We start from the raw sequence: 57,671 nt of genomic DNA, 5'->3' as shown, positions 1-57,671 counted from the left end.
ACTCGCAGGGGCTGCCCTGCAGGTCGCCACCCTGCGTCAGGTGCATCATACTGGGCATATCGGTGAAGCCGGCGTGCTCGTAGAGCCGTCTGCCCGCGTCGGAGGCCTCAAGGTACACCTTGCCTGCGTCCCGCGCACGTGCCTGACGGACTAGCCAGCTGACGACCGCGGCCCCTACTCCGTGGCCTTGGAACGCCGGACGCGTGTACACGTTCATCAGGTAGGCGCACAGGCCGCTCGGGTTATCAGGCGAGGGCATCTCCCTGTGCAGGCAGAGACCGCCGCACCCGACCGGCTCGCCGTCCAGTCTGGCCAGGCAGGCGACGTGCCTTCCGGCTGCCAGCTCCTGCTCGTAATAGGCCCGGTTGGCGCGCTCAAGGGCGGAGACGTCTGCGTCGAAGGCGTTACCAAAGACCTCGCGAAGCACCTCGACACGCCATGCTATCAGCTCGTCAATGCGAGCGAGCCCGACCTGCTCCACCTCAATCCTCATACCTCATAGCGCCTGTTCGTAGTGGTGTCATGGTGCCTGTCTTACGGTATCTTCACGGCCTCCGCCCCGCCATCACCCTTCTTTCAGCACTACCGGCAGCGCGGCGTCGTCGGGTTTGCCGTTGCTGTTCAAGGGAATCTCGCTCATGACGACAAAGAACTCGGGAACCATGAACGAGGCGAGCCGACGCGCGAGGCGCTTGCGCAGCTGGGAGAGCACGATGCCCTGGTCCTGGTGCCTCGGCGTCAGGTAGGCGACCAGGTAGGAGAGCCTGTTCTCGTCGATGTGAGCACGTACTACCGCGCGGTTGACCGCCTCGTCGGCCGACAGCACGTTCTCCACCTCCTCGCACTCGACCCGCTGCCCCTTGATCATGACCTGCGAATCCTTGCGGTGCAGGAAGGCAATCTGGCCGTCCTTCAGTTCGACACCCAGGTCTCCGGTGCGGTATAGACGTGAGCCGTCTTCCTGCTCGACGAAGTTACCCGTCTCCGGGCGGTCCGTGAGGTATCCGCGAGCCACGCCTGCGCCCGTAATGCATATCTCGCCTGTCTGACCCGGGGGGACAGGTCGCAGGAGGTCGTCAAGGAGCTGCACACGGTAGCCCAGGACGGCCTTGCCGATCGGGTAGGTGTCGTCCTCACGTGGCTGCCCGGCGCTGGCGCAGTAGTACGTGGCGCAGCAGGTTGTCTCCGAGGGACCATAGGTGTTGTAGACCTCGGCGCTCCTGACAAGCTGGTCGCAGTAGCCCGCCCTGAGCACATCTCCGCCGCTGACGTAGAGCCGCACGCTCTTTGGCGTCCTCCCGGAGGCGTTGATGTCGGCGATAAGGTAGGGGAAACCGTCAACGATGGTCACGCCCATCTCGTCAACAAAGTCGAGCAACGCCTGGAGGTCGTCGTGCTCGGCGGAGGACGGGATGGCGAGCGTGGCACCGGTGAGTAGTGAGCAGAACACCTCCTCGACGAAGATGTCGAAGGAGCAGACCGAGTACTGCAGCATCACGTCACCCGGCCCGATCCTCATCTCGTTCTCAAACGCCTTGACGTAACCCAGTACGTTACGGTTCTCCACGCACACGCCCTTGGGCTCACCCGTGGTGCCCGAGGTGTACAGCACGTAGGCCAGGTCCTCCGCGGTGCCGCTGCTCGTGGTGTGCGCTGGAGCCGACGTGCCGGAGTAGGCCGGCTCGACGTAGACACGTTCTGCCTGGCGAAACAGGCTGTCGTACTCCTGCTGGGTCACCACGACATCCACATCCGCCTCGGTGAGCATGAAGTGGATGCGCTCTACAGGGAAGGAGGGCTCTGCTGGGACGTAGGCTGCTCCCGTCTTCAGCGCCGCGAGCATAGCCGCGATCATGGCCGGGCCGTGGTCCATGACAATGCCAACAAAGCGCGGGTCCTTCGGCAGCATGGCTGCGATCGAGGTCGCCATGCGGTCGAGCTCGGCGTAGGTTACGTTCCTCTTCCGGGTGATGATAGCCGACGCGTCTGGCTGTGAGGCAACCTGCCTGGCAAAGCGGTCGTATATTGTCTCGTGTATTGTCTGGCTGTCCATGTTAGTTCCCGTGAGCCGACTGCAGAAAGGCCTATAAGCCTCGCTACGTAGCGTATCATAAGGTGTTGCCGACATGTGATTGTTGGTGCCGGGTCCTGTCGGCCGACAGCGCCCCGCCGGGACCGGGGTGCCCCGCTCGGGTGGGTTTAGAGACACAGGGAACCGGTCCCGCCCGCTGGCTCAGCCAGCGGCCTCCAGGACTGCTCGGGAGCGCAGCTGCCCAGCCTTGAGCAGCTCCAGTGCCCGTGGCGCCTGGGACATGGCGAAGCGCTCGACGACGGTGCGTACCTTGCCCTGAGCCGCAAGGCTCAGCACGTTCTCCATCTGTGCCCGGTTGCCCAGCAGGGAGGTGCGCAGTGTCTGGGCGCGGTCGAACGGGTAGCCGCGCAGCGTGAGTGGGACCGCGCTGACGAGCGTGCCTCCCCACTTCAGGGTGCGCAGCGCCTGGGCAGTGACTGCCTCCGCAGGGGCAAAGAGAAGGACCGCGTCAGCGGTGTCCTCGACCTGGGCAAGAGCTTGCGGGTCGGTGGCCTCAACCGTGTGGGTGGCACCCAGCTCGCGGGCCACGGCCAGGTGCTCTGGGCTACGCCCGACAACCGTGACCTCGGCACCGGTGAGGACTGCGAACTGTACCGCCATGTGCCCCACACCGCCCGGGCCGAAGACGGCAACCCGGTCACCCGGGCCGAGGTCGAGCTTGTCCACCGCGCCGAAGGCAGTGATGCCGGGGCAGAACAAGGGTGCGGCCTCCACTATGTCCAGGGTGTCAGGTAGATGGTAGGTGTGCCGGGCGGTGGCGACCATGAGCTCGCCATAGCCTCCGTCAACGTGCTCTCCAGTAATTCTGCGCTCGTGGCACAGCTGCTCGCGGCCGGTGGTGCAGAACTCACACTCCTCGCAGGTGGACCACAGCGGCTGGACCCCCACCCTGTCCCCGAGCCTGAACCCCTCGACACCGGTACCGAGCTCGGCGACGTAGCCGGTGACCTCGTGCCCGGGGACGATAGGGCTGAGCGCGGGGACACCGTTACCCACCCAGTCACCCTCGATCATGTGGAGGTTGGAGCGGCACACGCCGCAGGCAGCCACCTTGATGAGGAGCTGGCCAGGCCCAGGCTGAGGGGTGGGCGCCTGGCGCCAGCGCAACGGTGCCTGTTCGATCGGTGCAGGGGCATCCAGCTGCTGGGCGTACATAACGGGGTTGGAGGCATGAGAGCTCATGGTTGCCAGGCTACGGACCGTAACTGCCGGGGAGCCAACAGCAGACTCTTCTGGGGCCAGGGAAGATTTCGTTGGCAGGGCTCGCAGGTGGCGGGGGCATTGGTATCCTCCAGCGGCGGTGAGACCTTGAGGGCTCTTGAGGGCTTCTGTGGGCTGCGGTGCCGCTGCCACCGGGCCGTTGACGCCCGCTGTGCCAGCGGCGTCGGCTGTGTCAGCAGCACCGACCAGGAACATCAACCGGGGACGTCAACCAGAAACATGGAGGCGAAGGCCCTTGCAGCGGTCCCAGCCTGGGGGCTGAGGGCGAGGGCCGTCTCCCAGCAGGGCCTGGTGCCAGTCAGCGGCAGCGCTACCAACGAGGCTGCCTCAGGCTTGGCGGAGAAGGACTGGGGCACGACGGCGACCCCGAACCCGTACTCCACGAGTGACAGCAGCATGTGGACGTCCGTCACCTCCACCGTCGCGCGCCGGGACACACCAGCCTCGCTCAGGGCCTGGTCCAGGATGCTGCGGGCCGGCCACGACGGGGCGAAGTCGACAAGGCGTTCGGGGCGCAGCGCCGCGAGCGCGACCGAGCTCTCGGAGGCGAGGGGGTGGCTTCGGGGGACCAGAAGCACAAACGGCTCCTGCCGCAGGACGGTCACCTCCAGGTCCTGGATGAGTCTGGCACCGGACTCACCAGGAGGCCCGGCGATCAGGGCGGCGTCAAGCCTGCCTGAGCGCAGGTCGCGCAGGAGACTGTCTGAGGGAGCCTGCTGGAAGAAGACCTCGATACCCTCCTGCTGCGGGGCGAAGGCAGTCAGGACGTCGGCCAGGTTGACCAGGTCTCCCAGGCACTGCTCAGAGCCCAGGCGCAGGGAGCGGGACGAGCCTAGGCCCATCAGCTCACGCTTGGCGGCAGTGGCATCAGCAAGCATCCTGCGAGCGCGGGGGAGGAAGGCCTCGCCCGCAGCGGTCAAGGTGGCACCGGAGGCGCTGCGGGCGAACAAGGTCGCGCCCAGCTCGCGCTCCAGCGCCCTGATGGAGGACGACAGACCGGACTGGCTGACAAAGCTCCTCCGCGCAGCCTGGGTGAAGGTCTGCTCCTCGACCACGGCCAGAAAGAGCTCCAGCTGGCGCACGTCCACGGCCTGTCTCCTCCACTTCCGACCGGCCCGCCCAGCGGCGGGCGCCTCCCTGCCTCAGGATCTTAGCCCTGTGGTCCTCGGCGGTGTGGCACGTCGTAGTCTTGAGCCATGGCCGACCCCTCGACGTACCGACCCGCCCCGGGCGAGGTCCCCACGTCTCCGGGCGTCTACCGGTTCCTCGACGGGCAGGGCCGGGTCATCTACGTGGGCAAGGCAAAGAACCTGCGTGCCCGCCTGTCCAGCTACTTCCAGGACATCGCCGCCCTCCACCCGCGCACCCAGACGATGGTCACCACCGCTTGCGCCGTGGAGTGGACGGTGGTGTCCACCGAGGTAGAGTCCCTGGCCCTGGAGTACTCCTGGATCAAGGAGTTCAACCCGCGTTTCAACGTCATGTACAAGGACGACAAGTCCTACCCCTACCTGGCCGTTACCATGCAGGAGACCTTCCCCCGGGTCCAGGTCATGCGCGGTGCCCGCAGGCGCGGGACTCGCTACTTCGGCCCCTTCGTGGCGGTGTGGTCCATCCGTGAGACCGTGGACCAGCTGCTGCGTGTCTTCCCGGTGCGTTCCTGTTCTGCGGGGGTGTTCCGCCGCGCCCAGGCCTCTGGGCGTCCGTGCCTGCTGGGCTACATCGACAAGTGCTCAGCTCCCTGCGTGGGGCGTGTCAGCGAGCAGGACCACCGCGCGCTTGCCGAGGACTTCTGCTCCTTCATGGCCGGACGCACCGGCCCCTACCTACGTGAGGTCGACTCCCAGATGAGGGCGGCTGCTGCGGCCCTGGACTTCGAGAAGGCAGCCCGCCTGCGGGACGACGCCGCCGCTCTGCGCAAGGTCATCGAGACCAACGCCGTCGTGCTGCCCGACGCCACCGACGCCGACGTCTTCGCCCTGGTGCGTGACGAGCTGGAGGCCGCTGTCCAGGTCTTTCACGTACGCGGGGGGCGGGTGCGCGGCCAGAGGGGCTGGGTCGTGGACCTGGCAGACAGTCCCGAGGACTCCGAGTTGGTGGAGCGTCTCCTCCAGCAGGTCTACTCCGCGCTCCCGGACCCCGCTGACGACCGCCTGGGGGAGCCCGGCAGCCCGGCAGCCCCTGAAGACGCTGAAGACACGAAAACCGTTGGTAGCGGTACCGGAGGCCCTGAGGCTCCACCCGCCTCGGGGCTCACAACCTCCGTGGGTCTCACGGGTGCCAGGTCGCAAGACTCGAGGCTGCGCGCGCCCCTCCAGTCGTCCGCCTCGCGCCGCCGTGAGGCTGCCGCCACCAGTGTCGATGACGTCGCCCACACCGCGACCACGGCTGTTCCCCGGGAGGTCTTGGTTCCGGTCATGCCGGGCAGCGCCAGCGCAGTGACCGCGTGGCTCTCTCAGCTGCGGGGAGGTCGGGTGGACCTGCGAGTCCCACGCCGTGGTGACAAGGCCTCCCTCCTGGAGACCGTGCGCAGGAACGCCGAGGAGGCCCTGCGCCTGCACAAGGCCAGGCGGGCGGGGGACCTCACCCAGCGCTCCCAGGCGCTGGAGGAGCTGGCTCAGGCCCTGGACCTGCCTGAGGCGCCCCTGCGCATCGAGTGCTACGACGTCTCCCACACCCAGGGCACCTACCAGGTGGGCTCCATGGTGGTCTTTGAGGACGGTGCCCCCCGCAAGTCCGACTACCGGCGCTTCACTGTGCGCGGTAGTAACGGTGAGGGGGCCGCGGACGACACGGCCGCCATGGGTGAGGTACTGACCAGGCGCTTCAGGCGGCTTCTTGCGGAGCGCGGTGCTGAGCCCGGGACCGGGCACGACGTGGCCGGAGGTAGAGGCTCAGAGAGGGAGCCAGGAGACAGTGTCGAGGGTGCCAGGGGTGAGGAGCCCATCCCGAGTGTCCTGGTCCCCGACGGTCAGGGCGGGCAGGTGGTTGCTCCTGTCGACGAGGAGGGGGTCCCCGTGGTCTCCGGTCCTGTCGACCCGGCCACGGGCCGGGCACGGCGGTTCAGCTACCTCCCTGGCCTGGTGGTGGTTGACGGAGGCCTCCCCCAGGTCAGCGCCGCCCGGGCGGTGCTCGACGAGCTCGGTGTGGACGTGCCCCTGGTCGGCCTGGCCAAGCGCCTGGAGGAGGTCTGGGTCCCGGGGGAGGAGTTTCCCCTGGTGCTGCCGCGCGGCTCGGCCGCCCTGTACCTCCTCCAGCACCTGCGCGATGAGTCCCACCGCTTCGCTATCACCCACCACCGCAGGAGGCGCTCGGCGGGGATGACCCGCTCGGTGCTGGATGATGTCCCGGGGCTGGGGCCGACGCGTCAGGCCGCTCTGCTGCGTGAGCTCGGCTCCGTGGCACAGATCCGCCAGGCCACACCCGAGCGCCTCGCCCAGGTCAAGGGGATCGGGCCGACCCTGGCCCAGGCTGTTCTTGCCCACCTCACGGCCAGCACCACCGCTGGGTCCCGGGACCAGGGGGAACAGGAGGACAGCAGTCCCGGGGGCTGAGAGGGCTTGTGCTGGGCCAGCCCCGTGGGCAGACTCTGCTCGTGAGGATCCTGCGGGTGTTCAACAACAACGTCGTGCTGGCACGTGACGAGCTGGGCCGTGAGACGGTGGTCACCGGACGGGGTGTCGGCTTCCAGGCCCGGCCCGGCCAGGAGGTCGATGCCAGCCGGGTGGCTCGTCGTTTCGTCCCGGCGCGCAACGCGGGCTCCGTGGGTGAGGTCATTGCCGACATCCCCCTGGAGCGGATCACGCTCATCGAGGAGGCCCTCTCCCGTGCCACGCGCGAGCTGGGGGCGCCGACCCCCTCCTCCACGGTCCTCGCCGTGGTGGACCACGTCAACCAGGCCATGGAGCGGGTGCGGCAGGGCCTGGTCATGGACTACCCCCTACGGGCCGAGGTCGCCCACCTCCACCCCGAGGAGCTGCGCCTAGCCGAGCGGATGATTGACGAGCTTAACGCGGTCCAGGAGGTCCAGCTGCCTGCTGGCGAGGCGACGGCCCTGGCCCTGCACCTCTTCAACGCCGTGGTGGGCAGCCCCTCCGCAGAACGGGCCTGGCAGCAGTCCCGCCTTATCGCCCAGATCTTCGACGTCCTCACACGTGCCTACGGCCAGGACTTCGACCCGGAGTCCATCGATGCCGCACGGCTGGCAGCCCACCTTCGCTACTTCCTGACCCGTGTACGCACCGGTGAGCAGGTGGCTGACGGCACTGCGCACGCAGTTGCCCGAGTGCTACGCGAGACCAGGCCGCGGGCCTACCAGATAGCCCTGCGCATACGCGAGCTGCTGGAGCTGCGCCTGGCCAACCCTGTCTCCGCTGATGAGACGGCCTACCTGACCATCCACGTGGCCCGCCTGGAGGGCGCGGCCTCCCAGGCGCGGCGCGCTGGCTCGCACACCTCGGAAGCAGTCCTGGACTGACGCCGCTCTGGCTCGACAGAACCACACAGAGTCCCAAGAGTCCGTAGCAGGACCAGAGAACTAGCATAGAACTGTGGTCTATACCAATATGAGGCGACTGTCGATGGCGGTCCCAATGTGGATAACATGGTCCTGGACCGAGGGACGGTCCGATGGATTGTGACCCGATACGGGGCAAGACCTGAGGAACCTGGGTGCTGTGTGCGCCGCGGGGACCTCGGGTCTTTTTTGTTCCCTGAGCGTGTCAACGTGATCAAGGAGGATCGTGATGGCCAAAACCGACTACGCGGCGCTTGCGCCGGACCTGCTTACCAAGGTGGGAGGTCAGGACAACGTCCGTAGCCTGGCCCACTGCGCTACCCGCCTGCGCTTTGTCCTCAAGGACGAGTCCAAGGCCGACACCGAGGCCGTCAAGGCCACCGGCGGCGTGGTCACCGTCGTCCAGGCCGGGGGCCAGTACCAGGTCGTCATCGGCAACGACGTCCCGCAGGCCTACGCCGAGCTCATGAAGATCCTGGGCCCCATGGGTGAGGAGGAGGACGCCCCCGCGGAGCGGAAGAACCCTCTGGACGCCTTCATCTCCCTGGTGTCAGGGATCATCTCGCCCATGCTGTGGACCCTGGCGGGTACAGGCCTGTTCAAGGCCTTCCTCACCATGTTCACCACCCTGGGGTGGCTGGCGGAGGACACCGACACCTACACGGTGCTCTACGCCGCCTCCGACGCCTTCATGAACTTCCTGCCCATGGTCCTGGCGGTGACGGCCGCCCGGCACTTCAAAGCCAACCAGTTCACCTCCATGGCGATCGCCGGGGCACTGGTCTACCCCAGCATCATCGCGCTCAACGAGGCGGGCGGCCCCCATGACTTCTTCGGCATCCCGCTGGTCATGATGAGCTACACCAGCTCGGTCATCCCCATCATCGTGGCCGTGTGGGTGCAGAGCCACCTGGAGAGGCTCTTCATGCGCTATATCCCCAGCGCCTTCCGCAACTTCATGACACCGTGGCTCACCGTCCTCATCATGGTGCCGCTGACCCTGCTCACCATCGGCCCGGCCACCACCTACCTGGCCGACGGCATCGCCGGGGGTGTGCAGTGGCTCTTTGCCACCGTGCCGCTCCTGGGAGGGGCCATCATGGGAGGCCTGTGGCAGGTCTTCGTCATCTTCGGCCTGCACTGGGGCTTCGTCCCCCTCATGACCCAGGAGATCACCACCAACGGCTACTCCGTCATGACCGGTCCGCTCGTGGCCCCCGTCCTGGCCCAGGCCGCCGCCGGCCTGGCAGTCATGCTGCGCTCCAGGGACGCCAAGACCCGCGAGCTCGCCGGCCCCGCCGCGGTCTCCGGCTTCCTCGCCGGAGTCACCGAGCCGGTCATCTACGGCATCAACCTGCCCCGCAGGCTGCCCCTCTACTTCGGCATCGCCGGCGGCGCCGTGGGCGGGGCCATTGGTGCGCTGGCCGGAGCCAGGACCACCTCCGCGGGCGTCTTCCCCTCCATCATCGGCCTGCCGGCCTGGATGGATGCGACTCCCAACGTCCCGCTGTTCCTCGTCGGCGTCGTCGTGGCTGTCGTCATGGCCTTCGTACTGACCTACTTCTTCGGGGTCCGTGACGACGCGGGGCAGGCCGGTACCGCGCCGGGTACCGGGGACGAGGCACCTGGCACCGCCGCGCCGCGCGCCCTGGACGTGGATGCCGCCGAGACCACCGGCGACGTCGACGTCATCGTCACCGCTCCCGTGCCCGGCCGGGTCATCGCCCTGGAGGACGTCCCCGACCCGGTCTTCTCCTCCGGCGTCATGGGCAAGGGCGCGGGGATCGTCCCCGCCGACGGCTCCGTCGTGGCACCTGTGGCCGGCGAGGTGGTAGCGACCACCGACACCGGGCATGCCGTGGGCATCAGGACCGATGACGGCGTCGAGGTCCTCGTCCACATCGGCATCGACACCGTCAACATGAAGGGTGAGGGTTTCACCACATCGGTCAGCAAGGGGCAGCGGGTGGTTGCGGGCCAGGAGCTGGTCCGTGTCGACCTCACTAAGGTCGAGGCTGCTGGCTACTCCACCGTCACAGCCCTGCTCGTGACCAACACGGCCGCGCACAAGGAGGTTACCGCCTCTGCCGTCGGGGAGGAGGTGAGTGCCGGGGACCCCGTCGTCATCGTGAGCCGGTGAGACCACTGCACAGTCATCAGTGCGGAGACAGCCACAGACAGCCAGAGACACTAGAGACTGCGTAAAAGCGCAGGCAGACAGAGAAGAAAGGCAACGGACACCATGACAGACACCGCGGTACACACAGTGACAGGCGCACGGGGCACTGCGTCCCGGTTCCCCGACGGCTTCCTGTGGGGTGGCGCTCTGGCGGCCAACCAGTATGAGGGCGCCTACGACGCTGACGGCAAGGGGCTCAGCGTCCAGGACGTCATGCCCCAGGGCATCGTCGGGCCCCGCACCGAGGGGCCCACCCCGGACAACCTCAAGCTGGAGGGCATCGACTTCTACCACCGCTACAAGGAGGACATTGCCCTCCTGGCGGAGATGGGCTTCAAGGTCTTCCGTTTCTCTGTCGCCTGGTCCAGGATCTTCCCCAGCGGGGACGAGACCGAGCCCAACGAGGAGGGGCTGGCCTTCTACGACCGGGTGCTCGACGAGCTGGAGAAGTACGGTATCGAGCCCCTGATCACCATCAGCCACTACGAGACGCCGCTGCACCTGGCCAGGGCCTACAACGGCTGGGCCGACCGGCGCGTGATCGGGTTCTTCGAGCGCTACGCCCGGACCCTCTTCGAGCGCTACGGCAGCCGGGTCAAGTACTGGCTGACCTTCAACGAGATCAACGCCATCCTCCACGAACCGTTTATGGCGGGGGGTATCAACACCCCCAAGGACCAGCTCAGCGAGCAGGACCTCTACCAGGCGATCCACCACGAGCTGGTGGCCTCCGCCTCAGTGACCCGCATCGCCCACGAGGTGAACCCCGACCTGAAGGTCGGCTGCATGATCCTGGCGATCCCCTTCTACCCGCTGACCCCCGATCCCCGCGACGTGTGGGCGGCCAAGCAGGCCGAGCGTGACAACTACGCCTTCGGCGACGTCCACGTGCGCGGGGCCTACCCGGGCTACTTCCTGCGCAAGTTGGCGGACAAGGGGATCGAGCTGGATATCACCGAGGAGGACCGGCGCACTCTGGCCGAGCACACGGTCGACTTCGTCTCCTTCTCCTACTACATGTCCTCCTGCGAGACGGTCACCCAGGACCGCCAGGCAGGCGGCGGCAACCTCATGGGCGGGGTCACCAACCCTACCCTGGAGGTCTCCCAGTGGGGCTGGGCCATCGACCCCCGGGGGCTGCGCACGATCCTCAACGACTACTGGGACCGCTGGGGCAAGCCTTTGTTCATCGTGGAGAACGGACTGGGGGCGCGTGACGAACTGGTCACCGGGGAGGACGGCCAGCCCACCGTCGAGGACGACTACCGCATCAACTACATGAACGACCACCTGGTGCAGGTTCGTGAGGCCCTCGCTGACGGGGTCGAGGTCATGGGCTACACCTCCTGGGGGTGCATCGACTGCGTGTCTGCCTCCACCGCCCAGCTGTCCAAGCGCTACGGGTTCATCTACGTGGACCGCGACGACGACGGCCAGGGCACCCTTGAGCGCTACCGCAAGAAGTCCTTCGGCTGGTACAAGGGGGTCATTGCCTCCAACGGGGCCGACCTGACGCCGCCGACCGACTGAGACCGACGGGCCAAGACCGACGGGCTGAGACTGACACGCTGACAGCGAGTGGCTGAGGACGTCGTCGGCCGCCACGACCGGTCGCACCGCAGCCTCCGACGAGGGGCGCGGACAGGAACCGTGCCTGCCCGCGCCCCTCGTCGGAGGCTGCGCGCGTGCGAGGCCACGTCTGCCCACGGTGGTGGTCTCGCCTCGGAACTGCGGGACACCCGTGTGCGCGGCCACGGCCCGGCCCTGTCCCGGGGCGCGGCCGGAGGGTTGTCCTCCAGCCGCCCTTCCGGCGTGCCATGCTTGAGCCATGCGTGAACAGGAGCACCCACAGCCTGCCGAGCCCGCTCGCGACCCGCTGAGGGACACGGTTCCTGTGGAGATCCCCGCTATCGACGACGCCGCGCCCCCGGTGCCTCCTGCGGAACGTCCCGAGATGATCATCGTCACCGGGATGTCAGGTGCCGGCCGCTCCCGGGCGGCCGACGCCCTGGAGGACCTGGACTGGTACGTGGTGGACAATCTCCCGCCCCAGCTGCTGCCCGCCCTGGCCGGGATGATGACCACCGTGGGCGCCGGGGTCCACCGGCTGGCTGCCGTGGTCGACGTGCGCAGCCGGGAGTTCTTCGCCCACTTCATGGAGTACCTGCGCCAGGTGCGTGGGGCGGGAACGGAGGTGCGGCTGATATTCCTGGACGCCTCGGACGCGGCGCTGGTCAGGCGCTTCGAGTCCTCGCGCCGCCCCCATCCCCTCCAGGGCACCGCTTCTGTGCTGGAGGGGATCGAGCACGAGCGTACCCTCCTGGCCGGGCTCAAGGGCATGGCTGACATCGTCATCGATACCTCACGCTACTCTGTCCACGAGCTGGCCAGGCGGGTACGCGAGCTCGTGGCCCGGGAGTCCGACCTGGCCCTGCGCGTCCACGTCATGTCCTTCGGCTTCAAGTACGGCCTCCCTCTGGACGCCGACCACGTGGTGGACGTGCGCTTCATCCCCAACCCGTTCTGGGTCTCTGAGCTGCGCCACCTTACCGGGCGTGACGCGGCCGTGGCCGACTACGTCTTCGCCCAGGACGGCGCCGCTCCCTTCGTTGACGGCTACGCGGACCTCCTGGCCCCGGCGCTGCCGCACTATGTTGACGAGCTCAAGCCGCACGTCACTATCGCAGTAGGCTGTACCGGCGGGAAGCACCGCTCGGTGGCCTCTGCCGAGCGCATAGGATCCAGGCTGCGACAGGCTGGCTTCGAGGTCGTCGTCCAGCACAGGGACCTGGGACGGGAGTGAGGGCGCCATGGGCACGACGATCGACACGGCTGGGTGGCCCCGACGTGGTGAGGAGGGTCCCGGTGTCGTGGCCCTGGGGGGCGGGCACGGGCTGTCGGCCACGCTGAGGGCGCTGCGCCACCTGACCCACCGGCTGACGGCGGTGGTGACCGTGGCCGACGACGGAGGCTCGTCGGGCCGCCTGCGCCAGGAGTTCGACTGCCTGCCTCCCGGAGACCTGCGCATGGCCCTGGCCTCCATGTGTGACGACTCCGAGTGGGGCCTGACGTGGCGTGACGTCCTCCAACACCGTTTTCATGGTCAGGGCGAGCTGGACAACCACGCGCTGGGCAACCTTCTCATCCTGGCGCTGTGGCAGCTTCTCGGGGACGACGTGGGCGGCCTGGAGTGGGTGGGCAGGCTGCTGTCCATCAACGGCAGAGTAGTTCCCATGTCGTCCTCCCCGCTGGTGATCGAGGCGGACATCGTCAACGGGGACCGGCGGGAACGAGTCTCCGGGCAGGTGGCTGTGGCCTCGGCGCGTGGGCGCATGGAGAACGTCTCCATCGTCCCCCAGGACGCTGACGCCCACCCTGCTGCGCTGGCGGCGATCGACGAGGCCGACTGGGTGGTCCTGGGGCCGGGCTCCTGGTATACCTCCGTGCTGCCCCACCTCATTCTGCCCTCGATGCGCCAGGCCCTGGCCAGCACGCGTGCCAGCAAGGTCATCGTTCTCAACCTCTCCGCCCAGCGCGGGGAGACCGACGGTATGACCAGTGCCGACCACCTGCGTGTCCTGGCGGACTATGCCCCTGAGGTGAGGGCTGACGTGGTCCTGGCCGACCCCTCGACCGTGGAGGACATCGACGACCTGGCCCGTGTGGCCTCCTCCTTAGGGGCGACCCTGGTCCTGCGGCAGGTGCGTACCGGGGAGGCGCGCCTCCACCATGACCCCCTCCGGCTGGCGGCGGCCTTTCGTGACGCCTTCGAGGGCGCCATCGGGGACGTGGGAGACGCCGCTCACTGGCATCGCGGCGGCACGCCCAGCCTCCTGGGCGGCGGTACTGAGTAGTATCACAGCCCAGTTCCATAGTATCTTCTCTGGACCCGCAACCGATCCAGAGAACTTTCTTCATACTCCTCTCGCACCTCGCGTCATAACCGTCATATGTTGTCGCACCTGGGTCCCCTGCGCGCGCAGGCACGTACCTGGACAGTTCCTGCGTGCCGCCGGGGACCTGGGTGACAACCTATCGCTAGCAGTCAGGAGCCTTCTCATGTCGCTGACGGTCACCGTCAAGGACGAGCTCTCGGGCGTCGTCGCCGAGAACACGGCGCAGAAACGCGCTGAGGTGTCGGCCATGCTGCGCTTCGCCGGAGGACTGCACATTGTCTCCCAGCGCCTCGTGGTGGAGGTAGAGCTCGACCACGGCGCCACAGTGCGTCGGCTCCACCGCTACCTCAGGGAGCTCTTCGGTATGGACGCGGAGGTCCTCGTGGTCCAGGGAGGGTCGCTGCACCGGGGCTCGCGCTACCTGCTGCGTGTAGCGGACCGGGGCAAGGACCTGGCCCGCCTGTCCGGCCTGGTGGACGAGCACGGCCGCCCGGTGCGCGGGATGCCGGTGGCCGTGGTCCAGGGCGGGCGCAACGCCGCTGCGGCAGCGTGGCGGGGAGCCTTCCTCGCCCGGGGGTCGTTGACCGAGCCCGGTCGCTCCTCCTCCCTGGAGGTCACCTGCCCCGGCTCAGAGGCGGCGCTGGCCCTGGTGGGGGCGGCCCGCCGCTTCGACGTGGTAGCCAAGGCCCGTGAGGTGCGTGGCGCCGACCGGGTGGTCGTACGTGACGGGGAGTCGATCGGCATCATCCTGGACCGGATGGGTGCCCCGGAGGCCAACAGGACCTGGTCCGAGAGACGCTCGCGCAGGGAGTCGCGAGGCACCGCTAACCGTCTGGCCAACTTTGACGACGCCAACCTGCGGCGCTCTGCCCGGGCCGCTGTCGCCTCCGGGGCCCGTGTGGAGCGTGCCTTCGAGATCCTCGGTGACGACGTCCCGGCACACCTGCTTCAGGCTGGCAGGCTGCGCATGGAGCACAAGCAGGCCTCGCTGGAGGAGCTAGGGCACCTCTCCGACCCGCAGCTGACCAAGGACGCGGTGGCCGGCCGAATCCGTCGTCTGCTGGCGATGGCCGACAAGCGCGCCCACGACCTGGGGGTGCCCGACACCGAGTCGGTCCTGACCCAGGACATGCTGGATCCCTGAGCTGCCTGCGGGGCCTGGCCGGGTCCTGGGAGGGACTCTGGTCCCACGACCGCGGTCGGTGCAGGTCACGGCCTGGTTGCCGCAGGCTGCCGCCCTTGTGCCTGTTCGCCCGTGGCGTTCCTAGTGCCGGTGGGAGGCTCGCCAGCGCGGTAGGGGTGTGGATAGACTCTGTGCTGCCGGGTGCGACGGGTCTCCTTCTGTGAGGAGGTACGTGGAGCCCGGGGCACACTCCGGTGTGCGAACGACCCCAGAAACCGTGCGTCTGCGGGCGCACTAGGAGGACGCAAAAAGTGACTACCCGAGTTGGTATCAACGGCTTCGGCCGCATCGGCCGCAACTTCTTCCGCGCCGCCCTGGAGCAGGGAGCGGACCTTGAGGTCGTCGCAGTCAACGACCTCACGGACAACAAGACCCTGGCCCACCTGCTGAAGTACGACTCCATCCTCGGTCGCTTCAACGGCGAGGTCTCCTACGACGAGGAGGGCATCACCGTCAACGGCGCGCACATCAAGGTGCTTGCCGAGCGCAACCCCGCCGACCTCCCCTGGGGCGACCTCGGCGTCGAGGTCGTCGTGGAGTCCACCGGCTTCTTCACCGACGGTGAGAAGGCCAAGGCCCACATCGACGGCGGTGCCAAGAAGGTGGTCATCTCCGCGCCCGCGAAGAACGTCGACGGCACGTTTGTCATGGGCGTCAACGAGGCCTCCTACGACTCGGACACGATGAACATCGTGTCCAACGCCTCCTGCACCACCAACTGCCTCGCCCCCCTGGCCAAGGTCCTCAACGACAAGTTCGGGATCGTCCAGGGAATCATGACCACGGTGCACTCTTACACCGGTGACCAGCGCCTGCTGGACGCCCCCCATGGCGACCTGCGCCGCGCCCGCGCCGCCGCCCTGTCCATGATCCCCACCAAGACCGGTGCCGCCCAGGCAGTCGCCCTGGTCATCCCCGAGCTCCAGGGCAAGTTCGACGGCCTGGCCGTACGCGTCCCTACTCCGACCGGCTCCCTGACCGACCTGACCTTCCAGGCCGAGAAGGAGGTCTCCGTGGACGCGGTCAAGGCTGCGGTCAAGGAGGCTGCCGAGGGCGAGCTCAAGGGCATCCTGGCCTACACCGAGGACCCGATCGTCTCCGCTGACATCGTGGGCGACCCCCACTCCTCGATCTTCGACGCCAACGAGACCAAGGTGATCGGCAACCTGGTCAAGGTCCTGTCCTGGTACGACAACGAGTGGGGCTACTCCAACCGCCTGGTGGACCTCACCGAGTACGTCGCCGAGCGCCTCTGACAGCGCTCGCCGCGAGTACGACCACGATGCTCCACTGACTGCGCCCGTGCACGCGCACCCCTCGCGTGCACGGGCGCAGTCCCGTTTCTTCCAGAAAATTCCGGCAAATGACCGACTGATGAGAGGTGTCAGCTTCCTATGAAGACCATCGAGTCCCTGGGTGACCTTGCGGGCAGGCGGGTCCTGGTTCGCTCCGACTTCAACGTCCCGCTGGACGCCGACAAGAACATCACTGACGACGGCAGGATCCAGGCAGCCCTGCCGACCCTGCGCCGACTGCTCGACGCGGGGGCGAAGGTTGTCGTCGCCGCCCACCTGGGACGCCCCAAGGGACAGGTCAACCCTGACTTCTCCCTGGCACCCGTGGCGACCCGCCTGGCCGAGGTCACCGGCACGACGGTGACTCTTGCTGAGGACACCGTGGGCCCCTCCGCCAAGGCGGCTGTGGAGGCCCTGGGCGACGGTGAGATCGTCCTGCTGGAGAACGTGCGCTTCAGCGCCGCCGAGACCTCCAAGGACGACGCGGAACGTGAGGCCTTCGCCGCTCAGCTTGCGGCCCTGGCCGACGTGTTCGTCTCCGACGGCTTCGGCGTGGTCCACCGCAAGCAGGCCTCTGTCTACGACGTCGCCAAGATCCTGCCCTCAGCCGCGGGCCTGCTGGTGGTCAAGGAGATCGAGGCCCTGGGAAGGGCCGTCAACGACCCCAGACGCCCCTACACCGTGGTCCTGGGCGGGTCCAAGGTCTCCGACAAGCTCGGTGTCATCGCCAACCTCCTGGGTAAGGCGGACCGCCTGGTCATTGGCGGTGGTATGGCCTACACGTTCCTGGCCGCACAGGGCTACGGGGTGGGCACCTCCCTGCTGGAGAAGGACCAGATCGACACGGTCAAGGGCTACATCGACACCGCGGGCGAGCGTGGCGTCGAGCTGCTGCTGCCTGTTGACACCGTGGTCGCCCCTGAGCTCGCCGCCGACGCGCCCGCTAGCGTTGTCGCCTCCGAGGCCATCCCGGCCGACCAGATGGGCCTGGATATCGGTCCGCAGACACGTGCCCGGTTCGCCGAGGCCATCGCCTCCTCCAGCACCGTGGTGTGGAACGGTCCTATGGGCGTGTTCGAGCTCGAGGCCTTCGCCGAGGGCACCAAGGCAGTGGCCCAGGCCATCAGTGACTCCGAGGCGTTCTCGGTCATCGGTGGGGGTGACTCCGCGGCCGCGGTGCGCACCCTGGGCTTCGACGAGTCCGCCTTCTCCCACATCTCCACAGGTGGTGGTGCCTCCCTGGAGCTCCTGGAGGGCAAGACTCTGCCCGGCATCGCCGTCCTGGAGGACTGACTGAGCCTCTGCCGAGCCGTCCTCGTCCCACACAGCACACAGCTACGTAACTCAACACGACTGAAGGTGTCACAATGAGCAACCGCACTCCTCTTATGGCGGGCAACTGGAAGATGAACCTGGACCACCTGGAGGCCAACCACTTGGTCCAGGGCCTGGACATGGAGCTGAAGGACCGCGACCACGACTACGACAGGTGCGAGGTCGTCGTCATCCCCCCGTTCACCGATCTGCGCTCCGTCCAGACCGTGGTCGAGGCCGACAGCCTGGCGATCAGGTACGGGGCCCAGGACGTCTCCACCCACGACAACGGTGCCTACACCGGTGAGATCTCCACCTCCATGCTCTCCAGGCTCGGGGTGTCCTACGTGGTCATGGGCCACTCTGAGCGCCGTGAGTACCACGGAGAGTCCGACCAGCTCGTCGGTGCCAAGGCCCGCAAGGTGCTTGACGCCGACATGACTCCGATCCTGTGCTGCGGCGAGGCCCTGGCGGTACGCAAGGCGGGCACGCACGTGGACTTTGTCCTGGGGCAGATTCGTGCCGCCCTGGAGGGGTGGAGCGCCGAGGACGTCGCCAGGATCGTCATCGCCTACGAGCCCATCTGGGCCATTGGCACCGGTGAGACCGCGACCGCCCAGGATGCCCAGGAGGTCTGCGGCGCGATCCGCCAGGCACTGCGTGCCGACTACGGTGACGCGACAGCGGAGGCCACCCGGATCCTGTACGGCGGCTCCGCCAAGCCGGACAACATCAAGGAGCTCATGGCCCAGGAGGACATTGACGGCGCTCTTGTGGGAGGTGCCTCCCTCAAGGCGGACTCCTTTGCCGCTATGGCTCACTTCTACGCCTGACAGCCTCCTCAGGTGCCTGGCCGTCTGCTCTGGCCGACACGACGTGTCGGCCAGAGCAGACGGCCAGCGCCACCTCACACCCGGTTGCCTCCGGTGGTCCCCGGTGGCGGGTAGGCTTCGGCACAGACAGGACCGCGGGGCCTACGGCCCCATGACGAAGGGAACGTAGGGGAACACGGTATGGACGCGCTGCGTGTCATTCTCCAGGTGCTGCTCGTGCTCTCGAGCTTCTTCCTCATTATGTCCATCCTCCTGCACAAGGGGAAGGGAGGCGGCCTGTCGGACATGTTCGGCGGTGGGATCTCCTCCTCCGCAGGCTCCTCCGGCGTGGCTGAGCGCAACCTCAACCGGATCACGGTGGCCGTGGCACTGACCTGGGCACTGACGATCGTGGGTCTTGGCCTCATTACCAGGTTCTCCTGAGGCTGGGCAGGCCACGGGCACCCGGGCTACCGGCAGCGACCCGCGTGGCGACACCCTGGAGCGCGCGCTGCGGGGGTACCTCGCGCACCTGCGGGTCGAGCGGGGCCTGAGCCCTCACACGCTGTCGGCCTACGAGCGGGATCTGGCCCGCTACACCCGCTACCTGCGCCACAGCGGCGTGCACGATCCCGCCTCAGCCACCCCCGAGCACGTCAGCAGCTTCCTGGAGGCGCTGCGCACAGGCGCTGATGGCGCGCGCACCCTGGCTGTCTCCTCAGCCTCCCGGACGCTCACGGCGGTGCGTGGCTGGCACCGCTTCCTCCTGGAAGAGGGAACCACGAGCGAGGACCCGGCTGCTGACGTGCGGCCTCCTCAGCTGGGGCGGCGTCTGCCCAAGGCGCTCAGCATCGAGGAGGTCGGTCGTCTCCTGGAGGCCGCTGGAAGCGGGGACAGTCCGGTCAGCCTGCGTGACCGGGCGCTGCTGGAAGTGCTCTACGCCACGGGGGCGCGGATCTCCGAGGCCGTGGGTCTGGTCGTCGACGACCTGGATCCCGGCTCCGGTGTCCTGCGCCTGTTCGGGAAGGGCCGCAAGGAGCGGGTCGTGCCGGTCGGGGGTTACGCCTGGACGGCCCTGGAGGCCTACCTGGTGCGCGGCAGGCCGGTCCTGGCGGAGAAGGGTCGGGGAGTACCAGAGGTGTTCCTCAACACGCTGGGCAGGCCCCTGAGCAGGCAGAGCGCGTGGGCCGTCCTGCAGGCTGCGGCCCGACGGGCAGGCCTGTCTGGCGGCCAGGACGTGGCCGGGCAGCGTCACGTCTCCCCGCACACGCTGCGTCACTCCTTCGCCACGCACCTCCTGTCCGGGGGAGCGGACATACGCGTGGTCCAGGAGATGCTGGGGCACGCCTCAGTGACAACGACCCAGGTCTACACCAAGGTGACTGTAGACCACCTGCGGGAGGTCTACGCGACCAGCCATCCCAGGGCACGCGACTAGGCGTCCAGGACGCGCGGCCGGTCGTGGCCGGTCCGTGGCTCAGCAGCCGGGCAACGGGGCGTGTCTCCGGGGTGCGGGCGTCAGCACTGGGGTGTCGGCTAGTCTGGGAGACGTGAGCGACACCGACCAGTCCGGACTGTACGACCTGCCCACCTCCGAGGAGGCTGAGGAGGCTGAGGAGTCTGAAGAGGCTGAGGAGAGAGCCTTTGCTGTTCCTGAGCCCCTGGTCTCCCACGGTCCTGCCCGTGTCGTGTCCATGTGCAACCAGAAGGGCGGGGTGGGCAAGACTACGACCACTATCAACCTGGGAGCTGCCCTGGCCGAGTACGGGCGCCGGGTGCTCATCGTGGACTTCGACCCACAGGGGGCCGCCTCAGCCGGCCTGGGTATCAACGCCCACGAGCTGGAGTCCACCATCTACGACCATCTGGTGGCGGCGCACCCCGACGTGCGTACGGTCATACACCCCACCACGGTCCCGGACCTGGACATCGTCCCGGCCAACATCGACCTGTCCGCAGCCGAGGTCCAGCTGGTCAACGAGGTAGCCCGCGAACAGGCTCTCAAGAGGGTGCTCCGTCCTGTCCTGGACGACTACGACGTCGTGCTCGTGGACTGCCAGCCCTCCCTGGGGCTGCTCACCGTCAACGCGTTAACGGCCTCCCACGGGGTTATTATCCCCCTGGAGACTGAGTTCTTCGCGCTGCGCGGCGTCGCCCTCCTGGTGGAGACGGTGGAGCGTGTCAAGGACCGCCTCAACGCCAGCCTCACGATCGACGGCATCTTGGCGACCATGGTGGACACCCGGACGCTGCATTCTCGGGAGGTCCTGGAGCGCCTGGAGGAGGCCTTCGGCGAGCTGCTCCTGGACACACGTATCCGGCGTACTGTCAAGTTCCCTGACGCCTCCGTAGCCAGTGAGCCGATCACGAGCTACGCCCCCTCCCACCCGGGTGCCAAGGCCTACCGTCGTCTGGCCCGCGAGGTCATCGCCCGCGGCGATGTCGCCTGAGCCCCTGACGCCTGCCAGGGACCCCGCTACCTCCAGGCACCAGCCGCATGGTCCGGCCCCGAACCAGGAGGTTACCGGGACGCAGACGACTGCCCGGCTGCCGGGATTCAGCGTCGCCCTGCCGCAGTTCGAGGGGCCTTTTGACCTGCTGCTCAGCCTGATCGCCCGTAGGCGCCTGGACGTCACCGAGCTGGCCCTGGCCGAGGTTACTGACGACTTTATCGCCTACATGCGCTCCGACGGGGACCTGGAGCACGCCTCCGAGTTCCTCGTTGTGGCTGCCACGCTGCTGGCGCTCAAGGCGCACCGGCTGCTGCCCCGGGAGGAGGACGAGGAGGACCCAGACCTGGAGCTGCTGGAGGCGCGCGACCTCCTATTCGCCAGGCTCCTGCAGTACCGGGCCTTCAAGGAGGCGGCAGGAGCCTTCCGGGAGCTGGCCGAGGCCGCCTCGCGCAGCTACCCGCGCCTGGTCAGCCTGGACCCCCGCCTGGCCGCCCTGATGCCCCCTCTGGTCGCCACCGTGACACCTGAGGAGCTGGCCCGTGCCGCGGCCTCGGCCCTGAGCCGTCCCAGGGACCCGGGCGTCCAGACCCTCCACCTCCATGAGCGGGTCGCCGTGGGCGAGCAGACAGGGCTTGTCGCTGAGCGGCTCAGGCGTCATGGCCGCCTGACCTTTACCGAGCTGACCCACGACGCCGACAGGGTTGCCGTGGTCGTCGCGCGATTCCTGGGGCTGCTCCTGCTGCACCGTCAGGGTAGCGCCGAGTTGGAGCAGACGGAGGCCATGGGTGAGATCACGGTGACCTGGTGTGCCGACCAGGAGGATCTGGAGGGCATAGTAGAGGCTGACGTGGAGGAGGAGTTCTCATGACACAGGCCCAGGTGCGTGCTCTCGCACCTGGCGGCGGGACCGGGGCCACCGACCAGGAGACGGCCACGGCCGCACCGGGCACACCGCACCAGGTCGGGCTGCGCGGTGCTGTGGAGGCGGTGCTGGTCGTGGCCGACGAGCCGGTGACCACCGCTGCCCTGGCGCAGGCCCTCGACCTGGGTCAGGAGGAGACCCGGGCGCTCCTGGAGGGGCTCGCTTCCGAGTACCGCGGGGAGGTGCCCGGCAGCCGTGAGCGCGGCTTCGTCCTGCAGCAGGTGGGTGAAGGCTGGCGGCTGGCCTCGGGTGCCCGCTACAGCGAGGTGGTGGAGCGCTTCGTTGTCGGCAGCGCCACGGCCAGGCTGTCGCAGGCCGCCTTGGAGACCCTGGCAGTCATCGCCTACCGTCAGCCTGTCACCAGGAGCAGGGTCGCTGCCGTCCGGGGGGTTAGCGTGGACGGTGTGGTACGGACCCTCCGCGCCCGCGGGCTCATTGAGGAGGACGGCACCGAGTCCTCCGGGGCGGTCCTCTACCGCACCAGCGCCGAGTTCCTGGAGTACCTAGGTATCAGCTCCTTGGAGGAGCTGCCCGCGCTGGCACCCTATCTCCCCGCTCAGGAGGACCTGGCGGACCTGGACGACGAGGTCAGCGAGCTGACGAGCCCGGCAGGTGTGCAGGAGGCAGGCGGACGTGCTGACCGGTGAGGGGCGGCAGACCCGGCAACCTGACAGAAAGGAGAGGCAGTGGCGGACAGACTGAGCAGTCCCGGGCTGGGACCGGTAGGAGAACTCGGCGCGGAGGAGTTCTACGATGACGACGACGTCGAGGACCTGGGTGAGGACGCTGGTGCCAAGGCCCTGGCCGCCTTCGACTCCGAGGCGGTCACCGAGGACGAGGAGACCCGGATGCTTGCCGAGCGGGCACGGACAGCGCGCGGTGGGGCCGATGATCCGCACGTGGTTGGCGGGCAGCGTCTTCAAAAGGTCCTGGCCCATGCCGGGGTGGCCTCCCGCCGCGTCTGTGAGGCAATGATCGCCGCCGGACGGGTCAGTGTCGGTGGGGTTGTCGTCACCGAGCCCGGGCTGCGGGTGGACCCGCTTAACCAGGAGATCCGGGTGGACGGCTCCCGGGTGCTCACTGACCCGGGGCTGCTCACGCTTGTCCTCCACAAGCCTGCAGGTGTGGTCACCACCATGGAGGACCCGCAGGGGCGGCCCACCGTCGCCCGCTACGCCCGTGACTACCTAGCCGACCACTCCGAGCTGTCCCCGGCCACACGCCTGGTCCACGTGGGACGCCTGGACACTCAGACCGAGGGCCTTCTCCTGCTGTCCAACGACGGGGAGCTCTCCCACCGGCTTATGCACCCCCGCTTCGAGATCGCCAAGACCTACGTCGCCGTTGTTGAGGGGGAGGTCGAGCGCTGGGTCCCGCGAAGGCTGAGGCAAGGCATCGAGCTCGACGACGGTCCCGTCCAGGCGGACCGGGTCACGGTCAAGGACACCAGTGCGCGGGGCTCGATCGTGGAGGTCACCCTCCACTGTGGGCGCAACCGGGTCGTCAGACGCATGCTGGACGCAGTGGGGCACCCGGTGACGCGGCTGGTTCGGACCAGGCTGGGGCCGCTGGGCCTAGGTCGGCTTGCTCCCGGCCAGGTCAGGGCTCTGACGCAGGACGAGGTCGCGGCGCTCCAACGTGAGGTCGGGCTGTGAGCGGGGAGCACGGGGCGCAGCCGGTGTCCACGAAGGGGCCCGTGCTCGTCGTGGGGACCGGGCTGCTGGGCACCTCCCTGGCTCTGGCGCTGACGTCGGCAGGGGTCGAGGTCCAGCTGGAGGACAGCTCGCCGACCAGCCTGTCCCTGGCCCGAGACATGGGCGCTGGACGGCCGCGCCTGGAGGTAGACGCCGAGCCCCGGATAGTGGTCGTGGCTACCCCGCCGGACGTGGCCGCCGACGTGGTGGTGCGCCAGCTGGCGGCCCATCCCCGGGCCGTGGTCACGGACGTGGCCTCCGTCAAGGAGCAGGTCGCTACAGAGGTCCGTGCCCGTGCCGACCAGGCGGCACGTCGGTACGTGGGCAGCCACCCGATGGCCGGGCGGGAGCGCTCCGGGGCGGGCAGCGCCGACTCCGACCTTTTCGCCGGGAGGCCCTGGGTGGTCGTGGGGGAGGGGGCTGAGCCCTCAGCCGAGCTGGTGGTGCGCAGCCTGGCGACCGACGTCGGCGCCACGCCGGTGCGCATGGGGGCTGCTGAGCACGACGTCGCGGTGGCGGCAGTCTCCCACCTCCCCCAGCTGGTCTCCTCCCTGGTGGCGGCCCGCCTGGAGAAGGCCAGCGACTCCGCCCTGGCGCTGGCCGGGCAGGGTCTCCGGGACGTGACACGCGTGGCGGCCTCCGACCCGAGGCTGTGGTCGGCCATCATCGTCGGTAACGCCGCCCCGGTGGCCGGGCTGCTGCGCGAGCTGCGCGAGGACCTGGACCTGCTGCTGCGCGGTGTGGAGGCCGCCGTCTTCGAGCCCGGCAGCCCTGGCTATCCTGGCGACACAGGGCGGGGCGACGCCTCCACGCTCGCCCCGGGGGCTGTTGGCGCTGTCAGTGACCTCATGACCCGAGGTGGTCGTGGCCGGGCACGTATTCCGGGCAAGCACGGAGGCGCCCCGCGGCGCTACCGTGAGGTCCAGGTGCTCGTGCCTGACTCCGTCGGCTCCCTGGGCAGGCTCTTTGCCGACATTGGCGAGGTCGGTGTCAATATCGAGGACTTCGCCCTGGAGCACTCGGCCGGGCAGAGCGTGGGCCTGGCTGTGGTCTCGGTGCTGCCCAGCGCCGCGCAGGGCCTGGAGGAGGCCCTGGACCAGCGGGGCTGGCGGGTGGTAGTCACCTAGGAGTCGCCTCCCACCCTCCCGAGACAGCAGACAGGCGACAGAAATGTCATAGGACAGCAGGCAGCATGGTGTCCCATGACGTTTCTGTCAGCCGGTCGGGGTCGAGGCAGCCTGCCTGTGTGCTGCCTCATCCGGGCTAAGGCCACGCCGTGGCACCGCGATGTGGGACGCTTGCGCCTGTTGGCTGAACCTGGAGGAGCGCAATGGGAATTGTCGTGGCCGTTGACGGGCCGAGCGGGTCAGGGAAGTCCTCGGTCTCCAGGACGGTGGCCGCACGGCTAGGACTGGCCTACCTGGACACCGGTTCCATGTACCGGGCAGCCGCATGGTGGTGCCAGCAGCAGGGTACTGACCTCTCTGACGGCGCAGCAGCTGCCCGTACGGTGGCGACGATGCCGTTGGAGGTGGGGCTCGACCCGGATGCTCCCCGTGTGCTGTGCGGCGGGACCGACATCACCCAGGAGATCCGCGACCCCCGCATCTCCCAGGTGGTCTCCCAGGTAGCGACCAACCTGGAGATCCGTGCGGAGCTGGCCCGGCTCCAGCGTGAGATCATCGCCGCGGAGCGGGAAGGGCTCTCCTCCTCCTTCTCCCGCGGGGCAGGAGTCGTGGCCGAGGGTCGTGATGTCACCACGGTGATCGCCCCCGAGGCCGAGGTGCGCCTGCTGCTGACCGCCTCCGAGGAGGCCCGGCTGGCTCGGCGCGCAGGCGACCTGGAGGCGGCGGGAAGGAAGGTCGATGAAGCCGACCTGCGTGACCAGGTGGTACGCCGCGACCGCGATGACGCCACCGTGTCCCAGTTCCTCACTGCTGCCGAGGGGGTCACCCTGGTGGACACCTCCGGGCTCACCCTGGATGAGTCGGTCACCCGGGTCCTCGACCTGGTCGAGTCGGCGGTGAGCCAGGCAGCAGCGCTCCAGGTGGCTCAGCACTCCCAGGAGACCGCCCGAGCCCGGGCCATGCGCGAGGACCTGGAGGGCTACGATCTCAACGAGGACGACCGTGCTCTTCTCAAGGGGGAGGAGGGGACCTCCACGGAGGACCAGGTCGAGCCTGGCCTGCCGGTCCTGGCGGTTATCGGGCGCCCCAACGTAGGCAAGTCCACCCTGGTGAATCGGGTCCTGGGCCGCCGCGTCGCTGTCGTCCAGGACACCCCGGGAGTCACCCGTGACCGGGTGTCCTACCCGGCGGAGTGGGCCGGACGCCGCTTCACTATCGTGGACACCGGCGGCTGGGAGGTGGACGTGGCCGGTCTGGAGGCCGCCGTGGCCAACCAGGCGGAGGCGGCGGTGCAGATGGCCGATGCCGTCCTGCTCGTCGTGGACGCCCAGGTGGGGATCACTGAGACCGACGCCAGGGTGGTCACCATGCTGCGTCGCAGCGGCAAGCCGGTCGTCCTGGCCGCAAACAAGGTTGACTCCTCCGCCCAGGAGGGTGACGCCGCTGCGCTGTGGGGGCTGGGACTGGGCGAGCCCTACCCTGTCTCCGCGCTGCACGGGCGCGGTGCGGGCGAGGTACTGGACGCGGCTGTGGCCGTCCTGCCGGAGGTCTCCGCCGTCGCTGCGGCCCAGCCTGAGGAGGGGCTGCACCGTGTCGCCCTGGTGGGACGGCCCAATGTAGGAAAGTCCTCCCTGCTCAACGCTATCGCAGGCTCCCAGAGAGTCGTGGTCAACGAGGTCGCGGGCACTACCCGTGACCCGGTGGACGAGGTCATCGAGCTAGACGGGCGGGCCTGGGTCCTGGTGGACACCGCCGGGATCCGGCGACGGGTACGCCAGGCGCGGGGAGCGGACTACTATGCCGTTCTGCGTACCCAGGGAGCCATTGACAAGGCAGAGGTGGCCGTGGTGCTCCTGGACGCCTCCGAGCCGGTCACCGAGCAGGACGTGCGCGTCATCCAGCAGGTGGTGGACGCCGGGCGTGCGCTGGTCCTGGTCAATAACAAGTGGGACCTGGTGGACCAGGACCGCCAGAAGGCCCTGCGCTGGGAGACGGAGCGTGACCTAGCCCATGTTTCCTGGGCTCCCCACATCAATCTGGCCGCGCGTACCGGGTGGCACACCAACCGACTAGTTCGGGCGCTAGACACCGCGCTAGAGGGGTGGACCACCCGCGTGCCCACGGGCAGGCTCAACGGGTTCCTGGGCCAGTTGCAGTCCGCCACGCCCCACCCGGTGCGCGGTGGCAGGCAGCCGCGCATCCTCTTTGCCACCCAGGCCCAGGTGGCACCGCCGCGGATCGTCATCTTCACTACCGGGTTCCTCGACGCAGGCTACCGCCGTTTCATCGAGCGCCGCCTGCGGGAGGAGTTCGGCTTCACCGGCTCACCCATCCAGATGAGCGTGCGCGTGCGGGAGAAGCGGAACCAACGGCGCCAAGGTCGCGGGTAGAACTGAGTGAGCCTGTAGTGCACGAGGCCAGGTTGACACCCCAGTGTTAGCGACTGGAGTGTCAAAATCGGCCACAAACGACAGAGCCGTCCTCTTTTCGTGGTTTCGTTCCCGCATGATTCCAAGGTTCTCGGGAACCCTCCGCCCTCCGTCGAACTCGTTTGTGGCCATTCTTGACAGAATGGGCCTGTGAACGTCGGATGAGCCGCGGCCAACGGCGTGCCAAGATCCCACGCTCCACCCGGGAACGCCCCCGTCACGGTAGGTGCGCAGCAGCGGGTCGTCGGCTGCCACCAGTCCTGCCGGGCTGCTCCCGCTGATCTACTAGGTCTTCCACCTGGTCACCGTGGTAGACGCTCTAGACTGGCCACATGCCGACAACGCAGACACCTGTTGACCCCACCACCACACCTGCCTGGCAGCGCCTGAGCGGGCTCCACGACGCCCTCACCCCCGACCTGCGCACCTGGTTCGCTGAGGACCCGGGGCGTGCCGAGCGCCTCTCCTACCAGCTCGGTGACCTCTACGTGGACCTGTCCAAGAACCTGGTCACTGACGAGGTGCTGGCTGCCCTGGCCGAGCTGGCCGAGCAGGTTGACGTTCCCGGGCGCCGTGACGCCATGTATGCCGGAGATCACATTAACGTCACCGAGGACCGTGCCGTGCTCCACACCGCTCTGCGCAGACCTGCTACCGACAGCCTGGTGGTAGAGGGGCGCAATGTCGTGGCCGATGTCCACGAGGTGCTGGAGCGGGTCTACGCGTTCGCCCGGCGTGTGCGCTCGGGGGAGTGGACGGGAGTGACCGGCAGGCCGATCACCACGGTGGTCAATATCGGTATCGGCGGCTCCGACCTAGGGCCGGTCATGGTCTACGAGGCTCTGCGGCCCTACGTCCAGGAGGGCCTGGAGTGCCGGTTCATCTCCAACATAGACCCGGCCGACTGCGCGGAGAAGGTCGCCGACCTCGACCCGGAGACCACGCTGTTCATTGTCGCCTCCAAGACCTTCACCACCCTGGAGACGCTGACCAACGCCCGCATGGCCCGCGACTGGTTCCTCGGTGCGCTCCAGGACCGAGGCATCAGCACCGAGGGTGCCATCGCCAGGCACTTCGTGGCCGTATCCACCGCCTTGGACAAGGTGGCCGAGTTCGGAATTGACCCGGACAACGCCTTCGGGTTCTGGAGCTGGGTGGGCGGGCGCTACTCCGTGGACTCCGCCGTGGGAACGGTGCTGGCGGTGGCGGTCGGCCCGGAGCGCTTTGCCGAGCTGCTCAGCGGGTTCCGTACCGTGGACGAGCACTTTGCCACCAGGGCGCCGGCTGACAACGTCCCTATGCTCATGGGGCTGCTCAACGTCTGGTACGTCAACTTCTTCCACGCCGCGTCCCACGCTGTGCTGCCCTACGCCCAGTACCTGCACCGCTTCCCGGCCTACCTCCAGCAGCTGACCATGGAGTCCAACGGCAAGTCCGTGCGCTGGGACGGCTCCCCGGTAACCACCGGGACCGGAGAGGTCTTCTGGGGGGAGCCGGGAACCAACGGCCAGCATGCCTTCTACCAGCTCATCCACCAGGGCACTCAGCTTGTTCCGGCCGACTTCATCGCCGTGGCCACCCCCGCCCACCCCGCCAAGGATGGGGACACGGACGTCCACGAGCTGTTCCTGTCCAACTACCTGGCCCAGACCGCGGCCCTGGCCTTCGGCAAGACCGCGGAGGAGGTGCGCGCCGAGGGCACGCGTGAGGAGATTGTCCCGGCCCGGGTCTTCCCCGGCAACAGGCCGACGACGTCGATCCTGGCCCCGGCGCTGACCCCCTCCGTGGTGGGTCAGCTCATCGCCCTGTACGAGCACATCACCTTCACCCAGGGGATCGTGTGGGGGATCGACTCCTTCGACCAGTGGGGCGTGGAGCTGGGCAAGAAGCTCGCCCTGGAGATCGCCCCCGCAGTCCAGGGTGACGCTGCCGCGCTGGAGGCCCAGGACGCCTCCACCCGCGGCCTCATCACCCGCTACCGCCAGCTACGGGAGCAGGGGTAGACGCCTTCCCGCTCGCCTAGACTAGGCACTATCGCCAACCAGGGCACCAGTTACCAGGAGGACCCCCGATGCAGGAGATCAGCGCTACCGAATTGCGCAGGCGACTAGAGTCGGGGGAGGACCTGGTGGTGCTCGACGTGCGTGAGTCCCACGAGGTGGCTGAGGCTGCTATTGACGGCTCAGTGAGTATCCCCCTGGGACAGGTCGTGGAGCGCAGGAACGAGCTCGACCCCTCCCGGACCACTGCGGTGGTCTGTGCTGGGGGAGTGCGCTCCGCCCGTGCGATCCAGGCCTTGACCGATGCGGGATACGAGGGTGGACTCCTCAACGTCACCGGCGGCATGAAGGCCTGGTTGGAGCAGCAGGCTGGATGAGAGGCGGCTCCAGGCACGGTGCCGCGGTGCCAGGGTCTCTGAACCGCAGCCCGACGGTACACGGTCAATTAGTGGTGACTGGCGTCACCACCGCCGGATTTCGGGGCAGGCCCCGTCATGGGCTAGAGTTCTTCTCGTTCCGGGCGGCTGAGACTGCTGGAAACGGGCTGTGGCGCAGTTTGGTAGCGCACTTGACTGGGGGTCAAGGGGTCGTGGGTTCAAATCCCGCCAGCCCGACGGGCAGGGTCGCTGCCAGCCGGACAGCGACCCTCTTTTCTTGGAGCCGTGCGCGTAGGGACAGCGGTTGTCTTTGGCCGCCCGCCCCTGGACCCCTCAGGTGTGTGACTACTTTGTGGCGACCTTGTGCTCGCCCTTATCTCCTCTTCGGACTGAGTTCTCTCGCTGGCCTTCTACGGTGCACCCGTCTGCGGACCCAGGCTGGGCTGGCCACCAGCCTGGGTGCCAGGTAGGTGCTCAGGAGGTCCGCTGTTCCCAGCACTGCGCTCGGTACCTTGAGGAGCAGGTCCTCCCCGGGACGGTAGTCCTCAGCCCGAGCCAGCCGGGCCGCCAGGTCAGGACGCTGCATGTGTAGGAGGCGCCGGGCCTTGGCCGCGTGCACGGCGTCAGAGACAATGACGATGCGCTGGGCGCTTTCTAGGACCGGGATGACGTTGCGGATGTTCTCCCACGTAGACCTGCTGCGTGTCTCGGTAAGGAGCCCCCCGGTGTAGCCCAGGGCGCGGGCGTACCCGGCCAGCAGCTCCGCCTCGGCAACAGGCCCGGCCACGCTGCCGCCGCTGGCAACCAGCAACGAGTGTGCTCCTGTCCGGGAGCGCAGAGCGTAGACAGCGCGACGACGGTTGACATGACCTGCTGTCACGCCGGCGTCCGCGTGGCCGAGGACTACGACGACCTCGCGGGCGTCCTTCTCGCCTGCCGGGTCCTGGCCTAGGTACCACCGTGAGGCGCTGAGGTGGACGAGCTCGGCAGCGGTGGCCACGGACAGGGCTATGAGCACAGCGCCTCCTGCCACCTGAAGGACATGTAGACCGGGGGTGCTCACCTGGGCAGGCTACCGCCCCCCACCCCGGCGCGTGGGTCGGCCTCTCCGGTGCGTGCAGCCCCTACGTCACTACCTTTCCCTGCTGTTGTCCTGAAAGAAGGCCTTCCCGTCACGCAGGAGCGGAGAGTACACTAACACCACGTCGCGTCCTGCACGGCAGTGACAGTAAGTGACAGGTATCAGCCTGTTCCGGGCACACGTGTGCAGGGGAAGACGCACCGCTTCGCTGGTGAAGCCATTGTCTGACACCTGAAGGAGCAGACTCGTGATCTGGTTCCATCTCCTTGTCGTTCTCCTGTTCATCGTCGTCGGTGCCCGGCTGGGAGGCATCGGTATCGGCCTGGCCGGGGCTGCTGGCATCGTGGTCCTGGCAGCCACCGGGGTGAGTGTCGATGCCGACGCCGCCCCCTGGGAGGTCATCGGCATCATCATGTCGGTGATCTGTACCGTTGCCGCGCTCCAGGTGGCTGGATCCATGGACCACCTCATCCACCTCACCGAGGTGATGCTGCGCCGTCACCCCAGGCAGATCGTCTACCTGGCGCCGTTCGTCACCTTCGTCATGTCGATGATGTGCGGGACCGGGCACACCGCCTACTCGGTCATCCCTGTGATTGTCGATGTCGCCAAGGAGCACGACATCCGGCCCTCCAGGCCCCTGTCCATCGCCGTGGTCGCCTCGCAGGTAGGGGTAGCGGCCTCGCCCATCTCAGCCGCCATGGTGGCACTGGTAGTTGCCCTGGAGCCCGTGCACGTCAGCTACCTGCAGTGCCTGGCCGTCGTCGTGCCCACCACCTTCATCGGGTGCGCGGTGGGCGCTGTGGTCGCCTCCCGGCAGGGGTCGGAGCTGGCGGACGACCCCGTCTACCAGCAGCGTAAGGCCGACGGACTTGTCAAGTCCAGCGCCGCCGCCTCTACCTCCTACGTCGCCCGCCGTAGCGCAGTCCCCGGTCTGGTCATCTTCCTGGCGGCGCTGGTCCTTGTCGTCGTCTACGCGACGGTGAGCTCCCCCGAGCTGGGCATCATCTCTGACCCGCCCATCGCGTCAACCGCCGCCATCATGACGATCATGCTGGCCACCGCCGCTGTCATCTGCATGGTTGCCAGGAAGCCCACGAACTCGATCGCCAGCCAGGACACCTTCCGCGCGGGCATGACCGCTGCGGTGTGCATCCTGGGTCTGGCCTGGCTCGGCAACACCTTTGTCAACCACTACGAGGACACTATCTCTGACGCGCTGTCCGGGCCTATGCAGGCTATGCCCTGGCTGGCTGCCGTGTTCTTCTACTTCGCGGCTCCCCTCATGTTCTCCCACGCGGCAACCACGCGTGCCTTCATGCCGCTCATGGTCGGTCTCGGGCTGTCTCCGGTCGCGCTGGTCGCCAGCTACCCTGCCGTGGCGAACTACTACCTGCTGCCGAACTACCCGACGACGGTGGCAGCCATGGAGATGGACGACACCGGCTCTACCCGGGTGGGCTCCAACGTGCTTGCTCACCCCTTTGTCCTGCCCGGGACGGTGTCGATCGTCGTATGTATCGCGCTGAGCTTCCTGATCGCCCCCCTTGTCCTTGGCTGACGGAGTCTTTGGCCACGCGAGAGTCTTGTGCCCTACTGCGCGGGATCGCGGAGGTCGTGCAGGCGGGGCGAGCGTGCCAGGCTGCTGCGTGTGGTGCTCGTGGGGGCGCGCCGTCGGTGTGCCGGGGCTAGGTCTGCTGAGTCCTCGCAGAACGGCTGCGCCCGGGCATACCCTCGTCACGCAGGGCGTAGACAGCCTTGGCAGGCTCTCGCGGCAGGCCTTCTTCCGGGATGCCTCTTGCGCTAGGACGCTCCTGCGTGCAGGATACGGCGCATGCCGCACCTGCGGTGCACAGCGGCTAGAGCTGCACCGAGCCAATCGGTCCTGCTCTGGCTACCCAGGGTGCTGACCAGCAGGCATCTGAAGGAGACTGCTATGGCCCGTGACACTGACAACTCTCTGCCTGTTGAGAGCCGCGACGATCTTGTCGCCTGGATAGCAGAGGGCTGCAAGTCCGCTGACAGCGTCCGGATAGGCACCGAGCACGAGAAGATCCCCTTCTATCTGCGTGACCACGCTCCGGTCTCCTATATGGGTGACCATCACCGTCCGGGCGTGCGCCACCTGCTTGAAGGGCTCCAGCAGGGCACGGGCTGGCAGCCCATTACGGACGGTCCCCACCTGATCGGCCTGGCCGACGGCAACGGTGCGGGAGCGATCTCCCTGGAGCCCGGGGGACAGCTGGAGCTGTCAGGAGCTCCCGTGTCCAGCCTGCACGATACTGCGGCTGAGCTCAGGGACCACCTGGCTCGTACCCTGCCTTTGGCCCGCTCCCTGGGTATAGGGTTTCTCAGCCTGGGAGCGGCTCCCACCTGGCCCCGTTCCCAGGTGCCGCTGATGCCTAAGAGCCGCTACGCCATCATGTCCCGTCACATGCCCAGAGTCGGCACCCTAGGCCTGGACATGATGCTGCGCACCGCCTCCGTTCAGGTCAACATGGACTTCTGCGACGAGGCTGACATGGTGACCAAGCTGCGGGTGTCACTGGCTCTCCAGCCGCTGATCACGGCTCTGTTTGCCAACTCGCCCTTTCTTGACGCAGCCCCCAGCGGCATGCTGTCCACACGCTCCCACATCTGGACCCACACGGATCCGCAGCGTACTGGCATGCTTCCCTTCGCCTTCGAGCGCTCCATGGGCTTCGAGCGCTACGTGGACTATGCCCTGGACGTTCCTATGTACTTCGTCAAACGAGGCGAGGTCTATTACGACGCGACTGGTGGCACCTTTCGTGACCTGCTGGAGGGGCGGCATCCTGGCAGCAGTGAGCACCCTACCCTGGGGGATTGGGAGAACCACCTGTCCACGCTCTTTCCGGAGGTCCGCCTCAAGCGGGTGCTGGAGCTGCGAGGCGCCGACACCGTCGCCTCCGACCTGCTCCCTGCCCTGCCTGCGCTCGTCACCGGTATCCTCTACCATCGGCCCTCCCTGGAGGCGGCCTGGGACCTGGTTCGTGACTGGACAACTGCACAGCGTCAGCAACTGCGTGAAGACGCACCGCGCCTGGCACTGGAGGCCAGCGTGCGCGGCCGCAGGCTGAGGGCTGTGGCCCGAGACGTGCTGGCGCTGGCCGAGGACGGGCTTCGTTCCCGGGCGCACCTGGACAGTGTCGGCCTGGACGAGTCTGTCCTCCTCGACCCGCTCAGGGAGATCGTCGAGAGTGGGATATCCAGGGCGCAGTATCTGCTGGCGCGCTACCGGGACTCCTGGGACGGTAGACTGGACCCTCTTTTTACTGAGAACACCTTCTAGTCCATTAGTTAATACGATTCACATGCCACTGAGACGAGGCGCCTGGTAACGGCTAAACTGCAGCGTCTGTCTTTGGCCGGTAGTACCCCAACCGCGACTGATGCCAGCAGCAAAGAAGAAACTGGTACACCAGCTCATCTGACGACAGTCAGGAAGGTCACGATCTGGCGGTGTATCACATGGGAGGCAATTGTGGTTGAGTAGAAGAGAGGAACCCCGCAAGCTGTCCGTGCCCGCTGCGCGCTGACGCAGATCTCCATTAGCCTCCGGGAACCGTTTACGTGTTGCCGTAGCCCAGACAGAGAGAATGACTGACTCATGACGATCAAGCGTGCCGTAGCCGTGACCGCACTGGCGGTCCTGCCGCTTGTCGTTGCCACCACTGCCTCCGCAGCTCCGTATGCCCTTCTGGGCAGCGCTCACGGCAGCGAGCCAGCGGCAGCCTCCCAGGACCCGAGGAGCAGCGGTAGCACCTCCGGCTCCTGGGGCGTGGTCGGCGCCGCTGCTTCCGGAGATGCTGCCTCTGGCTGGAGCGGTACCCGGGATCATGCTGTCTACACCGACGGCGCCGGTCCGGATGACGCCACCATTGTCACCGTGGACCAGGTGCAGGACCAGGATGACCCTGACCCCGGCACCGATCCCGATCCTGGTGGCCAGCAGGATCCGGGTCCTGACCCCGGCACCGGGACCGACCCCGGCACCGATCCCGATCCTGGTGGCCAGCAGGATCCGGGTCCTGACCCCGGCACCGGGACCGACCCCGGCACCGATCCCGATCCTGGTGGCCAGCAGGATCCGGGTCCTGACCCCGGCACCGGGACCGACCCCGGCACCGATCCCGATCCTGGTGGCCAGCAGGATCCGGGTCCTGACCCCGGCACCGGGACCGACCCCGGCACCCAGCCAGGCCCTGGGACCGGAGCAGACAGTACCCAGCCAGAAGGAAGCCCGACGCCGTCAGCACCTTCGTCCCCCGGGGATAACGGCTCTGGCGCGGACCCTTCTGCGGACCCGTCCGCCTCTGCCCAGGCTACCGAAGGTTCCTCGCCCACGACCTCTCCCGGTGATGGCGCGACGTCGCCCGCTTCGGGGTCCTCTTCTAACACGGCCGCTGCGCAGGCGGGGGACGAGCCCATGGACGAGGGATTAGCCCTCACGGGTGCCAGTGTGGCAGCGGCTTTTATCTCGCAGGCGCTGGTTGTCGTCGGACTCGTCGTCCTCATGCGCCGACGACGAGACATCTGACCTTCCGCTGTCGTCACCCTGTATCGTCCTATCCTCCCAGGAGCCTCTTTCCAGACCTTCTCTTTCCAGACCTTCGGGACCACCTCGGGAGACAGCCTGTCCGTACAGTGCCCCGGCCTTCCCGGCTCCCAGATCACTGAGACTCCAGCGGGTTCATCTTCCTCACGGGGCTGATCCCTGAGAGGATCAGCCCCGTGGAACACGCGCCCCTCGAGCCCGAGCTTCTTCTGCCCCTGCCAGCCAGTGTCGACTTACGCCTTGTTGTCAGCGACATGGACGGTACCCTCGTTGACGGGGAGGGGAGAGTTCCACCTGGATTTGCTCAGGCCGTGTCAGACATGCGGGCGAGCGGCGTCACCTTTGCTCCTGCGTCGGGACGTCAGCTGGCTAACCTCCGCTCCGTCCTGGGTCCAGAGGTGGATGACAGTCCTGTGATCGCAGAGAACGGGGCCCTGGTGGTCCAGGGGCAGGAGGAGATTCACTCTGACACCATCAGTGCCCGGGAGGCGGCTGCTGCCATCACCACTGTCAGGGACCTGCGTATCGACAGCTACGACGTGGGGGCGGTGCTGGCGTGCAAGCACTGTGCCTATATCGAGCGCCAGGACCCGGCTTTCCTGGAGCAGGTGAGCCTCTACTACAAGGAGCTGGAGGTCGTGGACGACCTCATGTCGGTCTGCTTGGACTCCGTCCTGAAAGTAGCCGTCTTTGACTTCGGCGACGTTGAGGACGGGAGCTCGCAGATGCTGGCAGCCGCTGTTCCCGGGACTCAGACTGTGGTCTCAGGGCAGCACTGGGTGGACATGATGTCCTTCCAGGTTTCCAAGGGAAGGGCTCTGCGCGCCTTGCAGAACCGTCTGGGAGTGACGCCAGAGCAGACAGCGGTCTTCGGCGACTACCTTAACGACCTCGACCTCTACGAGCACGCTGCGCTGGGATTTGCGATGCGTAACGCGCATCCCGGGGTTCGTGCCGTGGCCACGTACGTCGCTCCCGCTCACACCGAGGACGGCGTCCTGCGTACGGTCTATGAGCTTCTCTCCCGGGTCCGTCGCGACACCTGAACCGGGTGCGACCACACTGCCAGGAAGGGCTCGGGAGGGTCCTGCGGGCCAGGACAGGAACAGGCGGTGGTCTGCAGTGCTCCGAGGAACGCAGGGGCGCGGAGCTGCCGGCTGATGACTTCCGGCTACGCCTCGGAGTCGTCGCGAGCAGACGTGGTACTTCTGCGACGACCACCTCCCATGAGGGCGTCAAGCTGGCGGCGCTCCTTCTTGGTAGGCCGACCAGCGCCCCGGCTGCGGACTACTGCTGCCGGAGCGTCCAAGGGGGAGGGCCTGGGCGGGGAGAAGTCGGTGAAAGCCGTACGTGCCACCTGCGCACCCACGCGCTTGACCAGGATGCGCTCGACCCGAAGATAGCGGTCAAAGCCGTTGACACGCAGGCGAACCTCGTCCCCGACCGCGAGGTGTTGGGAGGGCTTGGCGGTGTCGCCGTTGACGCGGACGTGTCCGGCCCGGCACGCGGCGGTGGCAGCGGACCGCGACCTGACCTGTCTGACACTCCACAGCCACACGTCGACACGGACTGAGGTCGGGTCGCCCTCCTCTGCCTGCCGAGGAACCTTTGCCGGGCCGTGCCTGTGTGCTGAAGCGCGAGTCATCAGGGTCAATTCTAGTCTCCCGGGTCCCTGCCGTGCCGGTCCCAGCCCAGGCTCGGGCATCGGCTGGGACAGTGGCGAGAGAAGGATGCGTCTCCGAGCACGGCGTCCGCCACCCCTGCCGGTACATGTCGCTGGTACCTGCACTGGCAGCCATCTCGCGCTGTCAGCGGCCGCGACGACGCCGTGCCCGTCGACGTTGTGCCCGTTGTTGCGACGACGTCCTGGTACGACGACGGCTGGCCCTCGCCAGGCTCCGGGTCACCAGGCCCCAGCCCGCAAGAGCCGCGCCTGCAGCAGCAAGCACCGAGTACCACGGGCGGTGGAGGATCTCGGTGCCGATGTCCCGCGCCGACTCAACGGTCTGCTCCAGGACGGAGGGAGCGCCGTCACCACCAGCGAGGCAGTCAGACAACGCAGCCCGTAGCGCGTCCTTGTCAGCATCAGGTAGTCCCAGCCCGTACTCGGAGGAGACCGAGACGAAGCGCCGCGCGTACTCGCAGCGGTACTCACGGCGCGGCCACCAGCCTCCGTCCGCGTCGGTGAGCCAGGAGCCGGTCTCAGTGGACCCAACCGGACAGGTGGCGGGTCCGCAGGCCCCCTTTTCCTGGTTGGCCTGCCCGTCCACAGCCAGCAGGTTCAGCGGGTCGTTGGCTACCAGTACCCGGGTACGCTGGTCCCACTGCCAGGCTCCGTGAGCATAGAGGTAGTTGAGCGGTACCACGTGGTCGATCTGTACCGCAGACGAGGTGTCCTGTCCGCGTTCAAAGGAGACCTCCGCCCCTGTGTACGGGTCGTGAAGGGTTGCCGACCACACCGTGGCGTCGGGGCACACCGACGCTCCTTCACCATGCCCCTCTTCCTGGCTCTGTAGGCCCGGAGCGCGGGAGAAGTCAAGGTCGATGAGGTCCCGGGCCAGGATCTCGTTACGGGTGTCGCAGCCGTCACCGTCCACATCGGACCACGCCTCACCGAACCAGCCCGTGCGTGAGCCGCCCTCTGCCCAGGACTGCTCGGCAGGGGAGTCCTCAGGCAGGCTGTCAAGAGCTGCCAGAGCCTCGCTCGTGTCCAGCACGAGGGCATCCCGGTCGTCCCAGGGCACCTGGGTCTCAGGGGCGGTAGCGGCGGCTGCGGCCCACGGCCCTGTGCCGGGATACCCCGTCACAGGGGAGCACATCGCCGCCACCACGCTGGCAGCGGCCAGAGCCCTGACGAGCGTGGCAGGTCGCTGAGAGGCAGCGACCCTGCTAACCCTGTCGTTGCTGTCCTTGCGCACCTGTGACCGTCAGGCTCTGGTCGTCGGCTGGATGTCACCGAGTCCTGAAGCAGCCTGGACGTCGAGGTACCAGGTTGTCCGCTTCCCCCGGGCACAAGAGGCGGGAGCAGTGACAACGTCTATGGCGCCCAGGCTTCGGGTGACTGCCTCCGCCTTACCCTGCCCGCCGGCCACCACCATGACGTGACGTGCACGGTGCAGGACCTCGAAGGTCAGCGAGCAACGCTGCGGCGGAGGCTTGGGGGACTCACGCACCGCCACTGCGGAACGCCCGGTGGTCAGCGCGGCCGGGTGACCTGGAAACAAGGAGCATACGTGGGCGTCAGGACCCAGCCCCAGGTGGATGAGGTCGAAGGGCTCATAGTCCAGATGGTGCGCCCTCAGGTCCTGCGTCAGCAGGTCCGTGGCGGAGTCCAGGCTGCTGACGGTCTCGGGACCAGGCAGGTGGTGGACGTGGCTGTCCGGCACACCGACGCGGACCAACGGTGCTGCCAGCAGGTCGTTGCGCTCGGGGTCGGAGACGGGCACGAAGCGCTCGTCACCGAACCACAGGTGCACCGCCTCACGTACCTGGGTCGGCTCCCTGGCCAGCTCCTGGGCCAGGTGGCCAGCCAGGGCCACGCCTGCTGAGCCTCCTGTAAGCGCCAGGTGAGCTGTTCCTCGCGCAGCGACCGCTTCCGCCAGGGTGCGGACGGTATCGGCCGCGGCGCTCGCTGCAGCCTGGGAGAGGGAGTCACTGACCTGGAGGGTCGGCCGCGCCAGCCTGCGTGCCGCGGCCTCAAGGGTGCTGCGTGCATCCCCCTGTGTCGCGGCGGATTTGCTGTCATCTTGGACCACTGTTGTCCTCCTAGCGGAGCGGGGCGGTTGAGCAGGTAGCAGGCCGGGCTACGGCGTTGCAGGGGCTGAGGCGTCCTTGCCGAAGGCGGTGAGGACCTCCTGGTAGACAAGGTCCGGGGTCAGGCGCCGCAGCTCCTCATTGAGGGTCGCCACCGGCTCGCGGCGCTCCATGGTTACCACCTGGGGCTCTGCCCAGCCAGGACGTGTGACCGTCACCCGGTCGTGATCGTGGCGGGCAATGACGATGTCACCGTCCGGCGTACCAGCCGTGATCGAGGCAATTCCCCTGGTTCCCGGATCGTCGCGCCTGGTGGCCTCCACTCCCAGGCGCAGACGTAGCCAGGTCTCCATGAGACGGACCGAGGAGTTCCTGGGCTCACCCACTACCTGGATACTACGGAGGGCTCCTGAGCGCACCGTAGAGTCGAGCGTGGAGGCCACCATGGCCCGCCACAGGGTGATCCGTGTCCAGGCCAGGTCGATGTCACCTCGCACGGACACCGGGGCCAGGGCGGCCAGTGCGGCAGCCGGGTCCTTCTGGGAAGGAGTGTTGGTGATCCGGGTCGTGGCCAGAAGCCCCAGGGGGTCCTCGGCCGGGACTGTGGGCACCTCCCACGGCCACCACACCACGACGGGTGTGTCCGGCAGAAGAAAGGGCACCACCAGGGTGTCGGTGTGCTCGGCGGCCTCGCCCCAGGGGAAGAGCACGATTGTCTCGCCCGCGCCGGCGTCGTGGCCCACCCGGACCTGGGCGTCCAGGTGCCCCTCGGCGGAGGCGTGCCCGTGGCCCCCTGCCTCCGTGCCTATGTCTGTGCGGGACTCCGCGTGGGGGGAAGTACCGGCGGGCGGGACGACCACGGCGATAATCCGGCAGGGGTGGTCGAGGCTGGCGCCGTGGGCAGCGCACAGGGCTTCCTCCAGCCCCTCGGGACTGGTGGAGATCACCAGGGTGAGGACTCGTGAGGACCCGGAGGACCCCTCCTGCTTCATGACCTGGGCGACGACCTCGGAGGTTGTCGTGGCAGTAAGTGTCGTGATCATGAACGCCTCCAGGTACGGCCGTCACGGGCCAGCAGGTCGTGGGCGCTGGAGGGGCCCCAGGACCCGGGCCGGTACTCCTCGGGAACGCCCGAGGACGCCCAGTGCTCGATGACAGGGTCCAGGATCCTCCAGGAGAGATCCACCTCGCGCTGGTGGGGGAAGAGCGGGGCGTCACCCAGGAGCGCGTCCAGGATGAGGCGCTCATAGGCCTCCGGAGACTCCTCGTTGAAGGAGGCGCCGTAGCCAAAGTCCATGGTGACGTCGCGCAGCTCCATCTGCGTTCCGGGAACCTTAGAGGCCAGCCGCAGGGTGATCCCCTCGTCAGGCTGGATACGCAGCACGATCGTGTTGGCCCCCAGGCCAGCGGTAGCCGCCTGGCCAAAGGGCAGGAACGGCGGCTGCTTGAAGACGACGGCTACCTCGGTCACGCGACGGGCCAGTCGCTTGCCTGCACGCAGGTAAAAGGGGACTCCTGCCCACCGCCGGTTGGCGATCTCCAGACGCACCGCGGCATAGGTCTCCGTACGTGAGCCAGGGGCGACGCCATCCTCCTCCAGGTAGCTGCGGACCCGCTGGCCTCCCTGGAACCCGACCCCGTACCGACCCCTGGCCGTGCTCAGTCCCAGGTCCAGCACGCCGTCGCGCTCCAGGCGGACCGCGTCCAGGACCTTCTCCTTCTCCGTCCTGACGGCGTGGGCCTCCATGGAGGTCGGCTCCTCCATGGCGGTCAGGGCGAGGAGCTGAAGCAGGTGGTTCTGGATGACGTCACGTGCCGAACCGATCATGTCGTAGTAGCCGGCCCGGGTCCCGATGCCAATATCCTCAGCCATAGTGACCTGGACGTGGTCTACATAGCGCTGGTTCCACAGCGGCTCGAGCATCGTGTTGGCGAACCTCAGCGCCAGGATGTTCTGGACAGTCTCCTTGCCCAGGTAGTGGTCCACACGGAAGACGTCGTCGGGCCGCACGATCCTGCCTACGAGTTCGTCCAGCTTCCTGGCCGAGGCCCGGTCGTGCCCGAAAGGCTTTTCAACGACCACGCGGCGCCAGGAGCCGACAGCCTCGTCCACCAGCCCGGAGCGGGCGATGCGCTCAGTGACAGCAGGGAACCAGCCCGGGGGGATCGACAGGTAGAAGGCCCGGTTGCCCCCAGTGCCCCGGGAGGCGTCCAGGCTGGTGACGACGTCGGTGAGGCTCTGGTAGGCGACGTCGTCCTCGAAGGAGGAGAACTCCACAAAGCGCATCCCGGCGGCAAGCTGCTCCCAAATCGCCGGCCGCCACGGCGTCCTGGCCCCGGAGCGGGCGGCCTGCTTCACGTAGCGACGCATGCTCTCGTCGCCCCAGGGACGGCGGCCCACTCCCACCAAGCAGAACCGGGGGGACAGCAGGCCCCGGTTCGCCAGGTCGTAGACGGCGGGGAGAAGCTTGTGACGCGCCAGGTCACCAGTGATGCCGAACATCACGAGGACACAGGGGTCAGCGATGCGAGGCAGACGCAGGTCGCGGGCCTCGAGCAGCGGGTTGGGCGCCGACGGTGAGAGACGCGACATCAGCGGCGAGGAGCCGGAGGAGTCAGAAACGGGCACGCGAGCCTTCCTGAGATCGGGGGATGACATCGCAGGTTCCCGCCGACCCGGGCCGACGAGGAGGCGATACCGGGACACCGCCGCGATGATCTCCCGGGGATGATCTCCCGGGCACCCCCGACGATGACCGCCACTACTATATCGTCTGGCGACGGTAGCCGCCGGAGCTGTCCCGTGCCTGTGGAGACTGGCCCTGCAGCACCAGGCGCCCGGACTGCGGCCGGACCATACTTTTCCGTATCATCTTGAGAGACGACCCGTATGGGGAGAGCGAGGAGACGCACCGCATGACTGACTTCACTCCTGCACCGGCCTCAGCCGACATCGGCGTCTTCGGACTGGGGGTGATGGGTGCGAACCTGGCCCGCAACCTAGCCCGTCACGGCCACGCCGTAGCCCTGTTCAACCGCACTGTGGCGCGTACCGAGCGCCTCATGGACGCTCACGGCTCCGAGGGGGGCTTCGTCCCCGCAAGCAGGCTCCGCGACTTCGTCGCCTCTCTGCGCGTCCCGCGCGTGGCAATTATCATGGTCCAGGCGGGGACGGCCACCGAGGAGGTCGTCTCTGAGCTCGCCGACCTCATGGACCCCGGTGACATCATCGTCGACGCAGGCAACACCCTCTACACCGACACCCGGCGGCGTGAGGAGGCCTTGCGCTCCCGAGGGCTGCACTTCGTGGGCATGGGTGTCTCCGGCGGCCAGGAGGGGGCGCTGCTCGGTCCCTCCATCATGCCGGGAGGCACCAAGGAGTCCTACCGGCGGCTGGGACCGATGCTGGAGTCGATCGCCGCCGACGCCGGTGGCGCCCCCTGCTGCACGCACGTGGGTCCGGACGGTGCGGGGCACTTTGTCAAGATGGTCCACAACGGCATTGAGTACGCCGACATGCAGCTCATTGCCGAGGCCTATGACCTGCTGCGCCACGTGGGAGGCCTGACCGTGCCAGAGATCGCCGAGGTCTTCCGCGGCTGGAAGGACTCCGAGCTCGACTCCTACCTCATCGACGTCACCAGCGAGGTGCTATCCCACGTGGATCCCGCCACCGGGCAGCCCTTTGTCGACGTCGTCGTGGATGCTGCCGGGCAGAAGGGCACTGGGGTGTGGACCACGCAGACCGCCCTGGAGCTGGGCGTGGCTGTCCCGGCTATCGCTGAGGCGACCTTTGCCCGTGCCGCCTCTGCCTCGAACCAGGCGCGTGCCGCGGTGCGAGCGGTAGGACTCGGCCCCGGGACTACGTCTGCGCCGCTGCAGGGCGCTGAGCGGCAGGCTTTCATCGACTCTGTCAGGCAGGCTCTCTACGGCTCCAAGATCGCTGCCTACGCCCAGGGCTTTGACGAGATCGCTACCGCCTCGCAGCGGTTCGGCTGGGACATCGTGCTCAGTGACATGGCCAGGATCTGGAGGGCAGGCTGCATCATCCGGGCACGCTTCCTGGACGATATCGCCCAGGCCTACCAGGAGGACCCCCAGATGCCTAGCCTCCTGACCGCACCGGTCTTCTCCCGGGCGCTGGCCTCCGTCCTGCCCGCGTGGCGACAGGTCGTGGCCACCGCGGCCCTGTCCGGCACGGCTGCGCCGGCTTTTGCCGCGTCACTGGCCTATGTCGACCAGTTGCGTGCGCCTCGGCTTCCTGCCGCGCTCATCCAGGCCCAGCGGGACTTCTTCGGCTCCCACACCTACCATCGGGTGGATGATCCCGCAGGCGTGTACCACACCCTGTGGGCTACTGAGGGCCGCCAGGAGGAGAAGTGGACCTGATGAGTTCCTGGTGACCGACGGCTAGCCCAGCCTGGGACGGCCACGGTGGGCAGCGCAGTTGTTGCCCGGGAGCTCTTGGGGCCGCCGAGGACCTGTCGGGCGGTACCACGGGGGCTGCAGCAGGAGACGCGGGACCGGGACCACACTCGTGTCGCCAGGTTCCTGCCAGCACCCCGGGATTGTCGGCCTCGACGTGCCTGCCGATAACGGTATGGTGGTTCCTGAGGCGGCGCACCGGGCGCCGCAACGACCAAGAGGGGCAGGTATGTCGAGCACGCCGATCGAGCAGGATCCCTCCTCCACCCAGGCCTTTGGGGCTGTTGACGCCAGTCCCGCGTCACCCTCCCCGCTGACCGGGCTGAACCAGCAGGATGCTGCCGCAATTGCCGCCCTGCCCCCGGGGACTGCGCTGCTGCTTGTGCACCACGGACCGACGACGGGTGCCCGCTTCCTGCTGGATGCCGCGGAGACAACCGTGGGACGTCACCCCCGTGCCGATATCTTCCTGGACGACGTCACCGTCTCCCGCAAGCACGCGGTGTTCTCCTCCCTGCCAGAGGGCGGCTACGGCGTCCGGGACTCGGGCTCCCTCAACGGCACCTACGTGAACCGTACCCGCGTGGAGCAGGTAGTCCTCCAGGCGGGGGACGAGGTGCAGATCGGCAAGTACCGTATGACGTATCACCCCGGTCCCCAGCAGGCTGCAGCTGCGCAGTGACCGTGTCCTCTGCGAGGGCCAGTGGCAGGAGGGACGGGGAGGACTCTGCCTCCTCCTTGGAGCCTCCCGTACCTGAGACCTCCGGGACGTGGCCGCACGGGATGTCCCGGAGGCCGGAGATGAAGATCGGCCAGGTCGTTGATGCCCTGAGGCCGGAGTTCCCCGCGTTGTCCATCTCCAAGCTCCGGTACCTGGAGGGTGCGGGGCTGATCTCCCCGTACCGCGTCGGCAACGGGTACCGCCGCTATTCCCAGGCGGACATCGAGCGGCTCAGGTACTCGCTGCGTGCCCAGCGTGACGAGTACCTGCCCTTGAGCGTCATCAGGCAGCGTCTGGCCGAGCTGGACGCTGGCGCCGCCACCGCCCCGGTCTCCCCGGTGGCGCGGGTCGTGGCGCGTGACGGCAGGCTCGTCGACTCCGGCCCCATGGATCTTGAGTCTCTCCTGGCGCTGTCAGGTGCCCGGGAGTCCCAGGTTGACGAGCTTGTCGCCGTCGGCCTGATCAGCCCTGACGCACGTGGCCTCTATTCCTCAGGCAGCCTGCGGACCGTGCGACTGGCCCTGGAGATCACCCGACTTGGCATCCCGCTGCGTAACCTGCGGTCGGTGCGTAGCGCTGCTGAGCGTGAGGCTGACGCCATCGACCAGGCTGTCACTCCCCGGCGGTCCCGGTCCCGCGACGCCGGGGAGGAGTCGGCCCGAACCCTGGCTGACCTCGTGGGGGAGCTGCACGATGTGCTCCTGCACCGTGCTGTCGACACGCTGTCCTGAGGCTGGCCTACCCGCGTGCCAGGGCCGTGCGGGACCGCCGCTGGATGACCCGCCACTTGCACTACTCCGTGGGGCTGGTGTGACAGGTGTGCCGCCCTTGTGTGGTATGTCCCACTCTGGGGCTCTGAAACTGTTGGTTCGTGGAACCGCCCGCGCCTGGGACCAGAGTTCCCGCCTTTTTCCTCAACCTCATCCCAAGATTGACATCCCAGCTGTCTCCCGACAGGGCGTGGCCGTCATTGAGCATCGACCCGGCGGGATCTATCGTGTCCCTGTGGCTACCAGGAACCAGCCGCCCCCATCACAGCAGCCCACCAAGAGCGTAGTCCGCGCAGTCATCTCGAACCCGACAGGAGCAGGCAAGTGAGCGTCAACGAAGCCAGTGCCGCGGTACCACCGCCCCACCGCATCCAGGGCATGCTCTTCGGTGACCCGCTTCAGCACCTGGAGGCCGACTCCGGCTACCGGGGGCCCGTAGCCTGCCGGGCAGCAGGCATCACCTACCGCCAGCTCGACTACTGGGCCCGAACCGGGCTGGTGGAACCCTCCGTGCGCGGGGCCAAGGGTTCAGGCTCCCAGCGGCTCTACTCCTTCAGGGACATCCTGGTCCTCAAGATCGTCAAGCGCCTTCTGGACACGGGGGTGTCCCTCCAGCAGATCCGCTCGGCTGTCAAGACCCTCCACCTGCGGGGTGTCGAGGACCTGTCCTCCCTGACGCTCATGAGTGACGGGGCCTCCGTCTACGAGTGCACCTCGGCCGAGGAGGTCATTGACCTGGTTGCCGGGGGGCAGGGAGTCTTCGGCATCGCCGTGGGGCGGGTGTGGCACGAGGTCGAGGGGACGCTGGCCCAGCTGCCGGTGGACCACGCGGCCGAGGCACCTGCTGTTGAGGACGAGCTGGCCAGGCGCCGCGCCGCCAGGAGGGACCGCGCCGTGTGAGCGCTGCGCGCACCTACCTGTCTCCTGATATTGTCGGGACCGCCGAGTGGGTCCCACCTATCGACCGGGAGGACGCATGAGTCACATGATCGCTGACTTGGACGTAGGCCCTCTAGGACTGGGGGGCAACGTCTTCGGCTGGACTGCGGACGAGGCCACGTCGCACGCTGTCCTTGACGCCTTTGTCGCTGCTGGAGGTCGTCTCATCGACACCGCCGACGGCTACTCCTACTGGGCGCCTGGTCATGTCGGCGGGGAGTCGGAGTCCGTCATCGGCTCCTGGCTGGAGTCCCGCGGGTGCCGTGACGACGTCGTCATCGCCACCAAGGTCTCCACCAAGCCGGGGCGTGAGGGGCTGGCTCCCGCCAATGTCCGTCAGGCGTTGGAAGAGTCCCTGGAGAGGCTGGGAACCGACTTCGTGGACCTGTACTACGCCCACTTTGACGACCCCGACACCCCCCTCGAAGAGACGGTCAGCGTCTTTGAGGAGCTTCGGAGCTCGGGCATGGTGCGCCACGTCGGGCTGTCCAACTATACGCCGCAACGTATCGAGCAGTGGGTGCGCACTGCGTCGAGACTGGGCTGCGCCGCTCCGGTCGCGCTCCAGCCCCACTACAACCTGCTGCACCGCAGCGAGGTGGAGGGCGTCGGCGGCAGGGGAGAGGTGGCGGCGTCCCACGGCATGGCCCTGCTTCCTTACTTCCCTCTGGCAGCGGGATTCCTTACCGGCAAGTACCGACGCGGCCAGGTGACACACGGAGACCGCGCAGCAATGGTGTCAGGCTACCTGCGCGAGGACTGCTTTGCCGTTGTCGACGTACTGACTGACATCGGCGACAGGCACAAGGTGGAGCCTGCCGCCGTGGCCCTGGCCTGGCTGCGTGACCGCCCTGGAGTCACTGCTCCCTTGCCCTCGGCCAGGAACCTGGACCAGTTGCGAGCCATCCTCCCCGCGCTCAGCCTGCAGCTGGACGAGGAGGAGGCTCGCCTTCTGACCCAGGTCTCAGACGCGGCCCAGGCCTGAGACAAGCATCCGGCCGGGTGCCCGGCCGCCGTTGCTCAGGTGGTTTGCTCGCGTGGAAGCGTGTCAACGTCGTCCGTGCGGTGCCCCAGCACATAGTGGCGGCTGTAGCCGTCAGTCAGGTCGGTGATCGTGACGCGCACCAGGCCGTTCTCATCAATGCGGTAGTGCTCTTGGACCCGAGGACCGTGGTCCCGGCGCTCCACCGGGAGGCGACGCAAGTCCTCCTCCTCCCGGAGCCCCTGCTCAAAGGGAAAGACGATGTCTTGGTAGGGAGCGATCTCGCCACGCGGCTCACCGGAGTCGTCGACCCCGGCGCACTCCACGAAGCGGAACCAGCCGATGTTGTGGGCCGCCTCGTACTCCCGGGTAATGACCGTGCCCTCGCGTCCGCCCGGAGAGGCCTGCACGGAGTCGGGGCTGAGTATCGAGTCGAAGACAAGACGGCTGCCGCCGTCGGCCTCCCGGAACACCCCGAAGCCCCGTGAGAGCCGGTCGGTGAGGTCGTAGTCGCTGGTGCGGTCCGCGGCGATAGCCAGGCCGATTGCCGTTGAGGCGCCCGGGTAGGGGGAGCGGTGCACACGTCGGCCGAAGCGCTCCCGCAAGAGCCGAGGCACCAGGGGAAGACCTGACGCCCCACCCACCAGGTAGACGCCGGCAATGTCAGTCAGGTCGGGGGTGCCGTCATCAAGCCGCCCCACCAGGGGAGACATCATGGCCAGGGAGCGCTCCACCAGCGGGGTGCACGCCCGGTAGAGCTCTGGCACCGGGATGACGACGTCCTGCCCGCGCAGCACCGCCACCAGCCGACGGCTCTGGGGAGTCAGGCGCTCCTTCGCGTCGCGGCACTGCTCCAGCAGCTCGTCGAGCTCGGCGGGGGAGAGGTCCTCCTCAGCGACCCCGGCTCGTTCCAGCACCATGGATGCCGTCACCAGGTCCACGTCGTCACCGCCGAGGTCACCCAGACCATGGGAGACCAGGACCTCGTGCGAGGTGCCGACCACGTCGACCAGAGACGTGTCAAAGGTCCCGCCGCCCAGGTCGTAGACCAGGACACGAGTCCGCCTGGAGGAGACTGTCGTGGCCTTGCGGTGGGTGTACTCGAAGCCGGCTGCACTGGGCTCGTTCAGCATGGCAGCGACGCGGAAGCCTGCGGCCCGGAAGGCCTCCAGCGTCAGCAGGCGCTGGCCACCGTAGGCGTGGGCCGGTACGGCGACGACCACGCGGGACCGCGACACGTCAATGTCCAGCGACTCCAGCCGCGTTCTCAGGTGACGGAGGAAGTCGGTCAGGACCTCCAGGACGGTCAGGTGCCGGTCACCCAGGGTGACAGGGGTGGATGCGGTGATGGTGGGGGAGGCGAGCAGCCTCTTGAGGCTGCGCAGCAGCGGGGCGCCATGACGAGCGGCGTCGCGAGCGTCGAAGCCGTGGATGAGACGTCCCTCATGCAGCGCTGTCAGTGACGGGAGAAAGTCGTGGTCGTCGCCGTGCTCGTCGGCGAAGCCCAGGACAGGGTAGTTACCGCGGTCGGCCCGCACGACAACCGTGCGGGTAGTGCCCAGGTCGATCCCCAGGTCGGTGTCCGTGAGGGGTTCAAGCGTGGTGCCAAGGGAGGGTCCGCTGTGCGCTGCCATGGGAAGGACCCTATCGTGGTAAGCGACAAAGCTGCGGGAGGTCCCACGTACCGGGCCGCCCGCCTACCGGGGAGCCTGGGGAGGTCCGTGAACACGGCGGCAACATTCGCGATCGCGCCCCTGTAGAGGTAAGAATGTAGGCGGGTTGTGTTGACCCAACCGACCCCAGGCGGGATACGCTCCGAGGTGTCATCACTGGCAGGCGGGGCGCCAGCCTTCAGACTTCGACCGGAAACGGCATGAGCAGCACACTCTTTATCGTTGTCGTCGTCATCGTGGCGGCCCTCGTCTTTGACTTCACCAACGGGTTCCATGACTCGTCCAACGCGATGGCGTCCTCGGTAGCCACCGGTGCGCTGGCACCGCGCAGGGCAGTCCTCCTCGCCGCGGTCCTCAACGTCGTCGGGGCCTGCCTGTCCACCGAGGTCGCCAGGACGATCTCCCACGGCCTGTTCGACGACGCGCTGATACAGGCGGCGCCGGAGATGGTGCTGGCAGGCCTGGCAGGCGCCATCCTGTGGAACCTGTTGACCTGGCTGTTCGGTCTGCCGTCCTCCTCCTCGCACGCCCTGTTCGGCGGGCTTATCGGCGCGGTGATGGTGGCCACCGGCAGCCAGGGCGTCCACTGGGGGACCGTGCTGTCCAAGGTCATGCTGCCGGCCCTGCTCGCCCCGTGCGTCGCTGGTGCCACGGCTGCCCTGGCGACCTGGCTGGCATACCGGCTCGCGCGTCCCACGAGCCGCCTCTCCCAGTCGGTGTTCCGCAGCGGCCAGCGCGTCTCTGCCTCCATGGTCGCCCTTGCTCACGGCACCTCTGACGGCCAGAAGACCATGGGGGTCATCACGCTGGTACTTGTCGCCGGCGGCTACCAGGCGCCGGGGTCCGGCCCCTACTGGTGGGTGATCGCGGCGGCAGGGCTGGCGATCGGGCTGGGAACATACTCCGGCGGCTGGAGGATCATGCGCACCATGGGCCGGGGACTGGTCCACATCGAGTCCCCCCAGGGCTTTGCCGCGGACACCTCCTCCACTGTTGCCATCCTGGCGTCCTCCCACCTGGGTTTCGCCCTGTCCACGACCCATATCTGCACCGGATCCATCCTGGGGTCAGGTATCGGTCGTGGCACCAGTGTGCGCTGGAGCACCTTCACGAAGATGGGTGCGGCCTGGCTCGTGACTCTGCCGTGCGCGGGCGTGGTCGGGGCGCTGACGTCCTTCATCGCAGTCGCCGGAGGTGTGGCGGGTACGGTCGCGGTTATTCTCCTGCTGCTGTGCGGGGCGCTGCTGATTATTCGCCAGGCCAGCCACCACCGGGTGGACTTCTCCAACGTCAATGACGCCGACGAGGTGGTCGTCGGCAGGCGGACCGACCCCGAGCTCGTCCGTAAGCCCCGCACCGTCGACCAGGTCAAGAGCGAGCTGGCTGGGGAAGCCGACCACTCGCGACGAGTCCCGGAGAAGGAGACTGCCGCATGATGATCGACTGGGCGTCACTGGCCCAGGTCACCGTGGTGACGATCCTGGGCGCAGCCGTTGTCGTCGTGATCGTCTCGCTGGCTGCCCGGCTTCTCGACGTGGCTCATGCCAGGCGTCGGCAGAGCCGGTCCAGGGGGCTCATGGCTGCCGAGCTGGGTGCAGGCGCCTGCTTCCTTCTGGCAGGAGCCATCACGTTGTACGGTATCTGGCTCATCATCCCGTACTTCCACTGACTCCGGTCCACGCCCCACCTCCGTCGCCTCGTGTCCTGCCCCTGCGGGCACACGCCGGGCAACGTCAGCTGCTAGCCTTTCTCCGTGCATGAGGACCTTAAGGCTCTGGCCCGTGACGCAGTCGCCTCCTCACGGGCATCCAGCGATCCTGACTACCCGATCTTCCACGTCGCGCCCCCCGTGGGGCGCCTTAACGACCCTAACGGCCTGCTGGTCGACGACGGGACATTTCACGTCTTCTACCAGTTCAGCCCCTTCCACCCCCACCGCAAGCTCGTCTACTGGGGCCACGCCTCCTCCACCGACCTCTCCCACTGGGAGCACCACCCTCCGGCCGTGGTGCCCAACTCCTCCTACGACGCCTCCGGCGCCTACTCCGGCAACGCCGTCGTCCTGGACGAGGAGGAGGTCGGTAGTGCCCCAGCGGCGGCACCGTTCCAGCTCTTCTATACCGGCAACCTGAAGGATCCCGTCACAGACGAGCGCACAGCGAGCCAGTGCCTGGTCACCAGCCCCGACCTGGCGACGTTCACCAAGTGGCCGGACAACCCCCTTGTCCCCGTCCACGCCGAGGGCTACACCGCCCACTACCGGGACCCGATGGTGGTGCGTGACCCTGACCGCCCGGGTGAGTACAGGATGCTCGTGGGGGCGCAGCGCCGTGACGAGACCGGCGCCGCCGTTGTCTACCGCTCCAACGACCTGGTGACCTGGGCCTGGGAGGGTGAGCTCTCCTTCCCTCAGGCTGGGGGAGCCTTTGACAGGTTCGGCTACATGTGGGAGTGCCCCGGGATCGTGCGCCTGAGTGACGAGGTCACGGGGGAGGAGCGCGACGTGCTCATCTTCTGTCCCCAGGGGATCAGGCCTGAGCAGGAGGGCTTCGAGAACATCTTCCCCTGCGTCTACACCGTAGGACGCCTGGAGGGCACGCAGCTGCGCGACTGCGACGGCACCTTCTACGAGGTCGACAGGGGCTTCGAGTTCTACGCCCCCCAGGTCTTTGCTCGTCGTCCCAGCGAGCCGGGCCCGGTCCTCATGATGGGCTGGGCGGGAAACGCCTCTGAGGACGACCAGCCCTCCATCGAGCCCGACGGTGGTACCGGCGGCTGGGTGCACACCCTGACCGTGCCCCGGGTGCTGAGCCTGCGGGGGGGCCGCCTTGTCCAGAGGCCTGCTGTCCCCTGGGCCGACCACGCGTCGCGCCCCAGCGTGGTGGGAGCCGTGCTGGGGACCGGAAGCCATGACGTGGCCGAGCTGGGGGGTAGCAGGTCCTGGTACCTGCGGCTGGAGGCCCAGGAGGATATGACCTCAGGAACCTGGGGGCTGCGTATCGGCTCGGAGACGAGCCACGTGGACATCATGCTGGGGGACGGCGTCCTGACCGTTGACCGCTCGACCTCGCGCTACACCCAGCACGGGCAGCGACGCACCGTCTCCCTGCCTCCCGGCTGCGCTCCCGCCCTGGAGGTCCTTCATGACCGCTCCGTGACCGAGATCTTTGTCGGTGACGGCGACCTCGCCTTTACCTTACGCAGCTTCGTCGGCCCTGGCGGTACTGCTGCCGACCACGTCGGCGTTGATGTCGGCGGAGCCCGGCTGCTGGTCGACGGCAGCCTACGCCTGCACGAGGGCGTAGCGGCTCCACGCTGACCTGGGCCTGGGAGCAGCAGAAACCAGTTCCCAGAGCTGTTCCCAGAGCCCGGTCCCAGGCTGCCTACCGGTTGCACGACAGTGGTGTCCACGGTAGTGTGACCATCGATTGACATAGGTGCGGACCGAACGGGAGTCAGCGACGATCCCAACCAACCGGGCTTCCTCAGCCCTCCCTGAACAGCGGTCCCGTCAACGAGAAAGGAACCCCCGGGTGGCAATGGATCACGCCCGCGTGGCGAAGGACGTCCTGACATACGTCGGTGGCGCCGACAACATCAACGCGGCAGCGCACTGTGCTACGCGTCTTCGCCTTGTCATCAACGACATGGACAAGGTAGACCAGAAGGCCCTCGACAAGGACCCTGACATCAAGGGGACCTTTATCGCAGGCGGCATGTTCCAGATCATCGTCGGTCCCGGAGATGTGGACATCGTCTTCGACCAGATGGTCCAGACCGGTGGCGTCAAGGAGGTCTCCAAGGACGAGGCCAAGCAGGAAGCCGCCAAGTCCGGCAACGTGGTCTCGCGCTTCATCAAGGTGATCGCGGACATCTTCGTACCGATCCTGCCCGCCCTGATCGCCGGCGGTCTGATGATGGCCATCAACAACGTGCTCACGGCCGGCTTCTTTGAGAATGCCGACGGCACCACGTACGGCCTCACTGACCGGTATACGTGGCTGGGCGACTACGCCGACCTCATCAACCTCGTGTCATCGGCGGCCTTCGCCTTCCTGCCCGTGCTGGTCGGATTCTCTGCGGCCAAGCGCTTCGGAGGCAACGTGTACCTGGGCGCCGCCATGGGTGCGGCGATGGTCTCCACCAACCTGACCAGCGCCTACGACATCCAGACGGCCACCGAGGCAGGAACCATTGAGACCTGGCAGCTCTTTGGCCTCAGTGTGGACAAGATCGGCTACCAGGCCATGGTCATCCCGGTGCTGTGCGTCGTGTGGATCATGTCGGCTATTGAGAAGTGGCTGCACAAGCGTCTCTCCGGTACCGCTGACTTCCTCCTCACGCCTCTCATCACCCTGCTGGTCACCGGGTTCCTGACCTTTGTCATCGTCGGCCCGCTCACCCGTGAGCTCTCGGACGGCATCACTGCTGGGCTCCAGTGGCTGTACAACACTGCCGGTCCGCTGGGAGGCCTCCTGTTCGGCCTGGTGTACTCGCCGATCGTCGTGACCGGTCTGCACCAGTCCTTCCCCGCCGTCGAGCTGCCTCTCATCGACCAGATGCGCACGGGTGGTGCCGGCTCCTTCATCTTCCCCATCGCCTCCATGGCCAACGTGGCCCAGGGCGCTGTGGCCCTTGCGGTGTTCTTCCTGACCAAGGACGCCAAGCTCAAGGGTCTGGCTGGTGCCGGTGGTGCCTCGGCCGTCTTCGGTATCACCGAGCCCGCTATCTTCGGTGTCAACCTGCGTCTGCGGTGGCCGTTCTTCATCGGTCTGGGTGCTGCTGGCATCGGCGGCGCCCTCGTCTCCCTGCTGGACATCCACTCCCAGGCCCTAGGGGCGGCCGGCTTCGTCGGCTTCGTGTCCATCGTCCCTGACGACATCATCCGGTACGTCTTTGTCGAGCTGGTTGTCTTCGCCCTGGCCTTCGGCGCCGCCTTCGCCTACGGCACCACCCGGGGAAGGGCCTCGCTTGCGGGGGATGAGGCCGTGGACGAGGCCGAGCTGGAGGCTGAGGCCATGGCAGAGCACGCTGAGGCGGTCGAGTTCTCTGAGGACGCTGCTGACGATCTCCTTGTCGCCTCGCCGATCCAGGGCCACGCGCTGCCACTGTCCGAGGTCGAGGACGCAACCTTTGCCTCCGGGATGCTGGGTCCCGGTATGGCCGTGTCACCCACTGAGGGGCCGGTTGTGTCCCCCGTTGACGGAGAGGTGATCGCCGCCTTCCCCACTGGCCACGCCTACGGCCTACGGTCAGTCAGCGGTATCGAGCTGCTGGTCCACGTGGGTATGGACACCGTTCAGCTTGACGGGGAGCACTTCACCCCCAAGGTGAAGGTCGGGGACAAGGTCCTGCGTGGTATGCCTCTGGTTGAGGTTGACTGGTCTGCTGTAAAGGCTGCGGGCTACAAGACGGTGACTCCGGTCGTCGTCTCTAACGCGGCCAGCTTCTCTGGTATTGAGGAGAAGGGGTCGGGTACCCTCCTGCGGGGTGACGAGCTGTTTGTGGTTGCCACGACGTCCTCCGAGGGGAGCGACACAGGCGGCAACGATCCCGAGGCGGAGGATGATGTCGCGCCCTCCGTCTCCGACGACAGCGAGACAGCCCAGGAGAAGGAAGGTGCTGTGGAGGTCGTCTAAGACCCTCACCCGGCGTCGCGGTGTCGGCGTCGCTGTCTGCCTGACTTGCTGTGGCTGGATGCATCCCTTCCGGGATGCATCCAGCCACAGCGCATAACGTGCACGGGTGCTGTCGAGACGTCACTGACTCATGGTGCTGCGGCCGCCAGCCCCAGGACGTGGCGCGGCCAGTCCCTGCAGCATCCCGGCCTCAGGCAGTGCGACCTTCTACCAGAGCAATACCCAGGGGCGGGGTGACGAGGTCACCCACCTGCACCTGATCGTCATGCTCCTTCTCAAAGTCGCCTACATGGCTGCCGTGAATCTGACTAAGAAGGATCTGGACGGCGCGGTGCGCAATACGGGCAATCGGCTGCTGGACTGTCGTCAGGCCTGGGACGGCACGACGCATGGCGGATGTGCCGTCAAAGCCCACAACCTTGAACTCCTCCGGGACGGCAAGGCCTTGCGAGGCCGCCCACTCCAGGACGTCCGCCGCGGAGAGGTCATCTGTGGCGAACACCGCGTCAATGATAGGCGCGACAGCGTCCAGGCGGTTACGGATCACACCAGGGCGTTCGGCGTCTGGGATGTGGAAGTCTGCTGTCAGAACCACGGGCTCGATACCGGCCTCGGCTAGCACCGAGCGGTACCCGGCCTCGCGCATGTTGTGCGCTCCGGACCGCGACGTCAGGAGAGCCGGACGACGGGCGCCCCGGCTCAGTAGGTGGGTGGTGGCGACGCGACCGCCCTCCTCGTTGTCACAGTGTACGTCAGGGATAGCTGGCGACAGCATCCGGTCGATAGTGACAAGAGGCATGCGTACCTTGTCGTACTCAGGGATATCCTCGTTATGAGCACCAGAGATAATGCCGTCGACGCGGTGGGAGATCAGAAGGTCGAGATAGCCTCGTTCACGGTCTGCCTTTCCCATGGAGTTGCAGATAAATGTCCGGTAGCCGTGATTGGCCAGGGCGTCCTCCACGTGCTCGGCAAGCTCTCCGAAGAACGGGAGTCTTACCGTCGGCACGATGAGCCCGACCGATCGGGTCGACTTGCCGTGCAGCGCACGAGCGACCTGGTTCGGCCTGTAGCCGAGCCTGCTGACAGCAGCGGCCACTCTGTCACGAGTCTCCCGGGATAAATAGCCTCGGTTATTGAGGACCCGGGAGACAGTTGTGAGAGAGACGCCGGCTGCCTCGGCAACGTCAGCCAGGGTCGGCTCGCGGTGAGCAGGCACAGCGCCTCCTTCACAGTACGTAGGCCTGACAGGAGAAGCATATGACGTAGGTGTCAGCAGGCCCAATTGGATTACGCTGCCAGTCCGCACGAGCTTCTGGTCGGCTCAGGTGCACACGCCCGAGGCAGAAAAGCAGGCAGTCACAGGAAGCGGAATCATCGTCCAGGCGCTAAGGCGGACGTGTCAGGGCACATCAGCACACCACCGGAACAGTACCGCAGTGATGCCTCACGAGGGCGTACGCGGGCTCAGGACGCCGTCACGCATCACCATGACCCTGTCGCACACGGGTAGCAGGCGCTCGTCATGGGTGACCATCACGGTGGCCTTTCCCATCCTGTGCGTCTGGTCAGCCAGCAGGCGAGCCACCTCCTGGGCACGGTCGGTGTCCAGGGCCGCCGTCGGCTCATCGGCCAGAATAACTTCCGGGTCGTGGTAGAGCGCTACCGCAATGGCGGCTCGTTGCCTCTCGCCTCCCGACATCTGGCTCGGGTACGCGTTGCTACGCCGGGTGATATCGAGGCAGTCGAGGAGGTAGTCACGCCGTTCATGGTTGGTACTGCGACGAAGGACCCTGTCGTGAAGGGCGAGCTGGTCGGTGAGGGTCAGGAACGGGACAAGTCCGGACGCCTGTAGGACAAATCCCAGGTGCTGCCTACGCAGCTGTGCACGTTTCTTCTCCGGAAGCCGCGAGAACGGTTTTCCACCGATCTCTACCCTGCCCCGGGTCGGTGCTCGAAGACCCCCCATCACCGTGAGAAGAGTAGATTTTCCGGAACCGGAGGGTCCTAGGACGCCCAGGACCTCGCCGGCTTCCACGACCAGGTCGGTTGCTCGTAGGGCGTGGATGGTCTCATCACCCTGCTGAAAGTCTCGCGCGACTCCTGTTAGCGACACCGCGGCACGGGTAGTCTCCCTGGTCATGCGATAGCCTCCACGGGATCAATTCCTGCCACGACCCTCACCGAGACAACGCCTCCTAGAACTGAGACGACAACGAATAACACGGCGATAACGGCATCAAGCCACGGCGACAGAAGAAAGGGGACAGCGCTGGGAAGCAGGGGAGAAGTGCCCACAACCAGCAACAGTCCCAGAACCACGCCAGAGGCAGCAAGAACCACTGTCTGAACGACACCAGACCGGATCAAGTAGCCTGTCGGGACGCCCCGGGCCTTGAGGATACCTAGGGCAGGGCGCTTCTGGAGCGTGAGCACGTAGAGAAAGATGGCCAGGACTACCGAGGCCACGACGACGAGGGAACCGATCATCAGCGAGAAGGTCAGCACCTGGGCCGCGTACCCGGGCAGGGTCTGGATCAGCTCTTCGCTGGTCAGGCTCGTGAGACCCGCCTCGGAGGTGGCTGTGTCCGTAGCGGGGTCCTGCGTCACGTTGTCAGTAAGGACAACGGCGCTGACAGCGGGGGAGAGGCCCGGGGGCGCGTACTCCTGCAGAGCGGCAGCGTCAACGGTGACAACGGGAGCGGCCTGAAAGGTCGTCCCCCGAGTCAGGCCGACCACGCTCCAGGTGTGATCCGACCCCAGGAGGTGGAAGGTGTCCCCAGTTGTCACGCCCTCGGCCTGGAGAGTCTCGTCGACCAGGACCTCCGTACCGGGGTCGGCAATCTCCCTGCCAGAGACAACCGTCGGGCTCAGTGGTCCCTCCAGGTCGAGGCCAAAAGCAAAGACGTCCGTCTTAGTCTGCGAGTCCTTGCCGACCTCCACGCTGGGTTGAGCCACAGCGGAGACCGCGACGAGCGAGGACGCCTGTGATCCGGCCTCCTCGGCCAGGGCCGAGCAGGCCGCGACCTGGGAGCTGGTCAGCCGTGAGGCGGAGAGGTTCTCGTTGGAGGCCTCGGTGACCAGGATGGTGCCCGCATCCCACCCGTCGACAACGGCCCTGTATGAGTACGCCAGTCCCGAGGCGAGGGAGGCGAGGAAGAAGGTGAGGTAGGAGACCAGGGTGATGACGGCGACGATCAGTGCAAAGCGGCCCGGCTCGTGGCGGATCTCGCGAAGCGCAAGAAACATCGCAGCTCCTTGGGGCAGGCTGGCTTGCTACTGGCCGGTAGTGGCTGGTGCTGTGGTCACACGACTTGTGAGGTCGTCGAAGGTCCGTGGCGATGAGGCCTGTGATGATGACCCTCGGCTGAGCGTCGCAGGACACACGTTACTGCGGTCGCGCGGGCTACAGGTGCACACCGGATATCTGTTGGGCGTCCGTCAGGACACGACAGCCGAGAGGTGGGCACACGACCGAGCACGCAGAACCTCCGTACCAGAGGGCGGGAGGCTGTCAGGAACGACAGGCATCGGGGTGGCGTCGGGCCGCTGACCGGGAGTCAGCGTGTGCACGAGGGGGCGGTACGTCGGCTTCGGCG

At 67.4% G+C, this 57,671-nt stretch carries 47 protein-coding genes and 1 tRNA gene (1 of these 48 only partly in view); 34 read left to right on the top strand and 14 right to left on the bottom strand.

What is annotated here, in order from left to right; all coding sequences use genetic code 11:
* From D4740_RS01145 to D4740_RS01130, 4 genes are all read right to left on the bottom strand, one after another.
* Positions 1–493: the 5' portion of a GNAT family N-acetyltransferase gene (locus D4740_RS01145; protein WP_119835095.1), read on the bottom strand. It extends 2 nt beyond the left edge of the window; the window shows 493 of its 495 coding nt (coding positions 1–493); the start codon lies at positions 491–493; its stop codon straddles the left edge of the window (only 1 of its three bases is visible, at position 1).
* Positions 494–565: 72 nt separating this feature from the next.
* The gene (locus D4740_RS01140; RefSeq protein WP_119835094.1) at positions 566–2,053 is read right to left on the bottom strand and encodes an amino acid adenylation domain-containing protein; all 1,488 of its coding nucleotides are present in this window, start codon (positions 2,051–2,053) and stop codon (positions 566–568) included.
* Positions 2,054–2,233: 180 nt separating this feature from the next.
* Positions 2,234–3,274, bottom strand: coding sequence for an alcohol dehydrogenase catalytic domain-containing protein (locus tag D4740_RS01135; RefSeq protein ID WP_162933865.1), 1,041 nt, complete (start codon positions 3,272–3,274; stop codon positions 2,234–2,236).
* A gap of 233 nt (positions 3,275–3,507) precedes the next feature.
* Positions 3,508–4,401 (bottom strand): LysR family transcriptional regulator, encoded by an 894-nt coding sequence (locus D4740_RS01130; protein ID WP_119835092.1) that lies wholly within the window; start codon positions 4,399–4,401, stop codon positions 3,508–3,510.
* A 108-nt stretch (positions 4,402–4,509) separates the two neighbouring features.
* Here D4740_RS01130 and uvrC point away from each other — a divergent pair, with 108 nt between their 5' ends.
* From uvrC to D4740_RS01025, 21 genes are all read left to right on the top strand, one after another.
* Positions 4,510–6,867: an excinuclease ABC subunit UvrC gene (uvrC, locus tag D4740_RS01125; protein ID WP_119835091.1), complete on the top strand. Its 2,358-nt coding sequence runs from the start codon at positions 4,510–4,512 to the stop codon at positions 6,865–6,867.
* Between the two features lie 41 nt (positions 6,868–6,908).
* Entirely contained in the window at positions 6,909–7,790 is an 882-nt protein-coding gene (locus D4740_RS01120) for a PRD domain-containing protein (protein ID WP_119835248.1), read from the top strand.
* A 268-nt stretch (positions 7,791–8,058) separates the two neighbouring features.
* Positions 8,059–9,969 carry a beta-glucoside-specific PTS transporter subunit IIABC gene (locus D4740_RS01115; protein ID WP_119835090.1) on the top strand — a complete coding sequence of 637 codons (1,911 nt, stop codon included), beginning with the start codon at positions 8,059–8,061 and terminating at the stop codon, positions 9,967–9,969.
* A gap of 102 nt (positions 9,970–10,071) precedes the next feature.
* Positions 10,072–11,538, top strand: coding sequence for a family 1 glycosylhydrolase (locus D4740_RS01110; protein WP_119835089.1), 1,467 nt, complete (start codon positions 10,072–10,074; stop codon positions 11,536–11,538).
* A gap of 298 nt (positions 11,539–11,836) precedes the next feature.
* Positions 11,837–12,811: an RNase adapter RapZ gene (gene rapZ, locus D4740_RS01105; protein ID WP_119835088.1), complete on the top strand. Its 975-nt coding sequence runs from the start codon at positions 11,837–11,839 to the stop codon at positions 12,809–12,811.
* A gap of 7 nt (positions 12,812–12,818) precedes the next feature.
* Entirely contained in the window at positions 12,819–13,862 is a 1,044-nt protein-coding gene (gene yvcK, locus D4740_RS01100; RefSeq protein WP_119835087.1) for a uridine diphosphate-N-acetylglucosamine-binding protein YvcK, read from the top strand.
* Between the two features lie 205 nt (positions 13,863–14,067).
* Entirely contained in the window at positions 14,068–15,048 is a 981-nt protein-coding gene (gene whiA / locus D4740_RS01095; RefSeq protein WP_119835086.1) for a DNA-binding protein WhiA, read from the top strand.
* 290 nt (positions 15,049–15,338) lie between these two features.
* Positions 15,339–16,343, top strand: a complete 1,005-nt coding sequence (gene gap, locus D4740_RS01090; protein WP_119835085.1) for a type I glyceraldehyde-3-phosphate dehydrogenase — start codon at positions 15,339–15,341, stop codon at positions 16,341–16,343.
* A 138-nt stretch (positions 16,344–16,481) separates the two neighbouring features.
* Positions 16,482–17,675, top strand: coding sequence for a phosphoglycerate kinase (locus tag D4740_RS01085; RefSeq protein ID WP_119835084.1), 1,194 nt, complete (start codon positions 16,482–16,484; stop codon positions 17,673–17,675).
* 74 nt (positions 17,676–17,749) lie between these two features.
* On the top strand, positions 17,750–18,529 hold the full coding sequence (tpiA, locus tag D4740_RS01080; protein WP_119835083.1) for a triose-phosphate isomerase: 780 nt from the start codon (positions 17,750–17,752) through the stop codon (positions 18,527–18,529).
* Positions 18,530–18,709: 180 nt separating this feature from the next.
* A complete protein-coding gene (secG, locus tag D4740_RS01075) occupies positions 18,710–18,952 on the top strand; it encodes a preprotein translocase subunit SecG (RefSeq protein ID WP_119835082.1) in 243 nt (80 codons plus the stop codon).
* Positions 18,953–19,019: 67 nt separating this feature from the next.
* Entirely contained in the window at positions 19,020–19,946 is a 927-nt protein-coding gene (locus tag D4740_RS01070) for a site-specific tyrosine recombinase XerD (protein ID WP_119835247.1), read from the top strand.
* 112 nt (positions 19,947–20,058) lie between these two features.
* Complete coding sequence (locus D4740_RS01065; protein ID WP_119835081.1) at positions 20,059–20,958, top strand: ParA family protein; 900 nt, start codon at positions 20,059–20,061, stop codon at positions 20,956–20,958.
* Positions 20,948–21,829, top strand: a complete 882-nt coding sequence (locus tag D4740_RS01060) for a ScpA family protein (RefSeq protein WP_119835080.1) — start codon at positions 20,948–20,950, stop codon at positions 21,827–21,829. Before D4740_RS01065 ends, D4740_RS01060 begins: the two co-directional genes overlap by 11 nt.
* Positions 21,826–22,530: an SMC-Scp complex subunit ScpB gene (gene scpB / locus D4740_RS01055; protein WP_119835079.1), complete on the top strand. Its 705-nt coding sequence runs from the start codon at positions 21,826–21,828 to the stop codon at positions 22,528–22,530. The genes D4740_RS01060 and scpB overlap by 4 nt, the downstream gene beginning before the upstream one ends.
* Before the next feature lie 39 nt (positions 22,531–22,569).
* The gene (locus D4740_RS01050; RefSeq protein ID WP_182911296.1) at positions 22,570–23,538 is read left to right on the top strand and encodes a pseudouridine synthase; all 969 of its coding nucleotides are present in this window, start codon (positions 22,570–22,572) and stop codon (positions 23,536–23,538) included.
* Positions 23,535–24,704 carry a prephenate dehydrogenase gene (locus tag D4740_RS01045; RefSeq protein WP_119835078.1) on the top strand — a complete coding sequence of 390 codons (1,170 nt, stop codon included), beginning with the start codon at positions 23,535–23,537 and terminating at the stop codon, positions 24,702–24,704. Before D4740_RS01050 ends, D4740_RS01045 begins: the two co-directional genes overlap by 4 nt.
* Before the next feature lie 203 nt (positions 24,705–24,907).
* On the top strand, positions 24,908–27,094 hold the full coding sequence (gene der / locus D4740_RS01040; RefSeq protein ID WP_119835077.1) for a bifunctional cytidylate kinase/GTPase Der: 2,187 nt from the start codon (positions 24,908–24,910) through the stop codon (positions 27,092–27,094).
* A gap of 371 nt (positions 27,095–27,465) precedes the next feature.
* Positions 27,466–29,136, top strand: a complete 1,671-nt coding sequence (gene pgi / locus D4740_RS01035) for a glucose-6-phosphate isomerase (RefSeq protein WP_119835076.1) — start codon at positions 27,466–27,468, stop codon at positions 29,134–29,136.
* A 68-nt stretch (positions 29,137–29,204) separates the two neighbouring features.
* Complete coding sequence (locus D4740_RS01030) at positions 29,205–29,510, top strand: rhodanese-like domain-containing protein (protein WP_119835075.1); 306 nt, start codon at positions 29,205–29,207, stop codon at positions 29,508–29,510.
* A 163-nt stretch (positions 29,511–29,673) separates the two neighbouring features.
* Positions 29,674–29,747 (top strand) — tRNA-Pro (locus tag D4740_RS01025).
* Between the two features lie 136 nt (positions 29,748–29,883).
* Here D4740_RS01025 and D4740_RS01020 read toward each other — a convergent pair.
* A complete protein-coding gene (locus D4740_RS01020) occupies positions 29,884–30,573 on the bottom strand; it encodes a YdcF family protein (RefSeq protein ID WP_119835074.1) in 690 nt (229 codons plus the stop codon).
* Positions 30,574–30,838: 265 nt separating this feature from the next.
* Here D4740_RS01020 and D4740_RS01015 point away from each other — a divergent pair, with 265 nt between their 5' ends.
* From D4740_RS01015 to D4740_RS01000, 4 genes are all read left to right on the top strand, one after another.
* Positions 30,839–32,152, top strand: coding sequence for an anaerobic C4-dicarboxylate transporter family protein (locus D4740_RS01015; protein ID WP_119835073.1), 1,314 nt, complete (start codon positions 30,839–30,841; stop codon positions 32,150–32,152).
* Between the two features lie 375 nt (positions 32,153–32,527).
* Entirely contained in the window at positions 32,528–33,904 is a 1,377-nt protein-coding gene (locus tag D4740_RS01010) for a glutamate--cysteine ligase (protein ID WP_119835072.1), read from the top strand.
* A gap of 318 nt (positions 33,905–34,222) precedes the next feature.
* On the top strand, positions 34,223–35,152 hold the full coding sequence (locus D4740_RS01005) for a hypothetical protein (RefSeq protein ID WP_119835071.1): 930 nt from the start codon (positions 34,223–34,225) through the stop codon (positions 35,150–35,152).
* 194 nt (positions 35,153–35,346) lie between these two features.
* On the top strand, positions 35,347–36,216 hold the full coding sequence (locus D4740_RS01000) for an HAD family hydrolase (RefSeq protein WP_119835070.1): 870 nt from the start codon (positions 35,347–35,349) through the stop codon (positions 36,214–36,216).
* Positions 36,217–36,341: 125 nt separating this feature from the next.
* On the opposite strand, the gene D4740_RS00995 is transcribed toward D4740_RS01000, so the two are convergent.
* The 5 genes from D4740_RS00995 to zwf all read right to left on the bottom strand — a co-directional run bounded on the left by D4740_RS00995 (position 36,342) and on the right by zwf (position 41,516).
* Complete coding sequence (locus tag D4740_RS00995) at positions 36,342–36,815, bottom strand: RNA-binding S4 domain-containing protein (RefSeq protein WP_119835069.1); 474 nt, start codon at positions 36,813–36,815, stop codon at positions 36,342–36,344.
* 163 nt (positions 36,816–36,978) lie between these two features.
* Complete coding sequence (locus D4740_RS00990; RefSeq protein WP_119835245.1) at positions 36,979–37,989, bottom strand: HNH endonuclease family protein; 1,011 nt, start codon at positions 37,987–37,989, stop codon at positions 36,979–36,981.
* A 108-nt stretch (positions 37,990–38,097) separates the two neighbouring features.
* A complete protein-coding gene (gene pgl, locus D4740_RS00985; protein WP_310732058.1) occupies positions 38,098–38,925 on the bottom strand; it encodes a 6-phosphogluconolactonase in 828 nt (275 codons plus the stop codon).
* A 48-nt stretch (positions 38,926–38,973) separates the two neighbouring features.
* Positions 38,974–39,966, bottom strand: coding sequence for a glucose-6-phosphate dehydrogenase assembly protein OpcA (locus D4740_RS00980; protein ID WP_119835068.1), 993 nt, complete (start codon positions 39,964–39,966; stop codon positions 38,974–38,976).
* Positions 39,963–41,516 carry a glucose-6-phosphate dehydrogenase gene (gene zwf, locus D4740_RS00975; protein WP_119835243.1) on the bottom strand — a complete coding sequence of 518 codons (1,554 nt, stop codon included), beginning with the start codon at positions 41,514–41,516 and terminating at the stop codon, positions 39,963–39,965. Before zwf ends, D4740_RS00980 begins: the two co-directional genes overlap by 4 nt.
* A 323-nt stretch (positions 41,517–41,839) precedes the next feature.
* Here zwf and gndA point away from each other — a divergent pair, with 323 nt between their 5' ends.
* From gndA to D4740_RS00950, 5 genes are all read left to right on the top strand, one after another.
* Positions 41,840–43,312, top strand: coding sequence for an NADP-dependent phosphogluconate dehydrogenase (gndA, locus tag D4740_RS00970; RefSeq protein WP_119835067.1), 1,473 nt, complete (start codon positions 41,840–41,842; stop codon positions 43,310–43,312).
* A 265-nt stretch (positions 43,313–43,577) separates the two neighbouring features.
* Positions 43,578–44,030 carry an FHA domain-containing protein gene (locus D4740_RS00965; RefSeq protein WP_119835066.1) on the top strand — a complete coding sequence of 151 codons (453 nt, stop codon included), beginning with the start codon at positions 43,578–43,580 and terminating at the stop codon, positions 44,028–44,030.
* Between the two features lie 119 nt (positions 44,031–44,149).
* Positions 44,150–44,800, top strand: coding sequence for a MerR family transcriptional regulator (locus D4740_RS00960; protein ID WP_119835242.1), 651 nt, complete (start codon positions 44,150–44,152; stop codon positions 44,798–44,800).
* Positions 44,801–45,217: 417 nt separating this feature from the next.
* Complete coding sequence (locus tag D4740_RS00955; RefSeq protein WP_119835241.1) at positions 45,218–45,739, top strand: MerR family transcriptional regulator; 522 nt, start codon at positions 45,218–45,220, stop codon at positions 45,737–45,739.
* A gap of 76 nt (positions 45,740–45,815) precedes the next feature.
* On the top strand, positions 45,816–46,763 hold the full coding sequence (locus D4740_RS00950) for an aldo/keto reductase (protein WP_119835065.1): 948 nt from the start codon (positions 45,816–45,818) through the stop codon (positions 46,761–46,763).
* Positions 46,764–46,798: 35 nt separating this feature from the next.
* Here the strand turns inward: D4740_RS00950 and D4740_RS00945 are convergent, their stop codons facing one another.
* Positions 46,799–48,394 (bottom strand): Hsp70 family protein, encoded by a 1,596-nt coding sequence (locus tag D4740_RS00945; protein WP_119835064.1) that lies wholly within the window; start codon positions 48,392–48,394, stop codon positions 46,799–46,801.
* Positions 48,395–48,633: 239 nt separating this feature from the next.
* On the opposite strand from D4740_RS00945, the gene D4740_RS00940 reads away from it, so the two are divergent.
* From D4740_RS00940 to D4740_RS00925, 4 genes are all read left to right on the top strand, one after another.
* Complete coding sequence (locus tag D4740_RS00940; RefSeq protein ID WP_119835063.1) at positions 48,634–49,869, top strand: inorganic phosphate transporter; 1,236 nt, start codon at positions 48,634–48,636, stop codon at positions 49,867–49,869.
* On the top strand, positions 49,866–50,102 hold the full coding sequence (locus D4740_RS00935) for a hypothetical protein (RefSeq protein WP_119835062.1): 237 nt from the start codon (positions 49,866–49,868) through the stop codon (positions 50,100–50,102). The genes D4740_RS00940 and D4740_RS00935 overlap by 4 nt, the downstream gene beginning before the upstream one ends.
* Positions 50,103–50,186: 84 nt before the next feature.
* Positions 50,187–51,752 carry a glycoside hydrolase family 32 protein gene (locus tag D4740_RS00930; protein WP_119835061.1) on the top strand — a complete coding sequence of 522 codons (1,566 nt, stop codon included), beginning with the start codon at positions 50,187–50,189 and terminating at the stop codon, positions 51,750–51,752.
* A gap of 220 nt (positions 51,753–51,972) precedes the next feature.
* Positions 51,973–54,072 (top strand): sucrose-specific PTS transporter subunit IIBC, encoded by a 2,100-nt coding sequence (locus D4740_RS00925; RefSeq protein WP_182911309.1) that lies wholly within the window; start codon positions 51,973–51,975, stop codon positions 54,070–54,072.
* A gap of 190 nt (positions 54,073–54,262) precedes the next feature.
* Here the strand turns inward: D4740_RS00925 and D4740_RS00920 are convergent, their stop codons facing one another.
* The 3 genes from D4740_RS00920 to D4740_RS00910 form a co-directional block, all read right to left on the bottom strand.
* Entirely contained in the window at positions 54,263–55,291 is a 1,029-nt protein-coding gene (locus tag D4740_RS00920) for a LacI family DNA-binding transcriptional regulator (protein ID WP_119835059.1), read from the bottom strand.
* 228 nt (positions 55,292–55,519) lie between these two features.
* The gene (locus tag D4740_RS00915) at positions 55,520–56,215 is read right to left on the bottom strand and encodes an ABC transporter ATP-binding protein (protein ID WP_119835058.1); all 696 of its coding nucleotides are present in this window, start codon (positions 56,213–56,215) and stop codon (positions 55,520–55,522) included.
* A complete protein-coding gene (locus tag D4740_RS00910; RefSeq protein ID WP_119835057.1) occupies positions 56,212–57,321 on the bottom strand; it encodes an FtsX-like permease family protein in 1,110 nt (369 codons plus the stop codon). Before D4740_RS00910 ends, D4740_RS00915 begins: the two co-directional genes overlap by 4 nt.
* Positions 57,322–57,671: the final 350 nt, after the last annotated feature.

The organism is Actinomyces sp. 2119, from assembly GCF_003591215.1.
In the GTDB taxonomy this organism is placed as follows: Bacteria; Actinomycetota; Actinomycetes; order Actinomycetales; family Actinomycetaceae; genus Actinomyces; species Actinomyces lilanjuaniae.
This window is presented reverse-complemented; position numbering and strand designations above follow the sequence as displayed.

Coding starts and splice junctions, on each gene's coding strand:
- D4740_RS01140 (WP_119835094.1), bottom strand. CDS start 2,053: ATGGACAGCCAGACAATACACGAGACAATATACGACCGCTTTGCCAGG.
- D4740_RS01135 (WP_162933865.1), bottom strand. CDS start 3,274: ATGAGCTCTCATGCCTCCAACCCCGTTATGTACGCCCAGCAGCTGGAT.
- uvrC (WP_119835091.1), top strand. CDS start 4,510: ATGGCCGACCCCTCGACGTACCGACCCGCCCCGGGCGAGGTCCCCACG.
- D4740_RS01115 (WP_119835090.1), top strand. CDS start 8,059: ATGGCCAAAACCGACTACGCGGCGCTTGCGCCGGACCTGCTTACCAAG.
- D4740_RS01110 (WP_119835089.1), top strand. CDS start 10,072: ATGACAGACACCGCGGTACACACAGTGACAGGCGCACGGGGCACTGCG.
- rapZ (WP_119835088.1), top strand. CDS start 11,837: ATGCGTGAACAGGAGCACCCACAGCCTGCCGAGCCCGCTCGCGACCCG.
- yvcK (WP_119835087.1), top strand. CDS start 12,819: ATGGGCACGACGATCGACACGGCTGGGTGGCCCCGACGTGGTGAGGAG.
- whiA (WP_119835086.1), top strand. CDS start 14,068: ATGTCGCTGACGGTCACCGTCAAGGACGAGCTCTCGGGCGTCGTCGCC.
- D4740_RS01085 (WP_119835084.1), top strand. CDS start 16,482: ATGAAGACCATCGAGTCCCTGGGTGACCTTGCGGGCAGGCGGGTCCTG.
- tpiA (WP_119835083.1), top strand. CDS start 17,750: ATGAGCAACCGCACTCCTCTTATGGCGGGCAACTGGAAGATGAACCTG.
- secG (WP_119835082.1), top strand. CDS start 18,710: ATGGACGCGCTGCGTGTCATTCTCCAGGTGCTGCTCGTGCTCTCGAGC.
- D4740_RS01060 (WP_119835080.1), top strand. CDS start 20,948: ATGTCGCCTGAGCCCCTGACGCCTGCCAGGGACCCCGCTACCTCCAGG.
- scpB (WP_119835079.1), top strand. CDS start 21,826: ATGACACAGGCCCAGGTGCGTGCTCTCGCACCTGGCGGCGGGACCGGG.
- der (WP_119835077.1), top strand. CDS start 24,908: ATGGGAATTGTCGTGGCCGTTGACGGGCCGAGCGGGTCAGGGAAGTCC.
- pgi (WP_119835076.1), top strand. CDS start 27,466: ATGCCGACAACGCAGACACCTGTTGACCCCACCACCACACCTGCCTGG.
- D4740_RS01030 (WP_119835075.1), top strand. CDS start 29,205: ATGCAGGAGATCAGCGCTACCGAATTGCGCAGGCGACTAGAGTCGGGG.
- D4740_RS01010 (WP_119835072.1), top strand. CDS start 32,528: ATGGCCCGTGACACTGACAACTCTCTGCCTGTTGAGAGCCGCGACGAT.
- D4740_RS01005 (WP_119835071.1), top strand. CDS start 34,223: ATGACGATCAAGCGTGCCGTAGCCGTGACCGCACTGGCGGTCCTGCCG.
- D4740_RS00995 (WP_119835069.1), bottom strand. CDS start 36,815: ATGACTCGCGCTTCAGCACACAGGCACGGCCCGGCAAAGGTTCCTCGG.
- D4740_RS00990 (WP_119835245.1), bottom strand. CDS start 37,989: ATGTGCTCCCCTGTGACGGGGTATCCCGGCACAGGGCCGTGGGCCGCA.
- D4740_RS00980 (WP_119835068.1), bottom strand. CDS start 39,966: ATGATCACGACACTTACTGCCACGACAACCTCCGAGGTCGTCGCCCAG.
- zwf (WP_119835243.1), bottom strand. CDS start 41,516: ATGTCGCGTCTCTCACCGTCGGCGCCCAACCCGCTGCTCGAGGCCCGC.
- gndA (WP_119835067.1), top strand. CDS start 41,840: ATGACTGACTTCACTCCTGCACCGGCCTCAGCCGACATCGGCGTCTTC.
- D4740_RS00965 (WP_119835066.1), top strand. CDS start 43,578: ATGTCGAGCACGCCGATCGAGCAGGATCCCTCCTCCACCCAGGCCTTT.
- D4740_RS00960 (WP_119835242.1), top strand. CDS start 44,150: ATGAAGATCGGCCAGGTCGTTGATGCCCTGAGGCCGGAGTTCCCCGCG.
- D4740_RS00955 (WP_119835241.1), top strand. CDS start 45,218: ATGCTCTTCGGTGACCCGCTTCAGCACCTGGAGGCCGACTCCGGCTAC.
- D4740_RS00950 (WP_119835065.1), top strand. CDS start 45,816: ATGAGTCACATGATCGCTGACTTGGACGTAGGCCCTCTAGGACTGGGG.
- D4740_RS00945 (WP_119835064.1), bottom strand. CDS start 48,394: ATGGCAGCGCACAGCGGACCCTCCCTTGGCACCACGCTTGAACCCCTC.
- D4740_RS00940 (WP_119835063.1), top strand. CDS start 48,634: ATGAGCAGCACACTCTTTATCGTTGTCGTCGTCATCGTGGCGGCCCTC.
- D4740_RS00935 (WP_119835062.1), top strand. CDS start 49,866: ATGATGATCGACTGGGCGTCACTGGCCCAGGTCACCGTGGTGACGATC.
- D4740_RS00925 (WP_182911309.1), top strand. CDS start 51,973: ATGGATCACGCCCGCGTGGCGAAGGACGTCCTGACATACGTCGGTGGC.
- D4740_RS00915 (WP_119835058.1), bottom strand. CDS start 56,215: ATGACCAGGGAGACTACCCGTGCCGCGGTGTCGCTAACAGGAGTCGCG.
- D4740_RS00910 (WP_119835057.1), bottom strand. CDS start 57,321: ATGTTTCTTGCGCTTCGCGAGATCCGCCACGAGCCGGGCCGCTTTGCA.